We start from the raw sequence: 57,671 nt of genomic DNA on the forward strand, positions 1-57,671 counted from the left end.
TCAATTTCTGGTGCGCCAAATGTAACACCGTGCGATGCCATATCTTTTGCATCATCAATTACTTTTGCAACATGTAATAACGCTTTAGAAGGAATACAACCAACGTTCAAGCACACACCACCAAGTGTTTCGCGTGCTTCAACTAAAGTTACATCTAAACCTAAATCAGCTGCGCGGAATGCAGCAGAGTAGCCACCAGGGCCAGCACCAAGAACCACTACCTGGGTTTTGATATCGTTGCTCATTACTAACCTCTATCTATTCAAGAGTAAAAGACAAATGATTTCATCTTTTAGGATTAAAACTGATAATGCAGTACGCACTATCAAAAAATTTGTTGCTAAAGTTTATCACTGCAAAAATAGAAAGTCCTGTTAGAACAGGACTTTCTTGCAGATTATAATACTAATTTTCGTATATCAGACAAAACACTCGACACATGAACGGCAAACCTAGCCGCTAACGCGCCATCTATAACTCTGTGATCATATGATAACGACAACGGTAACATTAGTTTAGGCTCAAATTCCGAACCATTCCATTTTGGTTTCATTTCAGACTTAGAAACACCCAAAATGCCTACTTCTGGAGCATTAACAATAGGTGTAAATGCTGTACCACCAATGCCACCAAGACTTGATATTGTAAAACATCCGCCTTGCATATCTTTTGCTGTTAGCTTGCCTTGACGCGCTTTGCCTGAAATTTCCATCAACTCACGAGAAATTTCATTTACGCCTTTTTTGTCAACATCTCGAACAACTGGGACCACTAAACCATTTGGCGTATCAACCGCAACACCAATGTGCACGTATTTTTTAAGTACAATGCTTTCGCCATCTGGGCTTAACGAAGAGTTAAACTGCGGATACGTTAACAGTCCTGACGCAACTGCTTTCATTATGAAAACCAATGGCGTTATTTTCAGATCCGATTTTTGTTTCGCTAACATCGCATTCTGTTCTTTTCGGAACGCCTCTAATGACGTGATGTCCGCCTCATCAAATTGAGTAACATGTGGAATCGTAACCCAATTTCGATGTAAATTTGGACCTGAAATTTTCTGAATTCGTGTTAACGCCTTCGTTTCAATTTCACCAAACTTAGAGAAATCAATCTTAGGTGCTGCAAGTACCTGTAAGCCACCTTCTCCAGCGGCGACACTTGATGCTGCCGTCGCTTTTGGACGAGAAAGTTCATACTTCACAAACGACTTAATATCTTCCGCTAAAATACGGCCTTTTCTGCCTGTTCCTGTAACTTTAGATAAGTCCACACCAAACTCACTCGCCAAACGACGCACTGAAGGCGTTGCGTGTAAGTTGCCTGATTTTTTGCCTCCTGTTAGCGATGGGTGATCTTGTGCAACAGGTGGTGCTTTTGGCGCAGGTTTTGTATTTGCTTGTTGTGATTCTGTTTTTGCGGCAGGTTTTGATTCTGTATTACTTGCCGACGCCGCGCTACTTGAATTTTTGGCACCAACAACTTCAATCGTTGCTATCAAAGTACCCATAGATACTTTTCCGCCATTTTCGATTTCTAATGACTTCACTACACCCGCAAAAGGCGCAGGGACATCCATCGTTGCTTTATCGGTTTCTAATGTAATTAAGCCTTGTTCAGCTTCAACGGTATCACCAACCGCAACCAAAACATCGATCACGTCCACTTCGCCGTCAGTGCCAATGTCTGGCACTTCAACATTTTTAACTTCTGAAGTAGCAGATGGTGTGCTCTCGCTAGACTCACTACCTTTAGAAGAAGCACTTGAAGTCTCTTGTGCAGATTCAGCTTGAGTATCACTATTACCGTTTGAAGCGCCACCAGCGATAGCCAAGGTTAGAATAACCTTACCCTGACCTACTTTATCGCCTACTTCTACTTTAAGTGATACTACTTTACCGTTTTCTGGTGACGGTACGTCCATAGTCGCTTTATCAGTTTCTAGCGTAATTAAGCCGTCTTCTTTGCTTACTGTATCGCCTTCAGCAACTAAAACATCTATCACGTCAACTTCGTCGTCAGTGCCAATATCTGGCACTTCAACTTCAATCGTTTGTTCTGCAGAGCTAGATGATTCTGGTTTAGCTTCTGCTTCGCTCTCTGATGTAGGTGCTGCCTCAGCTTTAGGCTCTTCTTTAGTTTCTGATTTCGCTTCAGAAGACGCTGAGCTTGTTGCTCCAGCTTCTTCCAGTTTAACCAGTAAAGTGCCTTCTGAAACTTTATCACCAATAGCAACTTTAATTTCGGCAATTTTGCCAGCAAATGGTGCTGGTATATCCATTGACGCTTTATCACTTTCTACCGTAACAATGGCATCTTCCGCTTCAACGGTATCGCCAACTGCTACGCATAACTCAATGATTTCAACTTCATCGCCACCCACATCTGGGACTAAAATGTCTTTTAATTCAGCCATCTAATAAATCTCCTCAGGCGCTTATGCGTAAAGTGGGCTAAGTTTGTCGGCATCAATGCCAAATTCTTCTATCGCTTTAGTCACTACAGAAGCTTCAATTTCGCCACGTCTTGCAAGCTGGCTTAATGCCGCCACTGTAATGTAGTTATGATCAACTTCAAAATGACGACGAAGATTAGCTCGACTGTCTGAACGACCAAAGCCGTCTGTGCCAAGTACTTTGTAGTCTGAAGGAACCCATGCACGAACTTGGTCCGCATAAGACTTGATGTAGTCCGTTGCCGCTACAACTGGACCTTCGTTATTTTCAAGAACTTCAGTGATATAAGCTTTCTGCGCTGGCGCTTCTGGATTAAGCATATTAAAACGATCTACTTCTAATCCATCACGGCCTAGTTCATTAAATGAAGGTACGCTGTATACGTCAGAGCTAATGTCAAACTTCTCCGCAAGAATTTTAGCGGCTTCACGAACTTGCAAAAGAATAGTACCTGAACCTAATAATTGAACGTTTGCTTTGGCTTTTTTAGGCTCAACACGGTCTAACTTATAAATACCTTTAACGATGCCTTCTTCAACACCATCCGGTAAGGCTGGTTGAACATAGTTTTCGTTCATCACCGTTATGTAATAGAAAACGTTTTCGTTCTCACCGTACATTCTTCTCATGCCATCTTGAACAATGACCGCAAGTTCATAACCATAAGTTGGATCATAAGTAATACAGTTTGGAACTGTGCCAAAGTGAGAGTGCGTATGCCCATCTTGGTGCTGCAAACCTTCACCGTTTAGTGTTGTACGCCCCGCTGTACCACCGATTAAGAAACCACGTGCCTGAGAATCACCAGCTGCCCAAACCATGTCGCCAACACGTTGGAAACCAAACATTGAGTAGTAGATGTAGAAAGGAATCATAGGCTCATTGTTATTGGAGTACGACGTTGCTGCCGCCAACCAATCTGACATTGCACCTAGTTCGTTGATGCCTTCTTGTAAAACTTGGCCTTTTTTATCTTCACGATAATAAGCCACTTGATCAGCATCCTGAGGCGTATATTTTTGGCCTTCGTGTGCATAAATACCAACTTGACGGAATAGACCTTCTAAACCAAACGTACGCGCTTCATCTGGAATAATTGGCACAATACGTTTACCAATTTGCTTGTCTTTAATAACCGCCGATAATATTCGGCCAAACGCCATTGTCGTTGATATTTCACGACCATTAGAGCCTTTCAGTATTGCATCAAACGCTTTTAAATCTGGAGTATCAACTTCGACGTCTGAATTACGACGACGAGCAGGTAAGTATCCACCTAACGATTCACGGCGACCATGAAGGTATTTCCACTCTTCACTGCCTTCCTCAAATTTAACATAAGGCACGTTTGGTAAATCTTCATCAGAAATATCTATATGGTGACGATCGCGATACGCTTTTAATGCATCGATATCCATTTTTTTAACGCCATGAGCGATGTTTTTACCTTCACCAGCGTCACCCATGCCGTAACCTTTAACCGTTTTAGCTAAGATAACCTGCGGACGACCTTTGGTTTTAGTTGCTCTGTCATAGGCAGCATAGACTTTTACTGGATCATGACCACCTCGATTTAATCGCCAAATATCTTGGTCAGACATATTGGCAACCATAGCTTCAGTTTCCGGTGTTTTGGCAAAGAAGTTATCGCGAGTGAACTTACCACCTTTCGCTTTGTAGTTTTGGTATTCGCCATCCACTGTTTGTTCCATGATATCGAGTAACTTGCCGTCTTTATCACGAGACAATAATGGATCCCAATATGAACCCCAAATGACCTTAATCACTTCCCATCCAGCGCCACGGAATGTACCTTCAAGCTCTTGAATGATTTTACCATTACCACGAACCGGACCGTCTAAACGTTGTAGGTTACAGTTGATTATAAACGTTAAATTATCCAAACCTTCACGCGCGGCTAAACCAATCGCACCTAGCGCTTCTGGCTCATCACACTCACCGTCACCCATGAAACAATATACACGCTGACCAGAGCAGTCTTTGATGCCACGGTCTGTTAAATACTTAAGGAAACGTGCTTGGTAAATTGCAGCGATTGGACCTAAGCCCATTGAAACTGTAGGAAATTGCCAGAAGTCAGGCATCAGTTTTGGGTGTGGATAAGAAGATATACCTTCACCATCAGCTTCTTGACGGAAGTTATCAAGTTGCTCTTCCGATAAACGGCCTTCTAAAAATGCACGAGAGTATATACCAGGAGAAACATGGCCTTGAATATAAAGGAAGTCACCACCTGAGTTGTCTTTGTCTGCTTTAAAGAAGTGATTAAAACCAACATCGTAAAGCATTGCAGAAGATGCAAAAGACGAAATATGTCCACCAAGTTCTAAATCTTTTTTCGAACCACGAACTACCATTGCTAGCGCATTCCAACGGATTGCACCACGAATTCTAGCTTCTAACGTACGATCACCTGGCATTTGTGGCTCTTGGCCTGCTGGTATTGTGTTTAGATATGCAGTAGTTGGCTTGAATGGTAAGTGTGCGCCATTACGACGAGCTTTATCAATCAATGACTCTAAGATATGGTGAGCACGCTCAACACCGTCAACCTCAAGTACCGCTTCTAACGACTCAAGCCATTCTTGAGTTTCTTGTGGATCTATATCCTGATTTAGAGTTGGATTCTCTGACATATTTCAGGTTCCTGTAGTTAATAATTTTAATTTACTGACTGCTTAATAGACGTCGAACCGATCCTTGGATACGATTTTGGTCTTGATCAAGCTTTAATAGCGACTGTTCTATAAATGCTAAATGCTGCCCACTGGCAACACGTGCTGCTTCCGGCTGTTTACCTAAGATTGCCGTTAACAACTCAAATCTGTGTTCATTCAATTGTGAGCGGATCAATTTATGATCCTTAAAAACCAACAAGTTCTCTTTTATATTATGGCGAAGTAAATCTTTAACGCCTCGCAATAAATGAACCAACAAAACGTTTTGCGCCGCATCTGCAATTGCTAGGTAAAACATAACAATAGCATCTGAAACAGAATCTAGATCGGTATCATCAATTTCGTTAATAACTTCGAACGCACTTTTAATGCTTTGTAGTTGATCTTTATCGCCACGCAATGCAGCGTAATACGCAACAACACTCTCTAAAGCGCAACGAAATTCCAATAAATCATAGTGCGATTCTGGGTTATTCGCCAAAAGGTCAAATAAAGGCGCGGCAAAAGGCGCATCTAATTGCTGACTTACAAACGTACCACCACCTTGTTTTCGGGTGACAAGACGTTTGGCTTCAAGTTGTTTTATTGCGTCTCTAATGGAAGGACGGGAAACCCCGTATAGCTGTGCTAAGTCTCGCTCTGAGGCTAATCGTTCACCTGCCGCAAAAGTGCCATCAATGATTTGCCTCTCTAATTGAGAAGCCACTTGTTCTGATACTTTTGTAGTAACTACTTTTGTCACGAGCCGTTCCATTCTATTTGAAATTAAATTGGTAAATTGGTCTTACCAATATTTCTAGATCGTAACAGCTCAAATTTTTAAAGTAAACCCACTAACTAAGTGGCATGACCAGAACAAATGATCATCAAAAATTTATACAATCTGACCGTATAAGGTTAATAATGCGACGACGACCAGAAACAGAACCATGTTCCGTTTTGCCAATCGAACCATGACTTCAGCATTATTTAATAAGCGCTGTGGCTCTTTTGCCTCAGACTCTGTCTTATCCGACTTGTTGTTATCTTCATTAACAAGCCCTTCTGATGCGAGCGCCACCTTAGTAACTACAAATTTAGACGATTTTGCTAAGTTTGCTGAGTATTTTAACCATGCCTCGAGTCCGTTACCAAAATGACCCACAAACATATAACCAAGGCTTACCAGCCGAGCAGGGATCCACATCACCCATTCATGCCATTTAACTAATGTCGCTTGATTATTTTCATCTTCTAAGGAGCCAATGAATTTACTATCTGCTAAGAATAAAATGGTGCTGTAAAGCACAACGCCAGGAACGCCCAACACAACAAAATAAAAAATTGGGGCTGCGTAATATTGTAAATTCAGCCAAATTAATGTCTCGCCAATACTTTCTTCAGTAGTTTCACTACCTTCACCAGAGCAATCATCTTCAACTGGTTCTCCCATTAACTTGTAATGTAATATAGATGCAGCTTCGGTATCACCTCGTTGTATTGCGTTTAAATACTGTCGGTAATATCGTCTGATTGGTTGGTGGCCAATACATACCGCAAGTACAAATAAACTAACGATAAAATCTATAAGCCTGCTATCAAAAATAAACAATAAAATGCCGATAAGCACTGAGGGTAATACTACAAATAAAAGGAGACTAAGTTGGTCGTTTGCTTTTATTTTTTTGCTGTATTTATTCGTATACCAAGTTAAATATCGGGTGACTTGCCAGGTCGCTGATTGTAAAGAAACTCGCTCAACGAGTAACACTATTAGTAAAATGATAAGCGTCATAATCCGACCTTAAATTCCTTATTAAACATCACTATAATTGGCTAATATATAAGTTCCAATCAAAACATGGTCCAGGATCAGTTTTTCTTCCCGGCGCGATGTCCGAATGACCAACAATATTATCTTTTTTAATTTTAGGGTATATACCTTGTATTTGCCTCGTTACTTCAACTAACTTATTGTATTGGGCCTTTGTGAAAGGTAAGTCGTCCGTTCCTTGAAGTTCAATTCCGATAGAAAAGTCGTTACACTTTTCTCTTCCTTTGAAATTGCTTACACCAGCATGCCAAGCTCTTAGGTTTAGTGGAACAAACTGTATAAGTGTGCCATCCCTTTTAATATATAAATGTGATGATACTCTAACGTTAGCGATCGACTCAAAGTATGGGTGAAGTTTTGAGTCTAGTTTTCCTGTAAAAAAATCTTCAACAAAGTCATTATCAAAGTCTTTTTCGCTAATGGCCGGCGGTAAACTTATATTGTGAATAACCAATAAATCAACAATATCTTGCTCACGTTGGTCGCAGTGTTCACTGTGGCAATGATTTGCTTGACTGAGCCACACAGGCGGGTCATCTCTTAATTTATTAATTTCAGCTTTTTTTTGCATTTAACGGCCTTGTCACTATGTGATAACTACCTTATATTAACTCGTTTTGTTTTGTGCAATGACTCGTTCGATATCTGCTATTAACTCATCGGCCATCAATTTCACAGTTTGCCATTGCATATCGCTAACACCGTCGTCGTTAGCATGCGAAACAAGAAGCTTGCAGGTGTCTTCTAATTCACTCGCCTTTAACGTTAAGTCGTTAAAACCATAACTCCCTGCTGAACCCTTAATCTTATGACATTCACTTTTTAGTAACTCAATTTGAGTAGCGTGAGTAAATGATTTAATTAGGTCTAATTGACCTTCAAGTTGATTTAAATAAAATCGAGTTAACTCTGCCATTGTCTCATCGTTAATTACCGGACTGTCTTTTACATTTTTAGAGCTCAAATGTGTTTTTAAAATAGTAATTAACTCAGCTCTATCTACTGGTTTTCCAATTGTGCCATCACACCCGGCTTTTAAATGTAACGCAACATCTTCTCGCATTACATTTGCTGTAAGCGCATAAACAGGAATATCTATTCCCGCTTGGCGAATTAGTTTTGTTGCCTCTAGGCCACCCATTATCGGCATCTGCATGTCCATTAGTACCAAATCAAAATCTTCAGCCAATATTCGCTCTACGGCCTCTTTCCCGTTGCCAACAATTTCATAATCTAATTTTAAGGAATCTAAAATCATACTAAACAGGTATTGGTTATCTTCAACATCTTCAGCTACTAAAACTCGGCCGGTAATCGCTTTTTCTTTTACGTTTGATGAAGACTCATATTTTGTGGCTATTGCTTGGAGTTGCTCTGAAGTTTCTATAAAACTGCTTTCAATAGTATGTTTCTCGTCACCAGCACTTATACTTACGGTAAATATGCTTCCTTTATTCACCTCGCTTTCAAGCACAATCTCGCCACCTAGCAATTTGGCTAGGCTATTAGAGATCACTAAACCTAAACCTGTACCACCAAATTTTCTCGATATACTGACATCAGCTTGTACAAATGGTGAAAAAATTCTCTTTTGTACCTCAGGCGACATACCTATGCCAGTATCAATGACTTTGATATAAAGTTTTTGTGTTGACGCATCGAACCAAACTTCTACAACGACACTCCCTTGGTCGGTAAATTTAATGGCGTTACTAGCAAGATTAATCAAAATTTGCTTTAAACGTGTTGCATCTGTCCAAATTTTAGATGGAAGTGGAAATTTAAAGTCGAAGTGAAAGTCTAGCTGTTTTTTGGCAGAGTGAGATTGCAATAAGGTGTTAACATCTTGCAATACATCAAATAATTCTACTTCTTGTATTTCAATATCGAGTTTATTCGACTCTATTTTAGACAAGTCTAGAATGTCATTTATTAGTGCTAGTAGATGCCGGCCACTTTTAAGAACTCGATTTAACAAATCGACTTGGTTTTTATCGTTTAGCTCGGTAGATAATACTTGCTCAGTAAAGCCTAATATTGCTGTTAACGGCGTTCTGATTTCATGACTGATGTTAGCGACAAAGGCGCTCTTCAATTCATTCGCTTGTTCAGAAAGTTCCTTGGCACTTTCTAAGGCTTTATTCGATTTAGCTAACGCGGTATTTGTCGACTCTAATTCTTCCGTTCGTTCGCGAACTTTATATTCTAGTTTTAAGCGACTTTCTCTCTCATTTTCTCTATATACTATTAGCTGACGAACCATGACATTAAACGCTGCAAACAAGTCACCTATTTCGTCTTGTCGTGGCATATCCAGCTTTATATCTAAGTTTCCTTGTGCTACCTGTCGCTTTGCCGATGTAAGTTTCGCAATTGGTTCAATTATCAACCGAGTAAAGTTAACGTAGAGTATAATTGGGGAAATAAGAATGGTTAGTAAAACAGTTAAGATTGATACCCAGGTATAAGTGGTATCGGCGGCAAATATACTTTGCTGTTGGTGTCCATATAATACTAAAAACCTATTCTCCACCATTCTTCCTGCATAATTCATTTTGAGGCCGTTATTTACAACTTGAATAGCTGTATGGTCTTGAGCACTTTGCAGAAGCTTTTGAAATATTTGTGACGGTAATTCCTTACCAAGGTTTGACTGGGGAAAAGCAAATAGAATTTCACCACTTTTATTGGTAATCATTATTTGATGCTTATTGGAGAAACTATTAGCGTCGTCGTTATCAAGTTTGAGTGTTTCCGACCAATTTGGCCTGCTAATAAGTTGAACAAATCCAATCGAATTTAACGTTGCGTGGCTATCAATACTATTTGCGAACCATGGCGTTTGGATCATAGACAACGGCCGTTCTGTGTCATCGCCACCCATTATGTGCCATTCATTATAAGTTTTTAATAAATGTGCCGTTGTAAGCGGGATTTTAATTTCATCACGCCAGAGGGTTGTTACTTCATTTAAACTATTGTCAAAAATTCTTATCGCTAATGCGCTAGGATAAGCATTGAATAATAATTCTGTAGGTTGCTTAAGTTGCTTTTCAAAGTCCTTTGAATCTTTGTCTTTTAACCACGCCGCAGTCAAAGCTTTGAATTCAAATGAATTGAGTAAGGTGGTGAGACTTACTCGTTCAGATTCAAAGTAACGGTTTAACGTATCGCTTCGATAGTTAACATCGGTTTGTAAGCTAGCATGTTCAATTTGACGTTGCGCACTTTCGGTATACCTGAGAGAAAGCCACCCCAATATCAAGGTAGGGATGAGTATAAAAGGTAATGTAAATAGAACCGCTTTATGTTGTAAACGCATGAATACTTCCGAAGCGATGTTGCTTTTTAAATATTACTTTGAATTATATAGAGTTTTTATCCATTTTTCTTCCGTAATGAAAGACCAATTCCAGCTACTCCACTTTTCGCTTAAGCCTTCTTCAATTATCTCTTCTTGAGACTTGCCTTGGGCTCGCTTTGTTTGAACTTCTAGTTTAGTCGCAATAATCATACTAAGTAAGTTTTGAAGATCATTTTTATTCGCTAACTCACCGTGGCCCGGAATAATTTGCGCTGAATCGTCGATCTGGAGTAGCAATGAAGAAAGGTTTTGAATGTATCCACTTACTGAGCCACCTCCATCAGTGTCAATATATGGAAAACGGTTTTGAAAGAACAAGTCTCCTAAGTGCCACACATTCGCGTTTGCAAAATAAACAACGGAGTCACCATCTGTATGTCCTGCAGGTAAATGCATTACTTTTACATCTTCATTATTTACGTGCAACATTACGCCCGACTCGTACGTAATAACAGGTAAGCCTTGGTCCGACTTTTGCGCTAGACGTTTACGAACGTTTTCATGCGCTAATAAACTGGCTGATTTAGAAAAATAAACATTTCCGCCAGTGTGGTCTCCATGATAGTGAGTGTTTACAACGTAACTAACTTTTGGATTTACCGCCGTTTTAATATCAATAATTGCCTGCTCTATTTTTGGCGCTAGCGGCTCAAATTGATCATCAATCATCAAGGTTCCGTCCTTGCCTAGCAATACACCAATATTTCCACCCGCACCCGCCAACATATACACGTTTTTTGATACTTGTTGAGCGCTAATTTTAACTTCATCCATTGAGTTTGCAGAAACAGCTGCAGTCATTGATAACGCTGTAAAAACCGATAAACCAAAAGTTGCTTTTTTCATTACTATTCCTTAATAGGCTATGTCGCTAACCAATAAATGTTTTAATTAATGTTGATACTGGCGCGGCTGAAGGTTTTCCATGTTGCCAATCACCACCATCAATGCCACTGCCGGCAATATCCACATGCACGTAGGGTAGTGGAGTATCGCTGTCAATATCGTGTTTATCTAAGCCAGATACAATTGCTAGAAATGCCAGTGGGAATTGATGCCCACGAGCTGTAACCGCCGACGCGCCATTGTTTGATGACAGCAAGTCATCGGCTTTTGATCTTGGCGCCACAAAGTCGTAATCTTCTCGGCGAGACAGTGATACTTCGCACGGATCTGCAATTAAGTCGCCCTGTTCCACCATACTTGCACCAACTGATGCGACTTTCGCAGCACCATTTTCAACTAACGCTGTATATGGACCGACGGCTCTTGCTGCATGCCCAGTTAAGGTAGCTACCGTAAATAGTGTCGGGTTAACTTCGTCCAAGGCTTCTTCACGTAATTTAGACAATAAATCTGCCATTACTAAGCGACCTTCGGCATCGGTATTACCAATTCGTACGCGAATACCTGAATGGCCAGTAATGATTTCATCTGCAACAAACGCCTCAGCGCCAATGCTATTTCTTACTGCTGCGATTTCAGCTACAACTTTAATTCCTATTGGAGCAATTTCTGATACCGCTTTCATAAAGCCAGCTACTGCGGCTGCTCCACCTTTATCACGGCTCATACCAGCCATGTGACCACCAACCTTAAGGTCTGCACCACCTGTATCATAAACGATGCCTTTACCTACCAGCATCAAGGTTTTCTCTATATTGCCTTGAGGTATGTATTCCAAACGAATAACGCGAGGCTGATGTCGCTCAACTTCCACTGATGCTCTAGCTACTGACCATAATAAAGGAAACTCAGATTCTAACGTTTTCATATTGTCGATGATGGATACGTTAACATTCGAGTTTTTAAATGTGTCACTACAATATTCAGCAAAGCGTGGCGGGGCCATACGCTCTGGCTCTGTTCCACAAAGGTCTCGCGCTACATATTGACCACTTGCAATAGCTGCGGCTTCTGCAGCATCTATGTTATCGCCAACAAGCCCCATTAGACTAACAGGCTCAATACTGTCACCTAATGCTTCTCTGGCTTCTAAAGGTTGCCAAAATGCCTGACAAAAGCCTAAATACGACACTGCTGTTGCATTCTGATACTTGATGTCATCATTACCTAACACAACCAATAGCGGTTTTACTGAGCCCATCGCTAATAAAGATTTAGCTGCCGACTTTGCTGCATCAAAATAGCGACGAACATCGTCAAAGTATCGATACAATGGTCCAGTAGGTGCAAGAATGACACGGCGCTGGGCAACCAGATCAGACACGAAAGTAACCTCTGACTTGTTTACGCGTTTATCTACTTCGGCGAGCTTGTTAATTTCCGATAGTAGATCATCTGGTAAACCTGAATCAAAGGTTTGACCTACAATAATCAATGCGTCCCAGTTTGCATCACTAAGGGCTGTATTTATATTTGAAATAACCAAAGGAGTTGGGTGGGCCATAAAAATCTCTCTAAATTTATAATGTTAGTAAACAAAACTGTGAATACAAATTGTTAACAATAATACGTAAGTTAAGATTAAAAACCTAAGTCTAATTGATGTTTTTCATCTTCTTGGTCGGACAAGCCAACGTGTACACCAAGTAATCGGACCGCCTTACCCTTACCTCTTTCCAATGCGTCACACAGAAGTTGTCTCAAAATAGTCTCATCTATTCTTTGGTATTTTTGCTCTTTGGTAGTTTGTTGAAAGTCACTAAACTTAACTTTCACACCTAATTTAGTTAACTGTCTGTTTACTACTTTTTTTTCGCAGCGCTTTGTTAGCTCTGGAAGTAGCTTTACGGAAAGTACGTTAAATAGGATCTCTATATCTGAAATGTCTTGATCAAAGGTTCGTTCAACACCGATAGATTTTCTGACCCTTGATACTTCTACTTCTCGATTATCGATTCCTTGGCATCGATTCCAAAGCACGTGTCCATACTTTCCAAAGTGTTGGCTTAGAAAGCTCTCATTACTGTTTTGAATATCAACGCCCAGATTCAGCCCCAGATGACTTAGTTTTTCAGCCGTCACTTTACCTACCCCTGGGATCTTTTTTAAAGGCATTGTTTTTATAAAGGGTAGTACTTCAGATGGCGTTATCGTGAATTGTCCGTTGGGTTTGTTTTGGTCAGATGCAATTTTAGCTAGAAATTTTATTGGTGCTATACCTGCTGACGCTGTTAGACCTGTTGCGTCATAAATTTCTTGGCGAATTTGTTCAGCAATTAACGTCGCAGAACCACGATGAAGTGAACAGTCCGTGACATCTAAATAGGCCTCGTCTAACGACAATGGTTCAATTTTATCGGTGAAACGTTTAAAGACCTGTCTTATTGTTTGGCTAACTTCTTGATATACGTTCATGCGTCCGGGGACAACGATTAAATTTGGACACTTTTTTAAAGCCAAAGAGGTGGGCATAGCGGAACTAACGCCGAATTGACGTGCAATATAATTACATGTAGACAAGACGCCTCGACGATCAGAGCGACCGCCTACCGCAACAGGCTTATCCCGTAATTCTGGATTATCACGAATTTCGACTGATACATAAAAGGCGTCCATATCAACATGGATAATTTTTTTTTGTTTACTCATTAACCTCACCCTTTAATAAGGGAAGTACAGACAATGCAACTGTATATAAAAACAGTACCCATAGCAACACAAAGATGTATTCCCATACGCTACGATTTTATTTCTGAGTAACTGAGGGTGTGACGCACAAAAAAAGGGCAAACGCCCTTTTAAATTTAATGATTTTAACCGATGGTTACAATATTTGATCTTGCTTCCAGCGTTCTTCTTTCGCTAAACGCTCTTTTCGCCTGTCACAAGGGTTGTCACAATTACAGGCCTTATCTATCCCTAACGCGCCTAAACCACCGCAGCTTCCTGCTAAAGTTTTCTTTTGCAATATATACCCGATTGACATCGCTACAAATACAATGAGTAATAAACCAAGAGTTAATAAGAATACTTGCATGATTAGCCCTTTTTCTGTGGAAACAATGTTTCGAATTTACTCGACATTATGCCATTAAAATCATCGTCTGTTTTTACAATTAAATAAACAGCCAAATTATTTGCTTCCGCGTATTCGATAGCCTTCACTGGACCCATCACATTCAACATAGTTGCAGCTGCATCCGCTGTCATTGCTGACTTATGTAACACGGTGACTGAGACCAATTTATGAGTAATTGGCTTACCGGATGTTGGATCAATGGTGTGAGAATAACGCACGCCATCTTGCTCGAAATAATTCCTATAATCGCCTGATGTTGCCATTGCTAAGTTTTCAGGACGAATAATAAGTTGCACTTCACGTCTATCCGTTACCGGCTTCTCAATTGCAACGGCCCATTTATCGCCATTGGGTTTAGCACCAGAAATACGCATTTCTCCACCCACCTCTACAAGGTAGTTAAATATACCTATGCGCTCTAGAGCGTTTGCAACTTGATCGACACCAAAACCTTTAGCTATAGACGAAAAGTCGATATATAAATTGTCGTGCTTTTTAGTAACCGCGTTACCAGAAACTTCAATTAAGTCCATACCAACCCAATCGCGAACATTTGCAATTTCTGCGTCGCTAGGTCGTTTTAGTACTCGTCCATCAGGTCCAAACCCCCACAAATTAACAAGTGGACCTACTGTAGGATCAAAAGCGCCATCACTGTCGTTAAACAAGCGTTTTGATTCATTTAATACAATGATTGTTTCCGGCGACATTATCCGAGTTTGTCCGGCTTTTGCCTGATTTAATAGGCTGAGCTCTGAGTCACTTATATAAGTAGACATAAGTGCATTCACTTGCTCTAACTCTGCATTAACCATTTCATAAAGGTTGTACTGAGAAAGTTGCTCTGCCGATGGATAAAGCTTGATGTTAAAGGTTGTACCCATAGTTTTACCTTGCAGTAAAACAGGCTGCGCTTGCTCACTATTTTGCTTTGGAAAAAAAAGCAAAATGGCCAGCCCAATAAGGGCCAGCCATGTTAATACGACTTGTTTACGAGTCACGTCTACTAACCACCGAAGTCATCAAGTAGGATGTTTTCGTCTTCAACGCCTAAGTCTTTAAGCAAGTTGATTACGGCCGCGTTCATCACTGGAGGACCACACATGTAGAACTCACAGTCTTCTGGCGCTTCATGATCTTTTAAGTAGTTTTCATAAAGTACGTTGTGGATGAAGCCTGTATAACCTTCCCAGTTATCTTCAGGTTGAGGATCAGACAGTGCAACATGCCATTCAAAGTTTTCATTCTCTGCTGCTAACTCATCAAAGTCTTCAACATAGAACATTTCACGCTTTGAACGTGCGCCATACCAGAAACTAATTTTACGCTTAGATTTTAATCGACGTAATTGATCGAATATATGTGAACGCATTGGAGCCATACCAGCACCACCGCCAACAAATACCATTTCAGCTTCAGTTTCTTTAGCAAAGAACTCACCAAATGGACCAGAAATTGTAACTTTATCACCCGCTTTTAAGCTCCAAATATATGAAGACATTTTACCAGCCGGTAACGACAGGTTATTAGGCGGAGGAGAAGCTACACGAACGTTAAGCATAATAATGCCTTCCTCTTCAGGATAGTTCGCCATTGAATAAGCTCGGATTGTTTCTTCATCAACTTTTGACTCTATGCTGAAGAAGTTAAAACGTTCCCAGTCTGGACGGTACTCGTCTGGTACATCAAAATCTGAGTACTTAACATGATGTGGAGGCGCAGAAATTTGGATATAACCACCCGCACGGAAAGGCACGCTTTCACCGTCTGGAATAGCCAATTTAAGCTCTTTAATGAAAGTTGCTTTGTTATCATTAGAGATAACTTCACACTCCCACTGCTTAACACCAAAAATCTCAGGCTCTAATTCGATTTCCATGTCTTGTTTAACAGCAACCTGACATGACAAACGACAACCTTCTTTTGCTTCACGCTTAGTAATGTGACCTTCTTCAGTAGGCAGAATATCGCCACCACCTGAATGTACGTGTACACGGCACTGACCACATGTACCACCACCACCACATGCTGATGGAATGAATATGCCTTTATCAGCAAGGACGTTTAATAGCTTACCGCCTGCTGATGCAACAACTGACTTTTCTTCGTCATCGTTGATTAATATTTTGACGTCGCCGGTAGATACTAGTTTTGATTTAGCAAATAAAATTACCATAACCAAAAGTAGAACTATAACGGTAAACATCGATACGCCGAGAACTATTTCCATCGACCTGTCCTTTAATTCTTATCTAAGGGTTTGTGGCCTGAACCACAAACCGACATTAACCTTACAGAGAGATACCACCAAACGACAAGAAGCCAAACGCCATCAAGCCTGTAGTAATAAATGTAATACCTAGACCACGCAGACCTGCTGGTACGTCTGAATATTTCATCTTCTCGCGAATACCCGCTAACAATACAATTGCTAACGCCCAACCGATACCAGAACCGATACCGTAAACCACACTTTCAGGTAAGTTTAAGTTTTTTGAAACCATGAAAGATACAGAACCAAATATTGCACAGTTAACTGTAATTAATGGTAAGAAAATACCTAACGCGTTATATAACGGCGGGAAGTACTTATCTAAAATCATTTCTAGAATTTGTACTAACGCTGCAATAACACCGATGAAGGTGATAAAGCTTAGGAAGCTTAAGTCTACTGACTCAGCTGGATCTGTAATGCCTAAAACACCATCTAATGCACCAGGTGCAAGGATGCCTTGATAAATAATTTGGTTAACAGGTACTGAAATACCTAAAACCACAACTACTGCAACACCAAGACCCATCGCTGTGCTTACTTTCTTTGATACCGCTAAGAAAGTACACATACCCAAAAAGAAGGATAAAGCGATGTTCTCAATGAAGATAGTTTTTACAAATAAGCTTAAGTAATGTTCCATCAGATTAATCCTTCTCTACTTGCTCTGGCTTCCACTGACGGATAGCCCAAATGATTAAACCTATGATGAAGAACGAGCTAAATGGAAGAACTAATAAACCATTTGCTTGATACCAACCACCATTCTGAACTAGAGGAAGAATCTCGACACCAAATACGGTACCAAAACCTAATAGTTCACGGAAAAATGCAACTGTCATTAGAATGAAACCGTAACCAAGACCGTTACCAATACCATCCATGAAGCTTACACCTGGCTTTTCTTTCATTGCAAAAGCTTCTGCACGACCCATAACAATACAGTTAGTAATGATTAGGCCAACGAATACTGAAAGCTCTTTTGAAAGCTGATAAGAGAATGCTTTTAACACTTGGTCAACTACGATAACTAACGAAGCGATAATCGCCATCTGTACGATAATACGAACACTTGATGGGATCATGTTTCTGATCATTGAGATGAAAAGGTTAGAGAAAGCTGTTACAACGATTACCGCCAATGTCATTACTAACGCATTAGCCATTGAACTTGTTACCGCTAAAGCAGAACAAATACCTAATACTTGCAAAGCAATTGGGTTGTTGTCGAAAATCGGTTTAGTTAAAACCTTATTAGCATCAGAAGACATTAGTTAAACTCCCCACGATTTTTTTCGATATAAGGTAAGTAACCTTGCTCACCAAACCAAAATTGTAAAGCGTATGTAACACCGTTACTCGTTAACGTAGCACCCGACAAAGCATCAACACCGTGAACGTCATCTTTTTTAGCGCCACCTTTAACCAACTCAATTACTGGTTCGTTTTGGTCGTTATATATCTTTTTACCAGGCCATAACGCTTTCCATTTAGGGTTCATTACTTCTGCGCCCAATCCCGGAGTTTCTTTATGGTCTGAATAGATAACACGAGCAACTGTATTTAAATCAGCTTCTAAGCCAACATAACCGTACATTAGGTCCCATAAGCCTGAACCAACAATTGGGAAAACAACAGTTTTCACTTCGTTTTGTTCATTCTTAACTAGGTAAACAACCGCTGTATGTGACTGACGATTAATGCCTGCAGGATCATTCTCAAGTTTTTCTGACTTTTGAGGATCACGAGCATTACGACGTTCGTCGAACATTTTCACGTCACCTTCAACGTATTCGCCAGACTCTAAATCAATCATTTTAGCTTCAACATACTTGTTGTAAGTTGCAACTATGTCTTTGCCTGCAAGCTCAAGTAAACCTGCTGTTTCTAAGATTTTTGTTTGCTTATCTAATAACTTGTTAGCCGTTTGAAGCGGTTTTAGTTGAACCGCTGAAATTGATACCAACGCAGCACAGATAAGACACACGACAAATACGAAACCAACCGTTTTGCCAAATGTTTCTTTATTACTAGACATTGCGAGCAAGCCTCCGTTTCACGTTTGCTTGAACAACAAAGTAGTCGAACAGTGGAGCAAACAAGTTAGCAAATAGAATGGCCAGCATCATACCTTCAGGGAACGCTGGGTTTACAACTCGAATTAATACAACCATTAAGCCGATTAATGCGCCGTACCAGAACTTACCACGATTAGTGAAAGCTGCCGACACAGGATCTGTTGCCATAAAGAAAGCGCCAATTGCCCAGCCACCTATGACTACGTGCCAGAACCAAGGCATTGCGAACATTGGGTTGGTATCACTACCGATCATGTTAAGTAATGATGCGAAGAAAATTGTACCTGCAAATACACCTGCCACAATTCGCCATGAAGCAATGCGCATGTAGATGATAAACAAACCACCAATGATGATAGCTAAGGTCGAAACCTCACCAACTGAACCTTGGATAAGGCCATAGAAAGCTTGAGTCCAAAGTGCGATGTTGTTGTAGTCTAAACCACCAGATGCTGCTTGGCTTAACATAGTCGCGCCAGAGAAGCTGTCTACTGCTGTCCAAACGGTATCACCCGAGATTTCAGTTGGGTATGCAAAGAATAAAAATGCACGACCAGCTAGAGCAGGGTTTAGGAAGTTACGGCCAGTACCACCAAAGATTTCTTTAGCAACAACGATACCAAATGTAATACCTAGTGCGGCTTGCCAAAGTGGGATAGTCGCAGGAAGAATTAACGCAAACAAGATAGAAGTAACAAAGAAACCTTCGTTTACTTCGTGCTTACGAACAGATGCAAATAGCACTTCCCAAAAACCACCAACAATAAATACTGTTGCGTAGATAGGTAAGAAGAAACAAGCACCATAAAGCATTTTCATGCCCCAGCCAGACTCAGCCGTAAGACTTCCGCCAAGTGTTTGGAATAAACCAACTTGCCAAGAATCGCCCAGTGCAAAACCTTGTGCTAATGCATCAGCAGCCTGATGGCCAACATTAAACATACCAAAAAACATGGCTGGGAATAATGCCAACCACACCATAATCATGATGCGTTTTAAATCAACACTGTCACGAACATGTGTTTGACCTTTATTAACTAAGCCTGGTGTGTAGAAAATAGTTGCGGCTGCTTCATATAAAGCATAGAACTTTTCGTACTTTCCACCTTTCTCAAAGTTAGGTTCAATTTTTTCTAAATAACTCTTAAGACCCATGATTAGCCCTCTTTCTCAATCTTGGTTAGGCAGTTACGAAGAATTGAGCCGTACTCATATTTACCTGGGCAAACAAAAGTACAAAGTGCTAAATCTTCTTCGCCTAATTCCAAACAACCTAGGCTTTGAGCCGATTCTGTATCACCGGAGATCAAGTCTCTTAGTAATAAAGTTGGCAAAATGTCTAATGGCATTACGCGCTCGTAGTTACCGATTGGAACCATTGAACGGTCAGAGCCATAAGTTGTAGTTGTCATATTGAATAGTTTCTTAGGTGATAAATGACCTAAGAATGCACGAGTGATAGAAAATTGATTTGAGCCTGGACGAATCCAGCCAAACAATTCTTTTTCACGACCTTCTGCTAAAACAGACACTTGCAGGTCATATCGGTTTAAATAACCGTGCACACCATGTGCAGCATTACCAGACAATACGGAACCAGATACGATACGGTTTTCACCCGCTTCTAATTCACCCGATGTTAAATCAGCTGTTGATGCACCTAAAATAGTACGAATCAAACGAGGATTTTTAACAACAGGGCCAGCAAGAGAAATAATACGTTGATTATTAATTTCGCCAGTTAGGAATAATTGACCGTAAGCAATAACTTCTTGGTAGTTAATATGCCAAACTGTTTTTGTGCTTGATACTGGATCAATAAAGTGGATATGTGTACCCACTAAACCAGCTGGGTGCTTACCACCAAACTCGTGAAGATCAACACTCGGCGCATCGGCTTTAACCGAAGAACCCGCAGCTTTAACTACGTTTAGCTTACCATCTGTTAATCTGCTTAATACGGTAAGACCAGCATTAAAGGCTTCTTGTTGTTCTGCAATAATTAGCGCTGGATCAGCGGCTAATGGATTGGTATCCATTGCATTAACAAAAATAGATGATGGGGTGCTATCGATTGCTGGCGTTTTATCAAACGGACGAGTACGTAATGCTACCCATTGGCCTGATTCAACTAATAGGTCGATCACTTTTTGGCGATCAAGGCTACTTAGTTGGTCAACGCTGAAGCTGTCAAAAGTGATTTGTTCATCACCAGAAAGCTCAATAACGACTGATTGTAAAACGCGCTTTTCACCACGGTTTACTTCTTTTACAACGCCGGCTGCAGGTGCAGTGAATTTAACGCCAGGATTCTTTTTATCTTCAAAAAGAACTTGACCTTTTTTTACACTGTCACCAACTTTGACATACATCGTTGGACGCATGCCGTTGTACTCTTCACCAAGCGTAGCAACAGTTTTCACTGCTGGGCCATCGTGGATGGCTTGTTGTGGAACACCTTCAATAGGTAGATCCAAACCTTTTTTTATGTTGATCATACGCATATGCACTAGTTTAAGTTGGAAGAAATGGAATTCTCTCAAATACCCGATTAAATCGCATATTTATAAAATTATGTACGTACCAAGACTTAAATATAGATTCGTTTCGGTACAGCCGACAATTGTAGCACTATTATCAATATTTTGACCATTCGAATTTGGACTTATTTTAGTCGCAAGGCGCTCATTATTCGAATAAAAATAAATCATCTGTAAAGAAAGATTGATGCATAGACCCAATCATAAAAAAAAGCCAGTGTATTTTGATATACAACTGGCTCCTTGTTTGTATAAACTTTATACAACCCTTTGTTTTCAATAATCTAGGTTATATCAACCCTTTAACTTCAACATCAGGATTTACTTCAATATCATAGTCAACATTGTCATAACCGAACCCGAATAAATGAAGAAATTCTTGGTGGTATCCAGTGTAATCTGTCAATTCATCGATACTGTCTGTATCAACGGTATCCCAAATTGTTTGCACACGGGCTTGAACATCATCCTCGAGTTCTTTGTAATTTTGAAATAGGTGGCCACCATCATCTAACCGAGGTGTGTCAGACAATAAACTTTCTTTAAATAGCCCCGAGATTTGCTGAATGACGCCCTCGTACGTGCCGTCTTCTTTCATCACCTTAAATAACGCTGAAATATATAGCGGCATAATCGGAATAGCCGAACTTGCTTGCGTTACGACCGCATTTAATGACGAGACATAAGCCTTACCGCTAAGATTCGACGTCGTTTTGTTTATTGCCGCAGCAGCACGATCTAAGTCTTCTTTTGCTTTGCCGATTGTTGCATGCCCATATATCGGCCAAGTTAACTTTTTGCCTATATAAGTATATGCCGTCGTTTTAAAGCCTTCTGCAAGCACACCAGCTTTACTAAGCTCATTGAGCCATAATTCCCAGTCCTCACCGCCCATGACTTTAATTGTATTATTTATTTCATCTTCATTTGCCGCTTCTACTGAAACTTCATCGATAATACGTTTTGAGGTATTCAAGTTTTTAGTCGTAACATCATTACCAATTGGTTTTAATGTTGAAGAGTAAGTTTCACCGCTATCAGGATCAGTTCTTCTTGGCGACGCTAAACTGTAAATAACTAAATCAACTTTACCCATATCAGCTTTTATTGTTTCAATAGTTTTAGCTTTAATTTCATGTGAAAAGGCATCACCGTTTATGCTTTTCGAATATAAACCTGCTGCCTCTGCCGCTGTTTGAAAGGCTGCTGTGTTATACCAACCTGCAGAGCCTGTTTTTTTATCGGTACCTGGTTTTTCAAAAAAAACACCTAACGTATTTGCGTTATAACCAAATGCTGACACAATTCTCGATGCTAGTCCGTACCCTGTCGACGCGCCAATAATTAAAACATTTTTAGGTCCAGTCGCGCCAAAATCTTGTTCTTTAACATATTGGATTTGACGGTTTACACTCTCCGCACAGCCAACTGGATGTGCATTTGTACAAATAAAACCACGAATTTTTGGTTTAATAACCATATATGTATTTCCTTAACATAAGCAAATGAGGCCGATAAACACTAATGGCTTCGGCCGAATATCAATTTGGCGCCAGTGTACATCTGTTTTAACCAAAAACAGATCAGACTAGCAAAGCGTTATCGATTTCTATTTTGGTAATATTCAAGTTCTGACAGATTGTGATAATCCGTAACTTGCTTTTGAAAGGCCTGATAAGAGCTCATTATTCTGTTAAACATCTCATCTTTAGACTTTTGCTCATTTATAACTTCAATACTGGCCTGTTTTAATGCAAACATTACCTCAGCAGGAAACTTTTTAAGGACAACACCGTGTTTATTCTTTAACTGCTCCAGCGCTGCGTTATTTCTAACTGTATATTCATCTAACATATCTTGATTAACCGCGCGGGTTGCGACTTCTACAATCGCTTGTAGATCTTGAGGTAACTCATTAAATGCACTTTCATTAACTGTAAATTCCAACATAGCACCGGGTTCATGCCATCCCGCTACGTAGTAATGTTCAGCCACTTTATGAAAACCAAAAGCTAAGTCGTTATAAGGTCCAACCCACTCAGTTGCATCAATAGCGCCAGACTGTAAAGATGTGAAAATCTCTCCGCCTGTTAACGCAACTGGCACTCCGCCCAGCTTTTGTAATACTTCACCACCTAACCCTGGAATTCGCATTTTGAGCCCTTGCAGGTCTTCAACACCGTTAATTTCTCTTTTAAACCAGCCTGCTGACTGCACGCCCGTATTACCACCAGCAAAAGGAATAACACCAAATGGTTTATACAACTCGCGCCAAAGTTCCAAACCACCACCGTAATGGATCCAACCATTTGTTTCTTGTGCGTTTAGTCCAAATGGTGTTGCGGTGAAAATGGGTGCAGCAGGCATTTTGCCTTTCCAATAATAAGAGGCGGCATGACCCATTTCTGCGGTTCGTTGTGAAACAGCGTCAAATACCTGAAAACCGGGAACTATCTCGCCTGCGCCATATACCTTTATGGTTAACCGGCCATTACTCATTTTATTAACTAGCTTGGCGAAGTTCTCTGGGGCTGTACCCAGACCAGGAAAGTTTTTAGGCCAACTTGTTACTAATTTCCAGTTATATACCTTTTCTACCGTCGAGTTTTTTTGTAATTGCGCTTCGTCACCACCACACGCTGTTAAAAACAGCATAGAGATAGCGACAGTTAACAGCGATTTTGAAAATAAAGACATAATCTTTCCTTGTATACTTTTTAACTATAAATCATGGCAGGTAGCGCCGTTGCTAGATCGGGCCAAATTGCCAAAATGATTAACAGAATTAACTGCATAACAATAAAAGGAACCACTCCTTTATAAATTTTATTGGTCGCAATTGACTTTGGAGTGACGCCTCGTAAATAAAATAATGCAAACCCAAAAGGTGGAGTTAAAAACGACGTTTGTAAATTAATCGCAATCATAATTCCTAGCCAAATAGGATCCACACCCATCATAAACAAAACAGGAGCAACTAAGGGTACGACCACAAAGGTTATTTCTATAAAATCAAGAATAAAGCCTAAGACAAATATTACTAACATCACTGTTAATACGGCTCCAAACTGCCCTCCAGGCATGTCTTTAAAAAATGAGTGAACCAGCTCTTCACCTCCAAACCCTCTGAATACTAAAGAAAATATTGACGCACCAATAAGGATCATAAACACCATTGATGTCACCGACAGAGTTGATTCCATCACCATTTTGAGTGTTTTAATCGTGAGCTCTCGCTTTTGCAAAGCGATTATTGTCGCCCCAAACGCTCCAATGCCAGCGGCTTCAGTCGGGGTTGCTATACCTAATAAAATTGAACCTAAAACAATGACCATTAAAAATAGCGGTGGAATTAAACTTAGAAATAATACTGACAGCTTGAGTCTATCGCTTGTGTTAGCAGGAGGTGTCCATTGTGGTTTAAAAAAACCTATCGCCAACGAATAGAGCAAATACATAGAAACTAGTATAAGACCTGGTATCAACGCACCAGCAAAGAGGTCGCCTACAGAGATAGTTTCGGGAGAAAATATTCCTTGTGATAATTGAGATTGTTGATACGCACTTGATAATACATCACCGAGTAAAACTAACGCTATAGACGGCGGAATTATTTGCCCTAAGGTGCCCGTTGCTGCAATAACACCTGTCGAATAACTTTCGTTGTAACCGCGTTTTTGCATTGATGGTAAGGCCAATAAACCCATTGTCACAACTGTTGCACCAACAATACCAGTGCTAGCAGCCATTAACGCACCAACGAGTGTGACAGCGATGCCCAAACCGGCAGGCATACGTCCAAATACTTGTGAAAGGCTTGTTAATAAATCCTCTGCAATTTTTGACTTTTCAAGCATCACGCCCATAAATACAAAAAGTGGCACAGCTAAAAGAGTTTGATTCGTCATTACGCCATAAATTCTGCTTGGCAAAGCATTCAGTAACGACGTGTCAAAGTTACCAATTAGTGAGCCAATACCCGCAAAAATAAGAGCTGTACCCGCTAAACTAAAAGCAACTGGATAACCTAATAGCAATACTAAACAAATCGCCAAAAACATTAAAACAGCCATCCATTCCATGTTAATTCGCTCCCTTAGCTCGTGTTGCTTTAACTCTATTGAAACGAATAACAAGGTTGCTTAATGCCTGCAATATTAGCAAGCAAGGCATAACGATAATCAGAGACTTCAACAAATACACAAATGGCAGGCCGCCAGCCTCTTGCGAACCTTCTAAAAATTGCCAAGATTGAGCAACATAATTGAAGCTAATGTAAATAATAAACACGCAGGTGGGAATGAGTAAAACGAGGTGACCCAATATATTAATTACGTCTTGTGTTACTGGTGAATAACGATTGTAAAAAATATCAACTCGTACATGCTGATCATGCTTTAAAACATAAGACATACCTAACATTAAAACAGCAGCGTGCAGATAAAGAACACTCTCTTGCAATGAAATCCAACCAAGGTTAAAACCATAACGTAGTATGACAACCAAGGTCATTACAACAACCATAATACCGGTTAGCCAACTCACCGCTTTACCAAGCCGGTCGGATAAGTGTTCGATAAATTCCACGCCGTTACCTCTTATTATTGTTATTGGTAGAGTAATTTATGCGAAGGTATATTCCCTGAATTCAGTTTAATAAACAACCATTGTCCCAATCGAAAAGCAAAATTAACGATCGAATTTACTGCCACCTAAACATTTTGGTGACAATGGAACCTTAGCCGTTTCTCTCCATTCTTTTGGTGTAAATGTGTGGATAGCTAAAGCATGAATATCATTTTTTAACTCTTCAGATAAACAACTATTAACAGCTCTATGACGCTGAATTAATTTTTGATCTTTAAACGCGTCGGCAATAACAACGACTTTAAAATGTGACTCACTACCTTCGGGGACGTTATGCTGCGAGCTTTCATTAACCACATCCAAAATGTCTGGCAAAAACGTATTTGTTAACTTTTCGATTATTTTTAACTCTACCTGACCTGACGTCATCTTTATTAATCCTTATTTAAAAGTTCGAATGCTAGTAAACCAAATACAAGGCGACGAGTCTAATTAACAATGTAACGAAATGTCAGGCTAATACGCCCGTGACTAACTTTTCGCCGCGCTGGAATTTGATGTTGAAATACTCTTTGCATACCAGCTTTCATTACTAACATTGACCCAGCCAACAAATCAATACTCGCCGTTTGCTGAGTTTTTTTATTTTTAAAAAACATGGCTCTCGTTTCTCCAAGTGAAATACTGGCCACTACGGGATTTGGGCCAAGCTCTGACTCATCATCAGAATGCCAGCCCATTTTGTCATTACCATCACGATAGTAATTCACTAAAACAGAGTTAAATTTATAACCGCTACTTAATTCTAGACGTACTTTTATGTCCAAAAGTAATGGGTGCCAAGGCTGTGGCTCTAGCACTTTACCACTATATTGATAGATAACATCTGGATCAGACTGCCAACATTGCAAACGTGGAATTCGGTGGCTGCGACCAAATACCACTACCTCAGGTTGCTGCCAAGGTAATTCTGATTTTAAAGTTTCAAACGCTTCTACAGCTTCCTGCTTTGACAAAAATGAACTTTCATACATTAACCAAGGCGCAATCAACTCCGGCAGCAATGCGCTACTATCTTTTGGTGAGATTGATGAATCTTCGAATAAATCTTTTTGCAAATTTACATCTCTTCTAAGCAGTGGGACAATAGAGAAATAACGATATAAACAACGAGCATAACATGAACACTAGTTGGTCAATTGATAATAATGAGTATCAATTATTTCGCTACCCGCCTAACCAGCACGACAAATCCCTGCAAGCATGGGACAGTTCTGACGATCTTGTTGTTCAATATGTCATCGAACGTTATTCAGATGCGTCTTCATTACCATCAACAGTTATCTTTGACGATTTATTTGGTGCTATTTCAATAGGCTTAAATCGCTTTCGTCCAATTTGTGTCTTAGATTCATACGTTAGTCAGTTAGCAATAGAGCATAACCATGAGATTAACCAACTTGCGAAGCCGCCGATATACAATTCATTAGACACTGTTCCTAATTGCAACCTAGCTATTGTTAAAATAACAAAAAACATTGCCTATCTTGAACATCAATTGCAGACAATTTGCGCTCAGTCGATAAATTGTGATGTTATTGCCACAGGTAAAACAACATTCATTACTACAGCGGTAATGAAACTATTTGAACGTTATTTTGCAAACGTTAAAAGTAGTTTAGCAAAAAGAAAAAGCCGACTAATATTTGCAACACATTCAGCATCACAAAACCAAAGTCTGGCGACTGTTGATAACGCTCGTTCTGTAAATACACACCCTAACTTTACTGCGTATTGGCCGGACAAAAAGTTAACACTCAGCGCCTTCGCAAATGTATTCAGCAAAGACCAAATCGACATTGGCGGGCGTTTTTTAGTGGACCACCTGCCTTATATTGAAGCGACAAAAGAACCTTTTACGGCAATAGATTTAGGCTGTGGTAATGGTTTAGTCGGACTCTCGTTGCTGCAACAAAACGAAAGTCTATTCTTAAACCAAAGCACCAAAAATGACCAACCCAAGAACCGGATAATTTTTTGTGATGAGTCACATATGGCAATCGCATCTGCACAATATAATGTCCAACAAAATGTGCCTTTATTGTCGCAAGCAACTTTATTCGTCCAAGATGACTGTTTATCGCAACAAGCAACAAATTCGGCTGATTTGATCTTGTGTAACCCTCCGTTCCACCAGCAAAATGCAATTACGACACACATTGCGCAACAAATGATAAATCAGGCCGCTCAAGTTCTTAAAAAACAAGGCGTCTTGTATTTAGTCGCAAATAGACACTTGCCTTACCAATCTATGTTGAAAACAACTTTTGGTGGCTTTACTATTCTAGCGAGCAATGCGAAATTCGTGATATATCAATGTAAAAAATAAAATGACATTAAACAAACCGAACTCGTCCACTGATAACGCGCACAAAAAGGTAAACAAAATTATGAGATTTTTTCAGTTAATCGCAATTTCGACTATTGGCTTTATATTGTCTGGTTGCGCCAATCAGTTTGAACAAGCTGTAAAATTGGCACCGAGCGCCGTGTCCCCTAAATTACTTATGAGTGTAAAAGATATAAACATCTCTGACTCACGAGAGAATAAAGCAATGGCAATGGTTAATAGTAGTGAATTTATGCAGGTAAATAATATTGCAAACCTTATTCGCCCATGGTTAACGAGCAGTTTGCAAACAAGCCCTAATGGCCGAAATAAGCTTAACTTTGATATTACAACCGCCACTAGTTATATAAAGCAGTACGCTATGACCTTTGAATCTGAAGCCGTACTTGAGTGGAAAGTTACGGTATCGTCTCCACAGCGAACTTGGACTAAAAGCTACCAAACCGGCATTAACCAAGACGGGCCAATGAAGTTTGATCAAGAGGATGTAACAAAAAACATGAATATCATGTTATCTACATTACTTGAGCGTACGCTTCAAGATGATGAATTTCAGAAAGCCTTAAGTCGCTAGAGGTAGGTATGTTGCAAAGAACTTTTGGCTTATTACTATTAATATTTATTACGCTATTTACCCACTTTTCAACAAGTGCAAATGAAATACCGCGTGGTGAATATATTCAAACCGACAATTTATTCCCTAAAGTTAAAATGGTCACTAATCTAGGCGACATGATTATTGAATTGGATCGAAGTAGAGCAAAAATCACTGTGGATAACTTTTTAAGTTATGTAGTGACAAAGAAGTACGACAACACCATTTTTCATAGACTAGAGCCAGAATTTGTTCTGCAAGGTGGTGGTTACACAACTGATATTGAGCAAATCAAAGAGTTTCCTGAAATCATCAATGAATCCGGAAATGGTTTAAAAAACAATCAGTTCACTATTTCTATGGCTCGGCAATACGAACCGCACACTGCAACTAGTCAGTTCTTTTTTAACCTTGTGGATAACGATAGTTTAAATCCGGGCAAAAAATGGGGTTACACCGTTTTTGGGGAAGTGGTAGAGGGGCAAAGTGTTTTAGAAAAAGCAATTGAAATTGGTAGTGATTTTTCTGAAGAGCTTGGCTGGCCTAACTTTCCTAATAAAAAAATTGAAATTATTTCAGTTCAAATTTTGTCCGAATAGCTTTTTGTGTCTATACTGACTTTGGTTTAGTAAATACGAGCTTTATTACTAATCCGTACCCTTTACTAATACAAATAAAAAATGGGGGTGAATAAAGTGGTAAAAACACAGCGATTTATCCACAACAAAGCAAATCAACTTAGCTTTTATGCTAATGCATTATTGGATGGAGAGATTCAAGATTCAGAAGTTGATTTATATTGTTGGGATACTATTGAGGAATGGTCACAAATAAACGCTAAAGATACATCTCTAACACCGTTGGAAAGTGCTTTTTGGTATTTGTTACATCAGCTTTCTTTTTGGAGCTCATCTGAAATTCGGACGAGTGAAAAACTGAAAAATGAAATGGTTTCCTGTATTAGTTATCTACAAGGATATGGTCGATTCCCGGACTTTTGTTCAGGTGTTAGACCTTAAGACTTGATATTAGATAAAATCTTGTCAACAATCGGCCTATTAGTTTCCACTATTAGGCCGATTTTATTTTGCAATTCTTATCCACCACACTCAGTGGCCAATCTCTAATTCAGCTACTCAACTCTTTCAAAATATATTTTGAGCTAAGTGTATTACGGTTATTTGCCTTTGGATTTGCAGCAGGCTTACCCATTATGTTGGTTTTCTCTTCACTCTCTTTTTGGTTAAGAGAAGCTGGGGCTGCGCGCAGTTCAATCGGTTTTTTTAGCTGGGTAACTCTGGCCTATGCAATGAAATGGATTTGGGCACCTGCGGTAGACAAAGTTAAAATTCCAGTGTTATCCAGGCTACTCGGAAGACGTAAAAGTTGGCTTTTTTTGACTCAAATATTTCTGGTGGCAAGTATTGCTGCCATGGCTCTAACCGATCCAAAACAAAACCTCTATGCAATGGCTCTGGCAGCAGTTGCCGTTGCATTCTTTTCAGCAACCCAAGATGTCGTTATAGATGCATTTAGAATAGAGTCTGGTGATGATCGCCAACAAGCTGCAATGGCGGCCGCGTACATGATAGGTTATCGATTAGCTATGATTGTAGCAACGGCGGGTGTGCTATACATTACCGCGTTGTTTGAGGTTAGCGCTAATTACGACTATTCAGCGTGGCAATCAAGCTACTTAATTATGTCAGGTATTATGGCATTATTAATAGCCTTTACGGTTAGTGCTCCTGAGCCAATAGAATACAAAAATGAGATCGCTAGCTCGTCGCATCAATCAATCCTCCAAAAAGTTAAATCGGCCTTTGTAAACCCTGTAATCGATTTAATTGTTAGATATAAATCCCACGCTATTTTACTCATTATCCTTATAGCGACTTATCGAATATCAGATATTGTAATGGGGGTAATGGCCAACGTATTTTATGTAGATATGGGTTACACGAAACAAGAAATTGCCGCCATTTCGAAGATCTTTGGCGTTGTAATGACCTTAGTAGGCGCCTTTGTATGTGGTGGTTTAATTAACCGTTTTGGCATCCTGCCTATTTTATTGACCGGCGCCATACTTTCCGCATTAACTAATTTGCTGTTTGTTATGCTGTCAAAGTCTAGTCATAATTTAGAGTTGTTAACGTTAGTGATATCGATTGACAACTTAAGCGCTGGCATTGCAATGGCCGCCTTAATTGCATTCTTAAGCTCATTAACCAATAAAGAGTTTACTGCAACACAATACGCCTGGCTTAGCTCGGCAATGCTATTATTACCTAAATCTCTTGGTGGCTTTTCTGGAGTATGGTTAGAAAAACTTGGCTATAGCCAATTTTTTACCATGACGGCCTGTATTGGCATTCCAGCGATAATTGCCTTGTTAGTTTTAATGAAAAAAAAATGGCACGCCTAAACGTGCCATTTCAGAAAGATTAAAAATACTATTGAGCGATTTTTTTTAATCCCTCGATGGGATCAATATCAAGCGCTCGACAATATCTTATATATTCAACGATATCTAACCGACGTTCTTGATTTTCGACTTTTCCAACAAATGAATGTGGAGTACCTATTATTTGAGATAACGTCCGCATGGTATGGCCTTTTTCTTTACGTTTGTCTTTTAGCCAAGCCATTAATATTCTATTTTCGTCAGATGAAACGCTTCCGTTCATCATAATTGCTACTCCCATTTACATCAAATTTGAAACAATTGAACACTCTACTGACACTCCCATATCAGCACGTGTATTAATACCACAGTAACTTTAGGTCATCAATACACTTGAAATGTTTGCTAACACTTTTGATAACACACTGTTTAAAATGAATTTTTATTTCACCGAGAGTCACATGCGTAACAAAAATGTCACCCTATTGTCATCGTACCGTCATAAACCACATATCCGTGTCTGTTCTATAATTATTCGACAATAAAACTAAAAACAGGCATCCTTGCGCCCTTAAAATTGGAGGCCTCTGCGTGATTCTTAAAAAAACTCAATTTAAACAAACGCTAAGACTTGCTTGGCCAATCTCATTACAAAGTATGTTGGTCACTTTTCTTAGTATGATCGATGTCATGATGGTCAGTCACTTGGGCGATGAAGCGATTGCAGCGGTTGGACTCGGCAACCGGGTGTTATTCGTCGTTATGGTTATCGTGATGGGTTTAAGTTGGGCTGTCGGCATATTATCGGCTCAATATCACGGAGCCGGACAAGGGCAAAAAATACGTGGCAGTATTCTAATCGCCATTTGCTACTCGCTAGTCGCATTAATTCCCGTTATTGTTGCAAGCTATTTTTTATCTGATGACATTATGAGTTTAGGTAGCTTAGACCCTGCCGTGATTGCTTTAGGTGAAACCTATTTGTGGATAACGATGCCGAGTATGGTGTTTGTTGCAATCGTTCAAGTTTTTGAAAACGCGCTTCGGAGTATCAATCAAGTCAAAATACCATTAGTTTTCAGCTCTATATCCATTGTATTAAATGTAGTGCTAAATTACTGGTTAATAAATGGTGGTTTAGGCATCCCACCTTTAGGTGTTGCTGGTGCAGCTTGGGCAACCACTATATCCCGCTTGTTTCAATTGATTATTCTTATTAGTTTTTTGCAAACGCAAAAACACATATTATACATTTCCACATCAGATTTTGAGTTCTTAAAATATCGCCCAAATTGGTCAAGGCTTTTAAAGTTAGTATTACCTATGATGCTTAGTTTTGGTATTTGGTCATTAGGCTCATTTACTTATCAGCTTATTTTTGGTCGTATCGGCACAACTGAGCTCGCGGTGATTAGCATGTTACTTCCCGTTGAGGGCATATTTTTATCGATCTTTTTTGGTATCGCATCAGCTTGCTCCATTGTAGTTGGACAACACCTAGGAGCCAACCGTCTAGAGGAAGCATGGACTATGGCTAAGATGTTTTCGGGGCTTGGTCCTGCGGTTGCATTGTGCCTCGGTGTATTACTGATTATTTTTAATGATGCGGTTTTATCACCTTATCAAGGTGTTTCAGAGCAAACGATTAACTTGGCAAAGTCGATTTTTTACGTGATTGGTGGGTTAGCGTGGCTAAAAGTTATTAATATGACTCTTGCAATGGGCATATTGAGAGCGGGTGGCGATAATCGTTTTTGTTTAATTACCGATACTTTATGTATGTGGTTAATTAGCATTCCGTTAGTTTGGCTAGCTGCTTTTTACTGGCAACTAGCTTTTATATGGGTTGTAGTAATTATGTACTCAGAAGAAGTTTGTAAGATGTTTATGTTCGCTTGGCGGGTGAAAAATAAACGTTGGATGAAAAACCTAACATCGTAAAGTTTTGAAACCTTTTATATTTTGACGGTAGTTAGGCTATCTATTAAAGTGTTTTAATAAATGTGAATTCTCTTTATATAGTTAGGACTACAAATGGACAACTCAGACTTACTTATCGCGATTGGCAATTTTGCGTTATATTTTGGCATAAGCTTGGTGTTTTTGATGCTTTTTAAATTTGTTTACACCTTGGTCACTCCTCATGATGAGTGGAACCTCATCAAAGAACAACAAAGTGTTGCAGCCGCGATTGGTTTTGGTGGAGCAATTATTGGTTTTTCTATTGCTTTAGCAAGTGCCGCTAGTAATTCTGTATCTTTAATCGACTATACAACTTGGGGCGCAATCGCACTAATCGCTCAATGCCTCGCCTTTGCTGTCACACGCTATGTATTTATGCCAAAAATTGTTGAACGAATCGAACAAAATGAAATTAGTGCCGGTGTAATTTTAGGCGCGACCAGCGTATCAATTGGACTACTTAATGCCGCTTGTATGAGTTACTAAGGACGCCATTATGAAACGAAGCAAAAGTATCCTCAAACCTCATGCAACTCGCGATACATGGTTTCATCCTACACAGCCTTTATACCTCAGTCTGGCTGCGCTAATCCTCGCGGGCTGCGGTGAGTCAGACTATACCGCTATTGTCGCAAATTCTGTCGAAGACTGCATTGCTGATACCAATTTAGACTTTCAACAATGTGAGGTTGCCTATCAAGAAGCGCTCGCCGAGGCTAAACGGACAGGACCTAGCTTTTTTAACGAGCAAGACTGTGAATGGGAATTTGGAGCAGAAGGCTGTTATCAAGACCAAGACACCAATTTCTTTTTTCCGCTGATGGCGGGTTACCTAATAGCCGATAGCTTATTTGATTATAAAAAGAAAAAATATAGGGGCACTTACACACCTGTTTTTGGCTATAAGCGGAAAGGTTCTAAATTTCACAACAACTATATGTATGCCGACGGTAAAACGCTAGGCTCAATGAGACGGTCCGCGTTTAAGGTTTCAGGCGACTCACTTAAACCAAAACCTAAATTTTCTCGAACTGTTTCCCGTGGTGGGTTTGGCAAGGTCGCAGCACAAAAAGTAAAAATTAATCAGCGAAAATCTACAAATAGATCTCGAAGCTGGGGTGGCTAACGTTGTTTCGGCATCCAATTTCTCCAAGAAAAAACTGGCAAGGCTTAGCAAATGAAATGGGCTTTAAATTTCATACCATGTTTGGCCAACCTTACTGGGATGAGACCGCATACTATCAATTTAGCTTAAAGCAAATTGAACAGGATATAGAAGCGCCGACCGAAGAAATACATCAAATGTGCCTTGATATTGTAGATCGTGTTGTCGCCGATGAAGAACTGCTTAGTCGATTTTGTATACCTGAACACAAGTGGGAGTTTGTTCGAGACTCTTGGCTAACAAATCAAGCAAGTTTGTATTCACGGTTAGACTTTGCGTACGACGGAAAGTCTCCTGCTAAGTTATATGAGAATAATGCTGACACTCCTACCTCTGTCTACGAAACCGGATTTTGGCAATGGTTATGGCTAGAGCAAAATGTCGACAACGCTGTTTTGCATAGAAATAGTGATCAATTTAATAGCCTTCAAGACAAGCTAATTCAACGGTTTCGAACATTATTACTCGAAAATCCAGCTCAAATCTTACACTTTTCTTGTTGTAAAAACACCGAGGAAGACAGAGGAACCGTTCAATACCTTCAAGACTGCGCATCTGCAGCCGGTCTGCCTAACCAGTTTGTTTACATTGAAGATATTGGAATGACCAGCCTTGGAGATTTTACCGATCATAATGATCAAATCATTACGTGGATGTTTAAGCTCTACCCTTGGGAGTTTATGTTTCAGGAGGAGTTTGGCCACCACCTTAATTCTAATGCAAATATAAATTGGTTAGAGCCAGCTTGGAAAAGTGTTTTGTCAAACAAAGCTTTGTTACCTATGTTGTGGAAACACTTCCCACACCACCCTAATCTGCTCCCGGCATTTTTTGAAGATGAACTTAATAACAGCAATAGCGTCATAGGTTTAGTTAAAAAGCCATTATTTTCCAGAGAAGGCGCTAATATTAGTTTTGTCGACGGTTCAAAGTCAGTATTAATGTCAGATGGACCTTATGGACAAGAAGGCTATATTTATCAACAGAAACATTTATTGCCGAGGTTTGGTAAAAACCATACTTTAATAGGCAGTTGGCTGGTTGATGACAAGTCTGCAGGTATTTCAATACGAGAGGATAGTCAGCCTATAACACAAGATTTGAGTAGGTTTGTACCGCATATTATTTTAAGTTAAAAAGGAATAAACAATGAAATCAGCAATTAAATTATCAGTAACTTTAGCTGTTGTCGCAGTTATGTCGGCTTGTAGCACAAAACCAACACCTGAAGTACTCAACGAGAATATTCCTGATTGGGTATTAAACCCGTCAATCGAAAACGGCATCGCTCACGCAGAATGTGTGTCTAGTTCTGGCAATATGTCTATTGATAAGGCTCAAGCAATAGCTCTCGCTAGAGTAGGTCTAGCTCAACAAATTAGCACAAGAGTTAAAGCATTAGATAAGACTTTTCAAGAACGCGTAGATGTAGAGGGACAATCAGTGGTAGGTGCAACCTTCTCATCGGTTTCAAAACAAGTCACGAATCAAGCATTAGTTGGTGCAACACCAATTAAAACCAGTTATGCAAACTTTAATGGCAAAAACCAATTGTGCGTATTAACTGGTTTATCTCCCGAGAAAACCGATGCGTTATTCAAAGGGTTAATTGAAGCCAGCGACAGAAAGCTATCAATGAGTCAAGAAAGCGTGCTTTATCAAGAGTTCAAGGCCTATAAGGCACAACAAGAATTAGATAGAGAGTTAGAAAAAGGAAACTAGTTTTAACTTTGATTTATCTATTGGAAAGGGCCTGATTATTATCAGGCCCTTTAGTAAAAATGGGGCAATCAGTTTTCGAGATTAAAATTCAGCGTCATTAATCACTTGCCAACAATTTCTACAATGTCTTGTGAGATATCACTCAACCCAAAGTTATGAAGTTTTGAGCGAGAGCCTTCACCAATCGCCTTTGGTGGTATCAACTTTTCTTTTGACTGAACATCTTGTTCAAGGACGTCTTCTAGCGCGGCTCTAATCTCGCTTAAGGTTTTATCTAAGTTACTCTCAAAATTTGGACGTTTTCGAATCGTATGCCCTAATTCGATTAGTCTGTAAAAGTACTTTTGTGACAAGATCAAAAACTCTTCAGGTAAGTCTTTGTTCATATTCAAGTTTAAGTCTGGATTTGCGATACAAAAATCAATCAACGCACAATAAAAGCATAACGGTTTATTCGATAACGCAGTTTCTTTACCTGATCGTGCATTTATTAACAACTTGCTCCTCAAATCTATAGTAAGTAACAGAGGTGATGCATTAAGTCTTTGTTCAACTGGTTTCATTTGTTCTTTGGCATGACGCCTAAATACGACGACCCATGTTAATAACGCTGAAAACAGCACTGGAATAATACTAATAGAATGCCAAAACCCTAGCACTTTAAGATCGAATGTAACATATACACTTTGCTCGACAGCGGACAAAATTTCATACTTTGCGTTTGTTGGTTTTTGAGTACCTATATATGTCACACGAATGGGCCACTCCTTAACATTAATAGAATTATTAAGGGCCGCGATATAATTGTTAACTTCTTGTTCATCACCCGCTTCATTTAACCAGTGTTTTTCAACTGGAATTGTAGGGAGATCTAGTGCAATTCGTTGCAGTATTGTTGCCTTTATTTGCGAATGATAGTCATTATGTGTGTTTAAAACACTTAACTGATGCACAAGGGTAAGAATAAAAAGCGAAACAAAAAAAGCTAAAATACCTTGTAACTTAAGCGACTTAGATACTTGTTCAGATAATTTATTAATCACAAGCTAATCTCTCTGTTATTTTCAAGCGATTGTTGAACCGTTAATTGAGCAACGTTTTTATAGTTACTAACTGGAGAGTCATTAGCTTGGAAAATTACTTTTGATAAATTTTGAATAACCCGACAGTTTTGATCTGTAAGTTTTAGTTTTTGATAGTACGAAGACTGTTGCTGGGCCGCGAATTCTGTTAAAAATTGCTGAGCAGCACACAACAGGTCATCATTTTGTGTTGCCAATCTTAAATACCACGCCGTCCCTGATACTGAATCTGCAATGCTAGTTATATAATTCTCGGAGAACTGCACTTCGTCTTCGGCCTGCCAATACGAAGAAATAATATCAACTTTACCTGCTATCAAAAGCTCTCGTAATTCGCTGTGAGTGCTGGCATACACTATGTTCATGCGACTGAAAGTTAAGCCCAACTGTGTAAATAACTTTTTGGGAACAATATGCCCAGAACGGCTTGTTGGATACACCACTAGGCCTATTTTTTTATCTAAAAAGTATTCTTTTGATAAAACCGGTTTTTCGTCTAAAGAAATCAGATAAGTTTTATAATTCGGATAAAAAGCTATCTTTTTATAGCCATGAGTATCTTCCGCTTTTAAAGCTGACATTATATTTTCTTTAACCAATGCTAAGTCAGCCTTACCATTACCCAACATACTAATGGTATTTACATCACTTACTCCCCAATATGAAGAGACCATACCAAATTGTTTATTAATGATACTGTTATCACACACAATACTATTTAACAGGGTTGAACTTGACTCTCCGCCACTATAAATAACAAAAGTTCTATTATTACCTTGTGAGTCTGTTTGGCAATCCAACGACGGGTCTACAAGTGGCACTAAAGAGTTTACTTGTTTGTCGTGATGTAACTGTCCAATGCCCCAAACAATAGTAGAGGCCAATAATATAACAGTGACGTACCAACTTTTATGTATTTTTGCAAAAAGCAAATGCATGTTTATAAAATCCTTCAACTGCACTAAGTGCGAACAATTTATTCTATCTTTATTTACTTATTGTTTTAAGTAATTTTACTCATTAATTTTAAGCTATTGATTTTAAACAACTATTAACATGTAATTATGAATCACTATATATCCTTTCTATTCTTATTTAAATCCGCATAATGTGCGCAAGTTTTTTACACAACTGTGCATTATTTGCACAGTGTAAATTTTCAAGTTACATTACAAAAAAATGGAAACGGTAATAATGAAGAACTTCACGTCGGTAGTCGCAACTACTTTTTTGTCTCTAATGTTGTTAGCGGTCTCAAATAATGCTGCAGCTTATGGTCAAAATGGACATAGAGTAATTGGCCAAATAGCTGAGTGGCATTTGACACCAGCAACTAAACAAGCCATTGAAAAATTACTTGGTGGTGACCTCCTTCCTGAAGTCACGACATGGGCAGACGAAATGCGCTCTTCGCCAGACAAAAAATGGCGTTCACGATCTAAGTGGCATTATATAAGCTTAGATACTCTAGATGACTTCAAACCAGATGCCTATGATGGCGAAGTAAAAGATGTATATACCGCAATTCGCAAGTCAATCGACGTTCTAACCTCCCCTTCTTCAAAACAACAAGAAAAAGAATTTTATCTTCGCTTCCTTACTCACTTAGTTGGTGATCTTCATATGCCGCTGCATGTTGGTCGTGCGGAAGATAAAGGTGGCAACGCTATTCAAGTGGAATTCTTTGGCGACAAAATGAACTTACATTCGCTATGGGATACTCACTTAATTGAAAGTCAAAACCTTTCTTTTACCGAATTCGCTCGATTTGTTAATACAAATGACACAAAAGTCGTGTCTAATTATATGTCTACTCAACCAAGAGATTGGGTAGTTGAGTCGTTTAAGTTGCGCGCGGACGTTTATGACGTAAAAGACGCCAAATTCAAATACGATTATATTTATCAACATATGCCTACGGTTAAAAGCCAATTACAGAAAGGTGGCATACGTTTGGCAGGAATTCTAAATGCTATTTTTGACCCGAATGCAAAAGTCGGCAAAAACGGCGTAAAAATAAAATAACAAAAATTAACTTTTAACAACTTTAACTTTAACTACAAAACAACCAGGAAAAGACAATGAAAAATGTCATTAAACATAGCGCCCTAGCTTTAGCAGTTACAGCTGCTCTGAGCGCAGGTTCTGTTTACTCAGCAGAAACTTCTACTGCCGTTCGCGGTACGATTGAAACTGTTGCAGGCCAATCTGTTACTAACGCAACTATTACTTTCTTACACGTACCTTCTGGTAGCGTAAAAGAAGTAACTGTAAACAGCGAAGGCGCATACCGTGCACGTGGTTTACGTGTTGGTGGTCCTTACCTAGTAACTATCGCTTCTGAAGGTTTCCAAGGTAAAGTATTTGAAAATGTATACCTTGAACTTAATGACATTTTAGACCTTTCAGCTAAGTTAGAAACAAGCAATAACATCGAGAAAATCTCTGTTAATGCTTCTGCAAATGTATTATTTGCTAACTCTGGTTCAAGCTCTGTATTTACGTCTGACGATATCGCTAAAGCAGCGACTGTTAGTCGTGACTTAAAAGATATCGTTCGCTCAAACCCACTAGCGGTTGTTGATGCATCTGGTACTCAATTAAGTGTTGCTGGTTCAAACCCAAAATATAACTCACTAACAGTTGATGGTGTTGGCGTTAACGATACATTCGGCCTTAACTCAAACGGTTACCCAGCTCAGCGTCCACCAGTTTCTTTAAACGCGGTTGACCAAGTAAGCATCGAATATGCACCGTTTAATGCACGTGCATCGAAATTCTCAGGCGGTACAATTAACGTTGTAACTAAGTCTGGTACAAATGACCTGTCTGGTTCTGTATTTTACGAGCAAGTACCTTTCAACGGTTCTGCAACAGATGAGAAGTCATTTAACCGTCGTGACGGTGAGTACGAAGTAGTAGAATTCGATAAAGAAAGCCTAAAGAACGAAGAAATGACGTTCGGTGCAGCTCTAGGTGGCGCGATCGTTAAAGATGAATTGTTCTTCTTTGTATCTTATGAAGAATGGGAAAAAGATGTACCTGTAACATTTAACCCTGCAACATTAGCTGGACATAACCTTACAACAGCTGACGTTCAAAGCGTAATTGATGTACTTCAAAATACATACGGTATCTCTGATTCTAATGGCGCGGCTCCTTCGCCTGACAGCGACAAAAAATTACTAGTTAAATTAGACTGGAACATCAATGATGATCACCGTGCTGATTTAACATATAGCACTCAAGAGAACTCTGCAGCTCGTAACTATACGAACAGAGACAGCACAGTAAACTTAGCGTCTAACGCTTGGTCACAAGATTCAGACACTGAAATTCTAACTGGTCACTTATTCTCAGATTGGACTGCAGACTTTTCAACTGAATTTAACTTCGCTTATAAAGATTACGTACAAGCATCAAACACAGCATCAGATTTAGGTGAAATCAACGTTCGCTTAGAGAACGGTACAGTTGTAGCTGGTCAAGATGAAAACCGTCACGGTAACGAACTTTCTAACGAAACGTTAAGCTTTGGTTTCCACGGTTTATACTTAGTAGGCGACTTAGAGTATAAGTTTGGTTTAGAAGTTGAAAATGTAGAAAACTACAACCTTTATGCTCGTCATGCATCAGGTACTTGGACTTTTAGCTCACTAGAAGACTTCGAAAATAAAGTTCCTTCGTCAATTGCGTATGACAATGCTTATACAAACGATATGCAAGACCTTGCGTTTTCAGTAGAGTCTACACAATACTCACTATACGGTGAGCTAAATACTGAAATTATGGATGACGTATTGTTAACTGCAGGTATTCGTTATGAGCGCCTATCAGTTAAAGATGAGCCAACATTAAACCAAAACTACCTAGCAGAATACGGTGTTGATAACCAAGAAAACCTAGACGGGTCAGATATCTTCTTGCCACGTATTGGTCTTGAGTGGACAGTAAGCGACGATTTAACCGTTCGTGGTGGTGTAGGTCGTTTCGCAGGTGGTATGCCTTTAGTTTGGATTTCTAACGCCTATACAAATGACGGTGTTACGCTGATTTCTTCAACAGAAGCTGCACAGAACGCAGTAATTGCAGATCCTTCGCAAGTTATGTTTGACCAAGTACCACAAACACTACAAGACTCTTTAGTGCCAGGAAACGGTAATACAAACACAATCGCAAAAGGTTTTGAAACTCCATCAGATTGGCGTTACCAAGTGTCTGCTGACTACAGATTTGATGTTCCTGTACTAGGCGACAACTTCCAGTGGTTTACAGAGTTCACATTTGTTGAGCGTGAAAACGCAGCATACTGGATAGACGAAGCTCGTGTAGACTCTGGTGAGCGTATCGGTAACGAACGTATCGTATATGAAAACCGTTGGGACAACCGTGACCGTTACGACCTACAGTTAACAAATATCGACAAAGGTGGTTACAGCCGCATCTTAACAACTGCTCTAAACAAGCGTTGGGATAACGGTATTAATGTAAACATGTCATACACAAATCAAAACATTGATGAAGTTAACCCTGGCACAAGCTCAACAGCAACGTCTAACTTCCAGTATGAAGTTACAACTAACCGTAACGTTCCGGAAATGGGTCGTGCATTCTACGAAGTTGAGCACCGCTTTATTCTTAACTTAGGTTATGACACAGAAATCTTTGAAGGATATGAAACATCTTTCAACTTATTCTACGAGCGTAAGTCAGGTCGTCCATTCTCTTGGACATTAGGTCTGTTCAACGACAGAGACTTTGGTGACCAATCACGCTTCTACCGTGCTGGTACATACTTACCTGAATTACCAACTGGTCCAGACGATGCAAACTTTGACTTCTCTCGTGTAAGCTACGAAGAAACATATGCTCTTATGGAAGCAGCTGGTGTAACTCAATACGCAGGTGGCGTAATTCCTAAGTATGTTGGTAACCAACCATGGACAACAAACATGGACTTAACAATTACTCAACAATTACCTGGTTTTGCAGAAGGTCATAAAGGTCAGCTTTACTTCATCATTGATAACTTTGCGAATATGTTAAATGATGATTGGGGCAAGATTTATAACATGAACTTCCCACAGCAGAACTTATTTGACTTAGAAACTGTTGGTAACCAGTACCAGTTAAGAGATCGTTTTGGTGGTGTTAACACTAACAACTACGATAACTTCGAAGCTGAACGTTCATCTTGGACAGTAAAAGTTGGTGTTAAATATAGCTTTTAATTTATAATTAAACGCTGATGTAAAATGCCTACCTATTTTATAGGTGGGCATTTTTGTATTTATAATAAGTAAATAGTTGGAGAATCCTTTTGAAGAATCATGTTTTCACTACGTTGTTTAAAATAGCCGCCGTTAGTCTTACGCTAACTTCTTGTTTTGCTGCTGCAAACGTCAATCAGCCAAAAAACATTATTTTTATGATCGGTGATGGTATGGGTGTTGCGCATACCACTTCATATCGTTATTTCTCTGACAACAAATCAACAAAAGTAGTAGAACGAACGGTTTTTGACGAGCTTCTAGTTGGAACCGCTGCCACCTATCCAGACGACAATACTTATGTCACTGACTCTGCTGCATCAGCTACCGCGTTGAGTTCAGGTATAAAATCTTACAACGGTGCAATAGGCGTTGACGTAAACAAAAAACCAGTACTTACGTTATTAGAACGTGCAAAGCAGTTAGGTAAAACAACAGCAATTGTTTCATCTTCACAAATAAATCATGCAACACCTGCTAGTTTTATGGCACATAATGAGTCACGTAAAAACTACAATGAAATTGCGAACGCATACATAGACGAAAAAATTAATGGCAAACCAAAAGCTGACTTGATGTTAGGTGGTGGCACTTCATTTTTTATTCGCGATGACAGAAATATCGTTAATGAATTTAAATCTATCGGTTATAACTACATTGATAAATTAGAAGATTTATCTAAGTTAAACTCGTTACCAGCACTGGGACTATTTGCACCAGTTGGGTTACCTTTTGCCATTGATAACAAAGAGTTACCAAACCGTGTTACGGCAATGACCAAGGTTGCATTAGAGCTGTTAGCTACTAACAGTTCTGAAAAGGGATTTTTTGCCATGATTGAAGGAAGCCAAATCGACTGGTGTGCACATGCCAATGATATTAGTTGTGCGATTGGCGAATTACATGATTTTTCCGAAGCGATTAAATATGCTAAAGCATTTACCGAAAAACATGGCGACACGTTACTAATAATTACTGCCGACCATTCAACTGGTGGTCTAAGTATTGGTGCAAATGGCACATATGACTGGAAAACTGACAAAGTTAGACAAATAAAATCATCATTAGCTGTTATAATCCCGACGTTTTTGGGTTTAGACAAGGATGCCTCCGCAAGTGAAGTGCAGTCTACTTGGGCAAAACATGTTGATTTTGAGTTATCAGACGCTCAAGTGTCAAAAATTCAAGCTGCTCTTCACAGTAAGTTAAAAAAAGAGAAGATGACTCGTGAAATAAAAGCTATTATTAACGACACAACTCTGACTGGTTGGACTACTGGTGGTCACTCCGCTGGTGATGTTCAGGTATTTGCAACTGGCGTAAATAGCCAGATTTTTGCAGGTCAACAAGACAATACGGATATTGCCAAAAAATTATTTATTCAATTGAATTCGGCAAAGTAGCAAGAGAAGAGACTCCTTTGAAAACCACAATATTAGCAATTACAGGTGCTTCAGCATCTGGAAAGACATTATTAACAGCCACTATATTTGAAGAATTGGCACAAGAGCTTGGCTCTGATCAAATCTCATTTATATCTGAAGATGCGTATTACCGTAACCAAGATCACCTGGAAATGTCGGTTCGTGAAAAAACCAATTATGACCATCCAGAAGCATTTGAGCACGACTTACTGATTGAACACCTTCGCGATCTGAAGGCTGGTAAAGCAATTGAAATGCCTCAGTATTGTTATAAAACACATACCCGATTAAAAGAAACAACGCCAGTTCAACCGGCTCAAGTTATTTTAATTGAAGGCATTATGTTGCTAACACACCCTGAATTGTACGGTGAGTTTGATATAAAAGTGTTTATGGATACACCTCCTGAAATCTGTTTAGTCAGACGTTTAGAGCGTGACATAAAACAAAGAGCTCGTAGCTTCGATTCCGTTATTAAACAATACTTAACAACGGTGCGACCAATGTATCAGGCGTTTATCGCTCCATCTAAGCAAGTAGCGGATTTGATTGTAACTAATGGCGGTAAAAACAGAATTGCGATTGATGTATTAAAGGCACAAATAAAGCAGCTTTTGTTAAATTAATATTACTGAATATAGTAACGTTGTTGAAATCAGAACGTTACTGAAATTAGAAAAGCCAACTATTGATCAATATCTTAGTTGGCTTTTTTATTTAAGTTTGTTTTGCAAAAATACGGACTAAAATGACTCGTATCAAACACAAAGCCTTAGCTAGCTTTCTCTAATTCAATATCAACAATTATATCTGTTGCTATTTGCTCTAAAGCATCCACGATAACATCTGGACTCATACCTGGCGGTAATACAACTTTAGCAACGGCATGAAACAACTCGCCTCCCCAGTTTGGAGCACTCTGGTGAGTTGAAACAAAGCTCATAATATTGGCTCCTTTGTGACTAATAACAGAGGAAAGCTCCTGAACAATACCGCGTCTATCATTGCCTGTTATAACAAACTCTAATTCTTGTTGTGACAAAACTTCAACGTCATTGGATCTATGAATCGAAATCGTTAGGCCTTCGATATTCGCTAAGTCCTGAGTCAATTTTTGGATATTCGCTTCTACTACCGCGACTTCTATTACGCCCGCAAAGTAACCGCTAAGATGTGATAAGTTACTCGCTAACCAATTTGCTTCGTTCTGATTGAGCGTTTCAGACAGTGCTTTTACAAGGCCTGTCTTATCGGCGCCAATAACCGTTAATACTAAGTGCTGCATTAAGCATGCTCCGTTAATGTTGTATTAAACTAGTATTAACAATTATTGATAATTTATCCAGTACCTGTTTTAGAAATTAACGTCACCTTTTTACTTCTGAATACCTTTGTTAGTGTTAGGCAAGTGTCACAATATTGTAACAATAATGAAATATAATCTTTGCCATCTGATAAAGGGTAGGTATTTATTTATGTCTGAATCGACAAAACTGGTGTTGAAGACAGAATCAACTCGAAAGCTAAAGGATCAATTAGCCAAATACGGTGTAATGACAGGCGGCATTTTAGTGCTATGCGCGCTATTGCTGATCTTCTTTTATTTACTATATGTTGTGAAGCCGGTATTTGACTCAGCACATGTTGAGCCAAGAAACACCCAAGTTACACTTCAGCAGTCATATTTTGCTATCGGCATTGAAGAACAGACCGAAATTGCATACGCAATCACTAATGATGGTACGGTAGACTTTTTTAACGTTCAAAGTGGTCAAACAGACAATCAATTAGATTCAATACAAACATCTATCCCTGGCAACATAACAGCGTATTCAAAAAGCGCTCCACATAAAGGTTTATATGGGTTTATTAATGATGACGCTCAACTCACAATCATTAAGCCTTTTTTTAAAGTCGATTTTAAGAACAACACTCGCTCACTTACTCCTGTTGTTCAAATGCCTTTGGGCACAGAACCTCTACCTGAGTTGTTTGACGACGAAGGTTATACCGTAGACAAGTTTTCTTTTGCAGAAGAAGAAGGCGTTGTCGCTGTACTGTATCAACTACAAAATGGTTCTGTTAGATTTGCTCGATATGAAGGTGAAGAAAATATGTTCACCGAAGAAGTTGAGTGGCTATTAGAGCAATCAGATTTAGATTTTGTTGAAGGCAAAGTAGAACACTTACTTATATCACCAGATACCAGCAGGATCTTTATTTTAACTAAACATGAACTATATGTAGCAAATAGTCGCGTCGGGTCTGATGTAGAGCTACTTTATACAAAAAATATCAGTAGAAAAAACCAAAGCTTAACAAGTGCCGAATTGTTAGCAAGTGCCAACTCATTAATATTAGGTTACAAGGATGGCTTACTAACACAATGGTTTGAAATTAATGGTGATGCCGGACGTGACTTTGTCATGGTTCGTGACTTTAAGATTGATGTACCTTCTGCTAACAAAGCGATTAAAAATATTTATCCTGAGTTCTACCGCAGAACGTTCATTGCGACTAACTCTGAAGGTGAAGCAAACTTATTTCATACCACATCAGAAGCGGATTTATGGCAAGGTAAACTTCCTGTTAACGACGTCATAGATGTGTCTTTTTCGCCTCGTTCAAACGCTTTTGTCGTTTTATCTAATGATAAAATTAGCGTCCTTAATGTAGAAAATGAACACCCTGAGGTGACATGGTCAGGATTATGGCAAGAAGTTTGGTATGAAGGTTATTCTGAACCTGACTACGTGTGGCAGTCTTCTTCTGCCAGTGACGACTTTGAGTCTAAATTCAGCTTAATTCCAATATCATTTGGTACATTAAAAGCGGCGATGTATGCCATGTTGTTTGCTGTACCGATTGGATTAGCAGCCGCTATCTATACTGCCTATTTTATGGCCCCAAGTGTACGTAAAGTGGTTAAGCCTACTGTTGAAATTATGGAAGCGTTACCTACCGTAATTTTAGGATTTTTGGCTGGTTTATGGCTAGCTCCTATTATTGAAGACAAGTTACCTGGTGTGGTTCTTTTAATTATTCTATTGCCGGTTGCTATCTTTCTTACAGCATTCGCTTGGCACAATATCCCTCAATCGGTAAGGAATAGAATGCCAGCTGGTTGGGACTCTATTTTACTCATACCTATTGTTGCGCTTGTAGGTTATTTTTCTTTTGAAATGAGCCCATTCGTTGAAGAGTGGCTGTTCGACGGTAATACTCGTTTATACATTACCAATGAGCTAGGTATTACATTTGACCAACGCAACTCGCTTATCGTTGGTATTGCCATGGGCTTTGCGGTAATCCCTACTATCTTCTCAATTGCTGAGGATGCGGTATTTAGTGTACCAAAAACGCTTTCTAGCGGTTCGTTAGCGCTTGGAGCAACACAGTGGCAAACCCTTGTTAAAGTAGTGTTGCTTACTGCCAGTCCAGGTATCTTTTCTGCTGTAATGATGGGTCTAGGTCGTGCAGTAGGCGAAACGATGATTGTATTAATGGCTACCGGTAATACTCCTATTATGGATTGGAGTATATTCCAAGGCATGCGCACCTTATCCGCCAATATAGCAGTAGAAATGCCAGAGTCTGAAGTGGGTAGCTCGCACTACAGAATATTGTTTTTGGCAGCCTTTGTTTTATTCATTTTTACCTTTGTATTTAACACGATTGCTGAGTTTGTTCGTCAGCGCCTTCGTGAAAAATACAGTTCACTTTAATTAGCACCTTGTTTGGAGATTTAATATGAAGTTATGGTTTAAGTCAGGTGCTCCTTGGATATGGATGACCGCTGGCGCTGTTAGTATTAGTTTACTATCAGTAATAGGTTTATTACTGCTTATTGCATCACGTGGTCTGTCGTTCTTTTGGCCATCTGATATACATCAATTTGAAATTGCTAATGCCAATGGTGAATCTCGCGTTGTAATCGGTGAGATTTATGAAACAGAAAAAGTACCTACTCAGCGACTCATTACCTCTGGTATCAAGTTTGAAAAGTTACAAGGTGAGTTTGTTGAACGTTACTTAATTAAAACCGGTAACAGAGAATACGTTGATTTAGATTTCCAATGGATTTTAGGTCCAGAAATTTTAGCGCAATCGAAGCCGAGTGGAATTGCAGTATTTGAACGCAGCAAAAACGGCAATTTTTATGGATTTGTAGATTCACTGATAATTGATGGTGTGACTGTTAGAGAGAACACCAATGAAGCTCTATTTTCCGCGATTGATAGAGCGGTAGATTTAAATGACCAAGCCTTAGATTTACAAAACGATGAAATTGGCGCTATTAATTATCAACTTGAAAAATTAAGATTAAAAGAGCGCAAATTAGAATTAGAGGACTCTTTAACTAGCCAAGCGCTTGCTGAACTTGAACGCCAACGCACTGAACTGCGCAACGAATACAAGGTGTATGAAAAACAACTGTTTGAATATAGAGATAAAGCGCGTCGAGATTCGGTCATTGTTAGAGACATGCGCGGTGAGCTTGTTACCTTACCAATTTATTATGTTTTAGACGTGTCTTTTCCAAATGACATGAACTTTTTTGAGAAGCTAGTGCAGTATGGCAAGCAACTCGGCAAGTTTGTTTCTGATGACCCTCGTGAAGCAAATACTGAAGGTGGTGTATTCCCTGCAATATTTGGCACTGTGTTTATGGTTATGCTCATGGCGATTATCGTTACCCCTTTTGGTGTAATCGCAGCCATTTATCTACATGAATACGCTGGTAATAATGCCGTAACTAAAATAATTAGAATTTCAGTAATCAATTTAGCGGGTGTTCCATCTATTGTATACGGCGTTTTTGGTCTTGGCTTTTTTGTCTATATGCTTGGTGGTTCGTTAGATCAATTGTTTTACCCTGAAGCATTGCCGGGTCCTACATTTGGTACGCCAGGTGTCATTTGGTCTGCACTAACGCTTGCGATTCTTACCTTACCTGTTGTTATTGTATCAACAGAGGAAGGCTTATCACGAATTCCTGGTGCGCTTCGTCAAGGCTCACTTGCCCTTGGCGCAACAAAAGCAGAAACAATTTGGCGTATTATAATTCCAATGGCATCGCCGGCCATAATGACAGGTCTTATTTTAGCCGTAGCACGAGCAGCTGGTGAAGTTGCACCGTTAATGTTAGTCGGCGTGGTAAAAATGGCGCCTACGTTACCAATTGACGGTAACTTTCCCTATGTTCATTTAGATCGAAAATTTATGCATCTTGGCTTTCATATATATGACGTTGGTTTCCAAAGTCCAAATGTTGAAGCAGCGAGACCACTGGTTTACGCTACCTCGCTATTACTCGTCACTGTAATTGTGACATTAAATATAACAGCGATAGGTATTCGAAATCATTTGCGTGAAAAATATAAGTCGTTAGAACATTAATTAATTGAGATTAAAAGAAAGCTATTCATTTAGCTTTAGAAATAAATTTAAAATGAGGTTTTAAGATGATTTCGGTAGCACCAGATATGAGTAACAAGTCGTCATCTATCATCGACATCGATAACTTGTCACAAGAACAAATAGCACTTGAGATAAAAGATTTAAACTTGTTCTACGGCGATAAACAAGCGCTAGAAAACATCAGCATGGTGATTCCTAAGGGCCAAGTTACGGCATTTATAGGACCGTCTGGTTGCGGTAAATCCACGTTATTACGCTGTATGAACCGTATGAATGACTTGGTTGATACCTGTAAAATCGATGGCGAGATATTACTGCATAACCAAAATATCTATGACAGATCTGTTGATGTAGCATCATTACGCCGTAAGGTAGGCATGGTGTTTCAGCGTCCTAACCCGTTCCCAAAAAGTATTTATGAAAACGTAGTTTATGGATTACGTTTACAAGGTATTAATGACCGTCGTGAACTTGATGAAGTGGTAGAAAAGTCGCTAATTAATGCCGCGCTTTGGAACGAAGTCAAAGACAGGCTTCATGATAGTGCGCTTGGACTATCTGGCGGTCAGCAACAACGATTAGTTATCGCCCGTGCTATTGCCATAGAGCCTGAAGTACTATTGCTCGACGAACCGACCTCTGCACTTGATCCAATATCAACGCTCACCATTGAGGAATTGATAACTGAATTAAAAGACAAATATACTGTTGTTATTGTTACACATAACATGCAACAAGCCGCTCGTGTTTCAGATCAAACAGCGTTTATGTATATGGGCCAATTAATTGAACATTCAGATACCAATGCTTTATTTACTACGCCAAAAATGAAGAAAACTGAAGACTACATTACCGGTCGTTACGGTTAACCAATAAAGAGTTTAAGAGGCAATTATGGAACTTAATTTAAATAAACATATTTCTGGCCAATTTAACGTTGAATTGGAACAAATACGCAACGACGTTTTAAAAATGGGTGGTTTAGTTGAGCAGCAACTAACAAATGCATTAAACGCCGTAAATGAAGCAGATCAAGAGTTGGCAAAACACGTACTGGAAACTGATTATCAGGTTAACAGAATGGAAGTTAAAATAGATGAGGCCTGTACTCGGATTATTGCTAAGCGTCAACCTGCTGCATCTGATCTTCGTTTGGTTTTGGCAATTATTAAAACCATTACCGACTTAGAGCGCATTGGAGATGAAGCTGAGCGCATCGCAAAAGTCGCTTTAGAGTCATTTAATAAAACACAGCAAGAGTTTTTAGTGTCGATGGATAGTATGGGCCGTAAAGCTTTATCTATGTTACACGAAGTACTAGACGCTTTTGCTCGTATGGATGTAGACGCTGCCTTTAAAGTTCATACCGCAGATAAAGCATTAGACAAAGAGTATGAAGCGATAACGCGTCAATTAATGACTTATATGATGGAAGATCCACGTTCTATACCAAAAGTAATGGACGTTTTATGGTCAGTTAGATCGTTGGAGCGCATTGGCGATCGCTGTCAAAATATTTCTGAGTACATTATTTACTTTGTAAAAGGTAAAGATGTGCGTCATACCTCACAATCAGACATACAAGACAGCATCCTGTAAGGCTATGTTTTTTCTAAACTTAACTCAATTATACAGAGCACCACATAAAACTCACCGATGAATTAATAAGCGGACGGATCTTTTTTACGTCCGCTGTAACATTTTTGTCACAAATGTGTCATATAATACCGCCTGTATTATAAAGACATGATTTCTTGTTTTTGTAGTAAACTATGAATATTGATACTAACCTGCAATAACATGCTGGTTTTTTTTTGCCATTAAATAAGGGTTCACTATGGCTAGTCACTCAATTTTAGGTGTTTTTGCAAAGTCGCCGTTAAAAGCACTTGAAGAACATATTAAAACCGTTCATGAAGCGGCGTCTTTATTAAAGCCGTTTTTTACAGCGGTTTGTGAAGAAAATTGGACTGAAGCAACTGAGCTTCGCTATCAAATTTCTCAACTTGAGAAAAAAGCGGATGTTATCAAGCGCGACGTAAGAATGAATCTTCCAAGAGGTTTGTTTTTACCAGTAGAAAGAACAGATATTTTAGAGTTAATAACACAACAAGATAAAATCGCTAATAAAGCTAAAGACTTAGCTGGGCGTTATTTAGGTCGTGAATTAACTATTCCAGTGCAAATCCAACCAAGTTTTATGGCGTTTGTAGAAAGAAATATAGACGCTACCGCACAAGCATCAAAAGCAATCAATGAATTTGACGAATTATTGGAAACGGGATTCCGTGGCCGTGAAGTTGAGTTAGTTGAGCGAATGATCACAGAGTTAGACGCAATTGAAGACGATACTGATGAAATGCAAATTTCTATTCGTCAGCAATTAAAACAAATCGAAGACGAGTTAAATCCTATCGATGTCATGGTGACATACAGAATGATTGAATGGATTGGGGAATTAGCCGACTTAGCAGAACGTGTAGGTTCTCGATTAGAACTTATGCTTGCCCGTTAAGCAAAACCAATTTAAAAGAAAATATTAGGTATATTCAATGGATATTATTTCTACTTACGGCGTTATGTTAATCGCCATTGCAGCAATCGTAGGCTTTTTTATGGCTTGGGGTATTGGTGCGAACGACGTCGCTAATGCAATGGGTACTTCGGTAGGCTCAAAAGCATTAACAATTAAGCAAGCTATTATTATTGCAATGGTTTTTGAGTTTGCGGGTGCATATTTAGCAGGTGGTGAAGTTACCTCAACAATCCGTAAAGGCATTATTGACTCTGCACCATTTATTCCAAATCCTGAACTACTTGTTTTAGGTATGATTTCAGCGTTATTTGCAGCAGCAATATGGCTTGCGGTTGCGTCATACTTAGGTTGGCCTGTCAGTACCACTCACTCTATTGTTGGTGCAATTGTTGGTTTTGCCGCGTTTGGTGTTGGTATGGACGCTGTAAACTGGGCAAAAGTAGGTGGCATTGTCGGTAGTTGGATTTTAACACCTGCAATATCTGGTTTTATTGCTTTTGTAATCTTCATCTCAGCGCAAAAACTTATCTTTGATACTAAAGAACCTCTAAAAAATGCGAAGAAGTATGTTCCTTTTTACATGTTCCTAGCTGGCTTCATTATGGCTTTGGTAACAATCAAAAAAGGCTTAAAGCATGTTGTTAAATCTGGTGATCTTTCAATCTCTGCTGCAGATGCTTATATCTACGCTGTTTTAGCCGGTATCCTAGTAGCATTAATTGGTAAGTTCTTTATCAACAAGATTAAAATCGATCCGAATGCTGACAAAGAAATGCATTTCACTAACGTAGAGAAGATCTTTGCGGTATTAATGGTTGTTACTGCTTGTTGTATGGCTTTTGCACACGGCTCAAACGACGTAGCGAATGCTATCGGTCCTTTAGCTGCTGTAGTAAGCATCGTACAAAATGAAGGTGAGATTGCGAGTAAAGCCCAATTAGTTTGGTGGGTATTACCACTAGGCGCGTTTGGTATTGTTGCTGGTCTTGCATTATTTGGCCATCGAGTTATCAAGACTATTGGTAACGGCATTACACACCTTACTCCTAGCCGTGGCTTTGCTGCTGAATTAGCGGCTGCGTCAACAGTAATTATCGCATCAGGTACGGGTCTTCCAATTTCTACAACACAAACGTTAGTTGGTGCTGTATTAGGTGTTGGTATGGCGAGAGGTATCGCAGCACTTAATTTAGGCGTAGTTAGAAATATCGTAGTATCGTGGGTAATTACATTACCTATCGGCGCGGCACTATCTATTATGTGTTTCTTAGCTCTTAAAGCAGTGTTTGGTGTTGCGTAAGTAGCATAACCAAACATCATTATCGAAAACCGAGCTTAGGCTCGGTTTTTTTGTGCCTATTTCTAAAACCTAAGCTCCAATATTCAGATACAAAAAAGCCAGCTTATCGCTGGCTTTTGCTTTAGAAATTTAGTTCGTTAAATTTCTATTACATTTGTTTTGATTGACGTTCGATAAGCTTATTCAATTGATTGATTGAGCTAAGCTGAGCATATATTGGAGCTATATAGCCAAGCTTACGTAACTCTAAGAACTGCTCATCAGATAATTCATTAAACTTCTTCTCATCAACCATATATAGACCATTCAAATTAAACTCTCTATCCTTAACATTAACTTTAAGGTTACGAGCATGAATAAGATCAAGAGAAACTAACTTTTCAATGAAAGCTACAGTAATTTGTTCATGTTCAATATAAGCCATTAAAGCGTTCTTACGCTTTTCTAAATGCTCATTCTCTTTACCTTCTTCGTCAAACAGAGGTAATCCGTCTTCTGAAATTAAAGGGCTTGCCATATCGATAGCGATCGAATACTTGTTGCTATCATCTTTATGAGGAATAACGTTTAGAGGCTTGTGAGTATAGCGAGCTGGCATGTAGTTAGCGTCCCACTTATTATCCGCTGTTACGAATAAGTTTGTATTTTGCTCTAATCCTAACATTGCTATTGGAAAATACTTTTCTGAGGCAGTATCTTTAAGAAAAACAACTGGAAACTCACCAGACGCTTTTGCAAACTCTTGAACTACTAAACCTAGCGCATGCTGGTCTTTTAGGTCTTCTACACTTTTAGCAGGACCAATCTTTACATCTTTATGTGTTTCATTGTGTAACGGCTGAAAATCTGTCGCCATGTTCTTTCTCCAAAGTTCCGAGTCAGTCTTTGTGACTTCTATAATTATTATTCTGTTTCAAGTTGAATATCGGTACAACCCTTTACGCACTCAATCTTTAGCTGTTTTTCGCTACTGTTGAGCTGTAAAGGTTGTTTGCATGAAGGACACTGAACCGATTTACCCGCTAATACTTTTTTAATAATCGCTTTTTGCTGATGAAAAGAATTAGCGGTAGCTTTGTTGAGGGCTGAAAAGTCCATCCTCACCTTCTATACTAGATATCTTATGAAAGTACATGAGGACAATAAGCCATAATTAAAGGCTATCGCAATAGAAAAGGTAAATTTATTTTTTGCTTGGCTAAATAACAAGCAGTTTGTTACTTAACGCGGATAATAAGTAGGTTTAATATAACAAAATAGCATTTAAGCCATACTTCATTGCTATAACTGTCATTCCTGTTGTATTTAAAATCTGACTAGACACCCATCATAGCGAGTCGATCGATGACCTCTCTGGTTATCCGCTCTAAAGTAGGGTGTTCAGACGCGAATCTTGTTTCCAGTGCTAAAAGTTGCGACAACATCGTCTCTTCAGCTTTTAACTCATTAGACTTAATCATTTCATGCATTTGTTTATCAAGCTCTCTAACTTGGCTTAACGTTTGAGGATCAACATCTTTTGACGTTTCTAGTTCGGCATGAAGTTTTGCAAGTGAATCAACTAAATCGTTTGGTAGCATGATGTTCAACTCCTTTGGTTATATAAAAGTTTAGTCTGATATTTACGAAAAGGAAATTGTCGGTAAAAGTAATACTTACAATTGAGTCGATGTTAGAGACAAAGTTTTATAAGATAGTCTGGTAAACGCTACCAATTGACTAAAGCTAAATACGATTAGGATTACTATGACCAACGAATTTGTATTATCACCATCTATTTTATCTGCAAATTTCGCTAAATTAGGCGATGATGTGAACGAAGTGTTATCGGCCGGGTGTCAATGGGTACATTTTGACGTAATGGATAATCATTACGTTCCAAACTTAAGCTTTGGTCCTATGATCTGCAAAGCGTTAAAAGACCACGGTGTAGAAGCTCCAATTGACGTACATTTAATGGTGGAGCCGGTTGATGACATGATTGAACAATTTGCAAAAGCCGGTGCCGACATGATTACCTTTCACCCAGAAGCTAGTAAACACTTACACCGCTCATTAACATTGATTCAAGATCATGGTTGTAAAGTTGGTTTAGCACTAAACCCTGGAACACCAATAGACGTTTTAGATGATGTAATACATATGCTTGATATGGTTCTGGTTATGTCAGTTAATCCTGGATTCGGTGGTCAGTCTTTTATTCCAAGCTCACTCAATAAAATAACTCGTTTAAGAGAAAAGCTTGATGCATCAGGTCGAAACATTCGCATTAGTGTTGATGGTGGTGTTAACGCAGAAAATGTAAAACAGATTGCAGATGCTGGTGCAGATACATTTGTTATGGGTTCGGCAATATTTAATGCAGAAAACAGATCGGCCCGAATTGCGCAAATTCTAGCCAACCTTTCTTAAAAATAAACATACACGATTGCGCGTTGGCAAAGACAGGTTACAATGCGCTTTGAAAATTTTAAATTAGCTAACAAACGGCGTAACAATGAAAAGTACAGTATTAAGTGGAATTCAAACAACTGGTGGCATGACTATAGGCAACTACATTGGTGCTATTAACCAGTGGCGAATCATGCAAGAGAACCACGACTGTTATTTCATGTTAGCTGACTTACATGCTATCACGGTTCGCCAAGAACCTGATGTATTGAGAAGTAGGACTTTAGACGGCGTTGCTTTATATACCGCATGTGGCATCGACCCTGATAAATCGGCTTTGTTCGTGCAATCGCAAGTTAAGGAACACGCACAATTAGCTTGGGTTCTTAACTGCTATGCGCAAATGGGTGAACTAAACCGCATGACCCAGTTTAAAGACAAGTCTAGCAAACATAGTAATAACATAAATGTTGGCTTGTTCAGTTACCCTGTTTTACAAGCCGCCGATATTCTTCTATATCAAGCAGATAAAGTTCCAGTTGGTGAAGATCAAAAGCAACATTTAGAGCTTACTAGAGACATAGCGACTCGCTTCAATAATATATATGGCGATGTATTTACAGTACCAGAGCCTCAAATTGCTGAATTTGGTGCAAGAGTAATGAGCCTTCAGGATCCGTTAAAGAAAATGTCTAAGTCGGATGATAATCCTAATGGTTACATCATGTTATTAGACGAGCCTAAAAAAATTGAAAAGAAACTGAAAAAAGCTGTCACCGATTCTGACGAACAAGCTAGAATTTATTTTGATACTAATGAAAAGCCAGGTGTATCTAACTTATTGACTATATTAAGCGTAGCAACTGGTAAAACTATTGAGCAATTAGTGCCTGAATATGAAGACAAAATGTATGGTCACTTGAAAAAAGATACGGCCGATGCAGTTGTTTCAATGATCGAACCTATTCAGGCTAAATTTAAAGAGATCAGAGAAGACCAAACTGAGTTAAATAGAATTATGCGCGTTGGTGCTGAAAAAGCCTCAGCAAGAGCGGAGAAAACATTAAAATCTGTTTATGACGCACTAGGATTTGTGGCTGACCCAAGATAAGAGTTTTTCATGCTGTTAATGATCGATAATTACGACTCTTTTACTTACACTTTAGTCAATTACTTTGAGTCTTTAGACCAAGAAATTGTTGTTAAGAGAAACGACGAAATAACTATCGATCAGATAAAGTCTCTTAACCCTGAACGAATTGTAATTTCACCAGGGCCCGGCACGCCTAACGAAGCTGGGCTTTCCCTCGATGTAATAAAACATTTTTACAAAAACAAAGCTATTTTAGGTGTATGTTTGGGCCATCAAGTTATTGGCCAATATTTTGGGGCCACGGTGTGCAAAGCACAGCAAGTAATGCATGGTAAAACGTCGCTCATTGAACATAATGAGTCAGGCATATTTACAGCGTTACCTAATCCGTTATCGGTTACTCGCTATCACTCGTTAATTGTAAAACCCGATACATTACCTGAATACATAGAGCCTACAGCTTGGGTAAAGCCTACATCGAGTGACGAAGCTGTCGAATTAATGGCTCTGGCTATGCGCGACTATGCAGTTATGGGTGTACAATTTCATCCAGAATCAGTAATGTCTGAGCATGGGCTTGATATGCTTAATAATTTTATAAAAGCAACCTAACTAGAAAACGGTAAAACGTAAATGACAGAGTCATCAAATAATAAATTTCATCAAATTATTCAAGCTCGTTTTGTTGACTTGATGATATCAGACAAAGTCGCTAAAACCCGTTTAGGTTTAACACCCACATTAATAGAAACTACTACTACGCGAGACTTACTGTCGGTTGAAGCCAAAGCTCAAAAACTAAAAGAGCGAAAAATAAAAACCGAAGAAGAGTTTAAGGTTTACGTTAATGAATATTTTCATGACGCACTGTTTGATTATATCGACAGCAAAGTAACTGACCCTGAATATTTGTTCAGCGAAGTTCTAAAGCTAGACACTAATTTAGCTAAAACTGTAGATGCTTGCCTCTCGAAAGCATTAAATACCAAACAGCTCGCTGCGCTTATAGAGCCAAATACTATTATTAAGCGGGAACTACTAAACATTGTAAACAAACCCCCTTTCCGTGAAAAAGACTCGACAAAACCTTTTCAAGAAG

The 57,671-nt window shown here is 39.2% G+C and carries 55 protein-coding genes (2 of these 55 cut by a window edge); 24 read left to right on the forward strand and 31 right to left on the reverse strand.

Translation table 11 applies throughout. From position 1 onward, the window contains the following. The 24 genes from lpdA to J9318_RS12655 form a co-directional block, all read right to left on the reverse strand. Positions 1–245 carry the 5' portion of a dihydrolipoyl dehydrogenase gene (lpdA, locus tag J9318_RS12540; RefSeq protein WP_210560229.1) on the reverse strand. Its footprint begins 1,177 nt before the window's first position, so only the first 245 of its 1,422 coding nucleotides appear in the window; its start codon is at positions 243–245; the stop codon falls past the left edge of the window. A gap of 152 nt (positions 246–397) precedes the next feature. Beyond that, the gene (gene aceF, locus J9318_RS12545; protein WP_210560230.1) at positions 398–2,419 is read right to left on the reverse strand and encodes a pyruvate dehydrogenase complex dihydrolipoyllysine-residue acetyltransferase; all 2,022 of its coding nucleotides are present in this window, start codon (positions 2,417–2,419) and stop codon (positions 398–400) included. Between the two features lie 21 nt (positions 2,420–2,440). After that, positions 2,441–5,116, reverse strand: a complete 2,676-nt coding sequence (aceE, locus tag J9318_RS12550) for a pyruvate dehydrogenase (acetyl-transferring), homodimeric type (protein ID WP_210560231.1) — start codon at positions 5,114–5,116, stop codon at positions 2,441–2,443. Between the two features lie 31 nt (positions 5,117–5,147). Next, positions 5,148–5,900, reverse strand: coding sequence for a GntR family transcriptional regulator (locus J9318_RS12555; protein ID WP_210560232.1), 753 nt, complete (start codon positions 5,898–5,900; stop codon positions 5,148–5,150). Between the two features lie 132 nt (positions 5,901–6,032). Next, complete coding sequence (gene ampE, locus J9318_RS12560; protein ID WP_210560233.1) at positions 6,033–6,932, reverse strand: regulatory signaling modulator protein AmpE; 900 nt, start codon at positions 6,930–6,932, stop codon at positions 6,033–6,035. Positions 6,933–6,963: 31 nt separating this feature from the next. Further along, the gene (gene ampD, locus J9318_RS12565; RefSeq protein ID WP_210560234.1) at positions 6,964–7,542 is read right to left on the reverse strand and encodes a 1,6-anhydro-N-acetylmuramyl-L-alanine amidase AmpD; all 579 of its coding nucleotides are present in this window, start codon (positions 7,540–7,542) and stop codon (positions 6,964–6,966) included. Positions 7,543–7,578: 36 nt separating this feature from the next. Further along, on the reverse strand, positions 7,579–10,293 hold the full coding sequence (locus J9318_RS12570; protein WP_210560235.1) for an ATP-binding protein: 2,715 nt from the start codon (positions 10,291–10,293) through the stop codon (positions 7,579–7,581). 33 nt (positions 10,294–10,326) lie between these two features. Further along, positions 10,327–11,181, reverse strand: coding sequence for an MBL fold metallo-hydrolase (locus J9318_RS12575; RefSeq protein WP_210560236.1), 855 nt, complete (start codon positions 11,179–11,181; stop codon positions 10,327–10,329). A 25-nt stretch (positions 11,182–11,206) separates the two neighbouring features. Continuing rightward, entirely contained in the window at positions 11,207–12,745 is a 1,539-nt protein-coding gene (locus tag J9318_RS12580) for a M17 family metallopeptidase (RefSeq protein WP_210560237.1), read from the reverse strand. Between the two features lie 77 nt (positions 12,746–12,822). Beyond that, positions 12,823–13,890: a DNA polymerase IV gene (gene dinB / locus J9318_RS12585; protein ID WP_210560238.1), complete on the reverse strand. Its 1,068-nt coding sequence runs from the start codon at positions 13,888–13,890 to the stop codon at positions 12,823–12,825. 175 nt (positions 13,891–14,065) lie between these two features. Continuing rightward, a complete protein-coding gene (nqrM, locus tag J9318_RS12590; RefSeq protein ID WP_210560239.1) occupies positions 14,066–14,278 on the reverse strand; it encodes a (Na+)-NQR maturation NqrM in 213 nt (70 codons plus the stop codon). A 2-nt stretch (positions 14,279–14,280) separates the two neighbouring features. Further along, positions 14,281–15,321: an FAD:protein FMN transferase gene (locus tag J9318_RS12595; RefSeq protein ID WP_244731692.1), complete on the reverse strand. Its 1,041-nt coding sequence runs from the start codon at positions 15,319–15,321 to the stop codon at positions 14,281–14,283. A 5-nt stretch (positions 15,322–15,326) separates the two neighbouring features. Next, on the reverse strand, positions 15,327–16,550 hold the full coding sequence (nqrF, locus tag J9318_RS12600) for an NADH:ubiquinone reductase (Na(+)-transporting) subunit F (protein WP_210560240.1): 1,224 nt from the start codon (positions 16,548–16,550) through the stop codon (positions 15,327–15,329). A gap of 61 nt (positions 16,551–16,611) precedes the next feature. Further along, complete coding sequence (gene nqrE, locus J9318_RS12605; RefSeq protein ID WP_210560241.1) at positions 16,612–17,235, reverse strand: NADH:ubiquinone reductase (Na(+)-transporting) subunit E; 624 nt, start codon at positions 17,233–17,235, stop codon at positions 16,612–16,614. A gap of 4 nt (positions 17,236–17,239) precedes the next feature. Continuing rightward, positions 17,240–17,863: an NADH:ubiquinone reductase (Na(+)-transporting) subunit D gene (locus J9318_RS12610; RefSeq protein ID WP_210560242.1), complete on the reverse strand. Its 624-nt coding sequence runs from the start codon at positions 17,861–17,863 to the stop codon at positions 17,240–17,242. Continuing rightward, positions 17,863–18,630 (reverse strand): Na(+)-translocating NADH-quinone reductase subunit C, encoded by a 768-nt coding sequence (locus J9318_RS12615; protein WP_210560243.1) that lies wholly within the window; start codon positions 18,628–18,630, stop codon positions 17,863–17,865. Before J9318_RS12615 ends, J9318_RS12610 begins: the two co-directional genes overlap by 1 nt. Continuing rightward, on the reverse strand, positions 18,623–19,825 hold the full coding sequence (locus J9318_RS12620) for an NADH:ubiquinone reductase (Na(+)-transporting) subunit B (protein WP_210560244.1): 1,203 nt from the start codon (positions 19,823–19,825) through the stop codon (positions 18,623–18,625). The genes J9318_RS12615 and J9318_RS12620 overlap by 8 nt, the downstream gene beginning before the upstream one ends. Before the next feature lie 2 nt (positions 19,826–19,827). Continuing rightward, positions 19,828–21,168 (reverse strand): Na(+)-translocating NADH-quinone reductase subunit A, encoded by a 1,341-nt coding sequence (locus tag J9318_RS12625; RefSeq protein WP_210560245.1) that lies wholly within the window; start codon positions 21,166–21,168, stop codon positions 19,828–19,830. A 331-nt stretch (positions 21,169–21,499) separates the two neighbouring features. Then, positions 21,500–22,690, reverse strand: a complete 1,191-nt coding sequence (gene fabV, locus J9318_RS12630) for an enoyl-ACP reductase FabV (protein WP_210560246.1) — start codon at positions 22,688–22,690, stop codon at positions 21,500–21,502. A gap of 119 nt (positions 22,691–22,809) precedes the next feature. Continuing rightward, positions 22,810–23,907, reverse strand: a complete 1,098-nt coding sequence (locus J9318_RS12635; protein ID WP_210560247.1) for a TRAP transporter substrate-binding protein — start codon at positions 23,905–23,907, stop codon at positions 22,810–22,812. A gap of 20 nt (positions 23,908–23,927) precedes the next feature. Further along, a complete protein-coding gene (locus J9318_RS12640; protein WP_210560248.1) occupies positions 23,928–25,292 on the reverse strand; it encodes a TRAP transporter large permease in 1,365 nt (454 codons plus the stop codon). A gap of 1 nt (position 25,293) precedes the next feature. Next, a complete protein-coding gene (locus J9318_RS12645) occupies positions 25,294–25,797 on the reverse strand; it encodes a TRAP transporter small permease subunit (protein ID WP_244731694.1) in 504 nt (167 codons plus the stop codon). Between the two features lie 102 nt (positions 25,798–25,899). Continuing rightward, positions 25,900–26,226 carry a BolA/IbaG family iron-sulfur metabolism protein gene (locus J9318_RS12650; RefSeq protein WP_210560249.1) on the reverse strand — a complete coding sequence of 109 codons (327 nt, stop codon included), beginning with the start codon at positions 26,224–26,226 and terminating at the stop codon, positions 25,900–25,902. 59 nt (positions 26,227–26,285) lie between these two features. Continuing rightward, positions 26,286–26,915, reverse strand: coding sequence for an alpha-ketoglutarate-dependent dioxygenase AlkB family protein (locus J9318_RS12655; protein WP_210560250.1), 630 nt, complete (start codon positions 26,913–26,915; stop codon positions 26,286–26,288). A gap of 62 nt (positions 26,916–26,977) precedes the next feature. On the opposite strand from J9318_RS12655, the gene J9318_RS12660 reads away from it, so the two are divergent. The 5 genes from J9318_RS12660 to J9318_RS12680 all read left to right on the forward strand — a co-directional run bounded on the left by J9318_RS12660 (position 26,978) and on the right by J9318_RS12680 (position 31,227). Beyond that, positions 26,978–28,186, forward strand: coding sequence for a methyltransferase (locus J9318_RS12660; RefSeq protein ID WP_210560251.1), 1,209 nt, complete (start codon positions 26,978–26,980; stop codon positions 28,184–28,186). A gap of 61 nt (positions 28,187–28,247) precedes the next feature. Then, the gene (locus J9318_RS12665) at positions 28,248–28,781 is read left to right on the forward strand and encodes a YajG family lipoprotein (protein WP_210560252.1); all 534 of its coding nucleotides are present in this window, start codon (positions 28,248–28,250) and stop codon (positions 28,779–28,781) included. An 8-nt stretch (positions 28,782–28,789) separates the two neighbouring features. Then, positions 28,790–29,401: a peptidylprolyl isomerase gene (locus J9318_RS12670; RefSeq protein ID WP_210560253.1), complete on the forward strand. Its 612-nt coding sequence runs from the start codon at positions 28,790–28,792 to the stop codon at positions 29,399–29,401. 96 nt (positions 29,402–29,497) lie between these two features. Then, positions 29,498–29,821, forward strand: coding sequence for a hypothetical protein (locus tag J9318_RS12675; RefSeq protein ID WP_210560254.1), 324 nt, complete (start codon positions 29,498–29,500; stop codon positions 29,819–29,821). Positions 29,822–29,889: 68 nt separating this feature from the next. Beyond that, the gene (locus J9318_RS12680; RefSeq protein ID WP_210560255.1) at positions 29,890–31,227 is read left to right on the forward strand and encodes an AmpG family muropeptide MFS transporter; all 1,338 of its coding nucleotides are present in this window, start codon (positions 29,890–29,892) and stop codon (positions 31,225–31,227) included. A 28-nt stretch (positions 31,228–31,255) separates the two neighbouring features. On the opposite strand, the gene J9318_RS12685 is transcribed toward J9318_RS12680, so the two are convergent. Beyond that, positions 31,256–31,492: a helix-turn-helix domain-containing protein gene (locus J9318_RS12685; RefSeq protein ID WP_210560256.1), complete on the reverse strand. Its 237-nt coding sequence runs from the start codon at positions 31,490–31,492 to the stop codon at positions 31,256–31,258. Between the two features lie 305 nt (positions 31,493–31,797). On the opposite strand from J9318_RS12685, the gene J9318_RS12690 reads away from it, so the two are divergent. The 5 genes from J9318_RS12690 (at position 31,798) to J9318_RS12710 (ending at position 36,055) form a co-directional block, all read left to right on the forward strand. After that, a complete protein-coding gene (locus J9318_RS12690; protein WP_244731698.1) occupies positions 31,798–33,147 on the forward strand; it encodes an MATE family efflux transporter in 1,350 nt (449 codons plus the stop codon). A gap of 93 nt (positions 33,148–33,240) precedes the next feature. Then, positions 33,241–33,654 (forward strand): DUF350 domain-containing protein, encoded by a 414-nt coding sequence (locus J9318_RS12695; protein WP_210560257.1) that lies wholly within the window; start codon positions 33,241–33,243, stop codon positions 33,652–33,654. A 10-nt stretch (positions 33,655–33,664) separates the two neighbouring features. Next, positions 33,665–34,294, forward strand: coding sequence for a DUF1190 domain-containing protein (locus tag J9318_RS12700; protein ID WP_210560258.1), 630 nt, complete (start codon positions 33,665–33,667; stop codon positions 34,292–34,294). 2 nt (positions 34,295–34,296) lie between these two features. Next, positions 34,297–35,469 (forward strand): glutathionylspermidine synthase family protein, encoded by a 1,173-nt coding sequence (locus tag J9318_RS12705; protein WP_210560259.1) that lies wholly within the window; start codon positions 34,297–34,299, stop codon positions 35,467–35,469. Positions 35,470–35,482: 13 nt separating this feature from the next. Continuing rightward, a complete protein-coding gene (locus J9318_RS12710; RefSeq protein WP_210560260.1) occupies positions 35,483–36,055 on the forward strand; it encodes a hypothetical protein in 573 nt (190 codons plus the stop codon). Between the two features lie 101 nt (positions 36,056–36,156). Here J9318_RS12710 and J9318_RS12715 read toward each other — a convergent pair whose 3' ends face one another. Next, entirely contained in the window at positions 36,157–37,098 is a 942-nt protein-coding gene (locus tag J9318_RS12715; RefSeq protein WP_210560261.1) for a hypothetical protein, read from the reverse strand. Continuing rightward, positions 37,095–38,075, reverse strand: a complete 981-nt coding sequence (locus tag J9318_RS12720; protein WP_210560262.1) for a PhnD/SsuA/transferrin family substrate-binding protein — start codon at positions 38,073–38,075, stop codon at positions 37,095–37,097. Before J9318_RS12720 ends, J9318_RS12715 begins: the two co-directional genes overlap by 4 nt. Before the next feature lie 256 nt (positions 38,076–38,331). Between J9318_RS12720 and J9318_RS12725 the strand changes: the two genes are divergently transcribed. The 4 genes from J9318_RS12725 to udk all read left to right on the forward strand — a co-directional run bounded on the left by J9318_RS12725 (position 38,332) and on the right by udk (position 44,457). Then, positions 38,332–39,162: a S1/P1 nuclease gene (locus J9318_RS12725; protein WP_210560263.1), complete on the forward strand. Its 831-nt coding sequence runs from the start codon at positions 38,332–38,334 to the stop codon at positions 39,160–39,162. A 56-nt stretch (positions 39,163–39,218) separates the two neighbouring features. After that, complete coding sequence (locus J9318_RS12730; protein ID WP_210560264.1) at positions 39,219–42,368, forward strand: TonB-dependent receptor; 3,150 nt, start codon at positions 39,219–39,221, stop codon at positions 42,366–42,368. Positions 42,369–42,451: 83 nt separating this feature from the next. Continuing rightward, on the forward strand, positions 42,452–43,810 hold the full coding sequence (locus tag J9318_RS12735) for an alkaline phosphatase (RefSeq protein ID WP_425314338.1): 1,359 nt from the start codon (positions 42,452–42,454) through the stop codon (positions 43,808–43,810). 17 nt (positions 43,811–43,827) lie between these two features. Next, positions 43,828–44,457 carry a uridine kinase gene (gene udk / locus J9318_RS12740; RefSeq protein WP_210560265.1) on the forward strand — a complete coding sequence of 210 codons (630 nt, stop codon included), beginning with the start codon at positions 43,828–43,830 and terminating at the stop codon, positions 44,455–44,457. A 146-nt stretch (positions 44,458–44,603) separates the two neighbouring features. Here the strand turns inward: udk and J9318_RS12745 are convergent, their stop codons facing one another. After that, positions 44,604–45,116: a glycine cleavage system transcriptional repressor gene (locus J9318_RS12745; protein WP_210560266.1), complete on the reverse strand. Its 513-nt coding sequence runs from the start codon at positions 45,114–45,116 to the stop codon at positions 44,604–44,606. 190 nt (positions 45,117–45,306) lie between these two features. On the opposite strand from J9318_RS12745, the gene J9318_RS12750 reads away from it, so the two are divergent. The 6 genes from J9318_RS12750 to J9318_RS12775 all read left to right on the forward strand — a co-directional run bounded on the left by J9318_RS12750 (position 45,307) and on the right by J9318_RS12775 (position 53,088). Beyond that, a complete protein-coding gene (locus J9318_RS12750) occupies positions 45,307–47,556 on the forward strand; it encodes an ABC transporter permease subunit (protein WP_210560267.1) in 2,250 nt (749 codons plus the stop codon). A gap of 25 nt (positions 47,557–47,581) precedes the next feature. Beyond that, complete coding sequence (gene pstA / locus J9318_RS12755) at positions 47,582–49,231, forward strand: phosphate ABC transporter permease PstA (RefSeq protein ID WP_210560268.1); 1,650 nt, start codon at positions 47,582–47,584, stop codon at positions 49,229–49,231. A 65-nt stretch (positions 49,232–49,296) separates the two neighbouring features. Next, entirely contained in the window at positions 49,297–50,121 is an 825-nt protein-coding gene (pstB, locus tag J9318_RS12760) for a phosphate ABC transporter ATP-binding protein PstB (RefSeq protein WP_210560269.1), read from the forward strand. Between the two features lie 25 nt (positions 50,122–50,146). Then, positions 50,147–50,851, forward strand: a complete 705-nt coding sequence (phoU, locus tag J9318_RS12765; protein ID WP_210560270.1) for a phosphate signaling complex protein PhoU — start codon at positions 50,147–50,149, stop codon at positions 50,849–50,851. A 238-nt stretch (positions 50,852–51,089) separates the two neighbouring features. After that, positions 51,090–51,767, forward strand: coding sequence for a TIGR00153 family protein (locus tag J9318_RS12770; protein WP_210560271.1), 678 nt, complete (start codon positions 51,090–51,092; stop codon positions 51,765–51,767). Positions 51,768–51,804: 37 nt separating this feature from the next. Next, a complete protein-coding gene (locus J9318_RS12775) occupies positions 51,805–53,088 on the forward strand; it encodes an inorganic phosphate transporter (protein WP_210560272.1) in 1,284 nt (427 codons plus the stop codon). 148 nt (positions 53,089–53,236) lie between these two features. On the opposite strand, the gene J9318_RS12780 is transcribed toward J9318_RS12775, so the two are convergent. The 3 genes from J9318_RS12780 to J9318_RS12790 form a co-directional block, all read right to left on the reverse strand. After that, the gene (locus J9318_RS12780; protein ID WP_210560273.1) at positions 53,237–53,944 is read right to left on the reverse strand and encodes a SapC family protein; all 708 of its coding nucleotides are present in this window, start codon (positions 53,942–53,944) and stop codon (positions 53,237–53,239) included. A gap of 47 nt (positions 53,945–53,991) precedes the next feature. After that, positions 53,992–54,186 (reverse strand): hypothetical protein, encoded by a 195-nt coding sequence (locus J9318_RS12785; protein ID WP_210560274.1) that lies wholly within the window; start codon positions 54,184–54,186, stop codon positions 53,992–53,994. A 218-nt stretch (positions 54,187–54,404) separates the two neighbouring features. Next, positions 54,405–54,668 (reverse strand): DUF4404 family protein, encoded by a 264-nt coding sequence (locus J9318_RS12790; protein WP_210560275.1) that lies wholly within the window; start codon positions 54,666–54,668, stop codon positions 54,405–54,407. 166 nt (positions 54,669–54,834) lie between these two features. Here J9318_RS12790 and rpe point away from each other — a divergent pair, with 166 nt between their 5' ends. The 4 genes from rpe to J9318_RS12810 form a co-directional block, all read left to right on the forward strand. Further along, positions 54,835–55,500 carry a ribulose-phosphate 3-epimerase gene (rpe, locus tag J9318_RS12795; protein WP_210560276.1) on the forward strand — a complete coding sequence of 222 codons (666 nt, stop codon included), beginning with the start codon at positions 54,835–54,837 and terminating at the stop codon, positions 55,498–55,500. Between the two features lie 85 nt (positions 55,501–55,585). Beyond that, complete coding sequence (gene trpS, locus J9318_RS12800; protein WP_210560277.1) at positions 55,586–56,590, forward strand: tryptophan--tRNA ligase; 1,005 nt, start codon at positions 55,586–55,588, stop codon at positions 56,588–56,590. A 9-nt stretch (positions 56,591–56,599) separates the two neighbouring features. Continuing rightward, the gene (locus tag J9318_RS12805) at positions 56,600–57,184 is read left to right on the forward strand and encodes an anthranilate synthase component II (protein WP_210560278.1); all 585 of its coding nucleotides are present in this window, start codon (positions 56,600–56,602) and stop codon (positions 57,182–57,184) included. A gap of 21 nt (positions 57,185–57,205) precedes the next feature. After that, positions 57,206–57,671: the beginning of an HDOD domain-containing protein gene (locus J9318_RS12810; protein WP_210560279.1), read on the forward strand. Its footprint extends 680 nt past the window's final position; only the first 466 of its 1,146 coding nucleotides appear in the window; it begins with the start codon at positions 57,206–57,208; its stop codon lies beyond the right edge, outside the window.

It is taken from the genome of Psychrosphaera aestuarii (assembly GCF_017948405.1).
Taxonomy (GTDB): domain Bacteria; phylum Pseudomonadota; class Gammaproteobacteria; order Enterobacterales; family Alteromonadaceae; genus Psychrosphaera; species Psychrosphaera aestuarii.

Excerpts from the sequence above, each read along its gene's own strand:
- fabV (WP_210560246.1), bottom strand. The coding sequence starts at position 22,690 with ATGGTTATTAAACCAAAAATTCGTGGTTTTATTTGTACAAATGCACAT.
- J9318_RS12745 (WP_210560266.1), bottom strand. The coding sequence starts at position 45,116 with ATGCAGCACTTAGTATTAACGGTTATTGGCGCCGATAAGACAGGCCTT.
- J9318_RS12575 (WP_210560236.1), bottom strand. The coding sequence starts at position 11,181 with ATGAAAAAAGCAACTTTTGGTTTATCGGTTTTTACAGCGTTATCAATG.
- J9318_RS12695 (WP_210560257.1), top strand. The coding sequence starts at position 33,241 with ATGGACAACTCAGACTTACTTATCGCGATTGGCAATTTTGCGTTATAT.
- nqrF (WP_210560240.1), bottom strand. The coding sequence starts at position 16,550 with ATGGAAATAGTTCTCGGCGTATCGATGTTTACCGTTATAGTTCTACTT.
- J9318_RS12775 (WP_210560272.1), top strand. The coding sequence starts at position 51,805 with ATGGATATTATTTCTACTTACGGCGTTATGTTAATCGCCATTGCAGCA.
- J9318_RS12780 (WP_210560273.1), bottom strand. The coding sequence starts at position 53,944 with ATGGCGACAGATTTTCAGCCGTTACACAATGAAACACATAAAGATGTA.
- J9318_RS12570 (WP_210560235.1), bottom strand. The coding sequence starts at position 10,293 with ATGCGTTTACAACATAAAGCGGTTCTATTTACATTACCTTTTATACTC.
- J9318_RS12610 (WP_210560242.1), bottom strand. The coding sequence starts at position 17,863 with ATGTCTTCTGATGCTAATAAGGTTTTAACTAAACCGATTTTCGACAAC.
- pstB (WP_210560269.1), top strand. The coding sequence starts at position 49,297 with ATGATTTCGGTAGCACCAGATATGAGTAACAAGTCGTCATCTATCATC.
- dinB (WP_210560238.1), bottom strand. The coding sequence starts at position 13,890 with ATGAGTAAACAAAAAAAAATTATCCATGTTGATATGGACGCCTTTTAT.
- J9318_RS12720 (WP_210560262.1), bottom strand. The coding sequence starts at position 38,075 with ATGCATTTGCTTTTTGCAAAAATACATAAAAGTTGGTACGTCACTGTT.
- aceF (WP_210560230.1), bottom strand. The coding sequence starts at position 2,419 with ATGGCTGAATTAAAAGACATTTTAGTCCCAGATGTGGGTGGCGATGAA.
- ampD (WP_210560234.1), bottom strand. The coding sequence starts at position 7,542 with ATGCAAAAAAAAGCTGAAATTAATAAATTAAGAGATGACCCGCCTGTG.
- J9318_RS12620 (WP_210560244.1), bottom strand. The coding sequence starts at position 19,825 with ATGGGTCTTAAGAGTTATTTAGAAAAAATTGAACCTAACTTTGAGAAA.
- J9318_RS12685 (WP_210560256.1), bottom strand. The coding sequence starts at position 31,492 with ATGATGAACGGAAGCGTTTCATCTGACGAAAATAGAATATTAATGGCT.
- J9318_RS12650 (WP_210560249.1), bottom strand. The coding sequence starts at position 26,226 with ATGACGTCAGGTCAGGTAGAGTTAAAAATAATCGAAAAGTTAACAAAT.
- ampE (WP_210560233.1), bottom strand. The coding sequence starts at position 6,932 with ATGACGCTTATCATTTTACTAATAGTGTTACTCGTTGAGCGAGTTTCT.
- rpe (WP_210560276.1), top strand. The coding sequence starts at position 54,835 with ATGACCAACGAATTTGTATTATCACCATCTATTTTATCTGCAAATTTC.
- J9318_RS12790 (WP_210560275.1), bottom strand. The coding sequence starts at position 54,668 with ATGCTACCAAACGATTTAGTTGATTCACTTGCAAAACTTCATGCCGAA.
- nqrM (WP_210560239.1), bottom strand. The coding sequence starts at position 14,278 with ATGCAAGTATTCTTATTAACTCTTGGTTTATTACTCATTGTATTTGTA.
- J9318_RS12750 (WP_210560267.1), top strand. The coding sequence starts at position 45,307 with ATGTCTGAATCGACAAAACTGGTGTTGAAGACAGAATCAACTCGAAAG.
- J9318_RS12625 (WP_210560245.1), bottom strand. The coding sequence starts at position 21,168 with ATGATCAACATAAAAAAAGGTTTGGATCTACCTATTGAAGGTGTTCCA.
- J9318_RS12805 (WP_210560278.1), top strand. The coding sequence starts at position 56,600 with ATGCTGTTAATGATCGATAATTACGACTCTTTTACTTACACTTTAGTC.
- J9318_RS12770 (WP_210560271.1), top strand. The coding sequence starts at position 51,090 with ATGGCTAGTCACTCAATTTTAGGTGTTTTTGCAAAGTCGCCGTTAAAA.
- nqrE (WP_210560241.1), bottom strand. The coding sequence starts at position 17,235 with ATGGAACATTACTTAAGCTTATTTGTAAAAACTATCTTCATTGAGAAC.
- J9318_RS12615 (WP_210560243.1), bottom strand. The coding sequence starts at position 18,630 with ATGTCTAGTAATAAAGAAACATTTGGCAAAACGGTTGGTTTCGTATTT.
- J9318_RS12730 (WP_210560264.1), top strand. The coding sequence starts at position 39,219 with ATGAAAAATGTCATTAAACATAGCGCCCTAGCTTTAGCAGTTACAGCT.
- J9318_RS12785 (WP_210560274.1), bottom strand. The coding sequence starts at position 54,186 with ATGGACTTTTCAGCCCTCAACAAAGCTACCGCTAATTCTTTTCATCAG.
- J9318_RS12700 (WP_210560258.1), top strand. The coding sequence starts at position 33,665 with ATGAAACGAAGCAAAAGTATCCTCAAACCTCATGCAACTCGCGATACA.
- J9318_RS12665 (WP_210560252.1), top strand. The coding sequence starts at position 28,248 with ATGAGATTTTTTCAGTTAATCGCAATTTCGACTATTGGCTTTATATTG.
- J9318_RS12640 (WP_210560248.1), bottom strand. The coding sequence starts at position 25,292 with ATGGAATGGATGGCTGTTTTAATGTTTTTGGCGATTTGTTTAGTATTG.
- J9318_RS12580 (WP_210560237.1), bottom strand. The coding sequence starts at position 12,745 with ATGGCCCACCCAACTCCTTTGGTTATTTCAAATATAAATACAGCCCTT.
- J9318_RS12660 (WP_210560251.1), top strand. The coding sequence starts at position 26,978 with ATGAACACTAGTTGGTCAATTGATAATAATGAGTATCAATTATTTCGC.
- J9318_RS12670 (WP_210560253.1), top strand. The coding sequence starts at position 28,790 with ATGTTGCAAAGAACTTTTGGCTTATTACTATTAATATTTATTACGCTA.
- J9318_RS12725 (WP_210560263.1), top strand. The coding sequence starts at position 38,332 with ATGAAGAACTTCACGTCGGTAGTCGCAACTACTTTTTTGTCTCTAATG.
- aceE (WP_210560231.1), bottom strand. The coding sequence starts at position 5,116 with ATGTCAGAGAATCCAACTCTAAATCAGGATATAGATCCACAAGAAACT.
- J9318_RS12710 (WP_210560260.1), top strand. The coding sequence starts at position 35,483 with ATGAAATCAGCAATTAAATTATCAGTAACTTTAGCTGTTGTCGCAGTT.
- trpS (WP_210560277.1), top strand. The coding sequence starts at position 55,586 with ATGAAAAGTACAGTATTAAGTGGAATTCAAACAACTGGTGGCATGACT.
- phoU (WP_210560270.1), top strand. The coding sequence starts at position 50,147 with ATGGAACTTAATTTAAATAAACATATTTCTGGCCAATTTAACGTTGAA.
- J9318_RS12635 (WP_210560247.1), bottom strand. The coding sequence starts at position 23,907 with ATGTCTTTATTTTCAAAATCGCTGTTAACTGTCGCTATCTCTATGCTG.
- pstA (WP_210560268.1), top strand. The coding sequence starts at position 47,582 with ATGAAGTTATGGTTTAAGTCAGGTGCTCCTTGGATATGGATGACCGCT.